Genomic DNA, 56,844 nt, shown 5'->3' with positions numbered 1-56,844 from the left:
ACGGTGCGCGCCGGCACGGACGTGACCGTTCTGGCGTACGGGCCGATGGTGCGCACCTCGCTCGACGCGGCCGCCGCGGCCGAGGAGGACGGGCGCTCGCTCGAGGTGATCGACCTGCGGACGCTCTCGCCGCTCGACCTGGCTCCGGTGTACGAGTCGGTCAAGCGCACCGGCCGCTGCGTGGTCGTGCACGAGGCGCCGAGCAACGTCGGCCTGGGCGCCGAACTGGCCGCCCGGATCACCGAGGAGTGCTTCTACTCCCTGGAGGCCCCGGTGCTGCGGGTGACCGCGCCCAACACGCCGTACCCCGCGGCTAGGGTCGAAGAGGAGTACCTGCCCGACCTGGACCGGGTGCTCGACGCCGTCGACCGTACCTTCGGCTGGTGACCGCGATGTCCCGGATGAAAACGTTCAACCTGCCCGACCTCGGTGAGGGGTTGGTCGAGGGCGAGATCATCAAGTGGCTCGTCGAGGTCGGCCAGGAGATCGAGCTCAACCAGCCGATCGTCGAGGTCGAGACGGCCAAGGCGGCCGTGGAGATCCCGGCGAAGTGGGCCGGCAAGGTCGTCGAGATCCACCACCCCGAGGGTACGACCGTCGAGGTGGGCAGCCCCATCATCTCGATCGATACCGACCCCACCGCGGGTGACCTCGAACCGTCCGCCGCTTCGCTGGCCGCGGTCGACGTCGCACCGACCGAGGGTGCCGTCGAGCCTGGTCTGATCGGCAGCCCGGCGCCCAAGGCCAACGCGGTGCTGGTCGGCTACGGGCCGAAGACGCCGTCGGCGAAGCGGCGGCCGCGCAAGGGCGACACCGCTCCTGCGCCGGCCGCGGCCGCTCCGGCACCGGTGGTGCCGGCTCCGGCTGCTCCGGTCGAGCCGCCGGCACCCGCCCCCGGTGCCGGACGCACCGACCAGGTCGCGCTGGCCAAGCCGCCGGTGCGGAAGCTGGCCAAGGATCTCGGTGTCGACCTGCGTGGTCTGGTCGGGTCGGGCCCCCTCGGCTCGATCACCCGTGATGACGTGCTGGCGGCCCAGAACGGCGGTGGCGGTGGTGCCGTCGCGGCCGCGCCGGTGGTGGCGATCCCGGCCGGGGAGCGCGAGCAGCGCATCCCGGTCAAGGGCGTCCGCAAGCTGACCGCGGAGAACATGGTGGCGTCGGCGTTCACCGCGCCGCACGTCACCGTGTTCCTCACCGTCGACATGACCCGCACGATGCAGGTGATCGACCGGCTGCGGGCGCTGCCCGACTGGCGCGACGTGCGGATCTCGCCGCTGCTGCTGGTGGCCAAGGCGATCCTGCTGGCGGCCAAGCGACACCCGATGGTCAACTCGACCTGGGCCGGCGACGAGATCATCGTCAAGGACTACGTCAACCTGGGCATCGCGGCGGCGACCGAGCGTGGGCTGATCGTGCCCAACATCAAGGACGCCGGCCGGCTCTCGCTCCGCGAGCTCGCCGACGCGATGACCGCGCTGGTGCAGACCGCGAAGTCGGGCAAGACGCCGCCCGCCGACATGTCCGGCGGCACGCTCACGATCACCAACGTGGGTGTGTTCGGTGTCGACGCCGGCACGCCGATCCTGCCGCCCGGCGAGTCGGCGATCGTCGCGTTCGGCGCCGTTCGCGAGACGCCGTGGGTGCACGAGGGTCAGATCCAGATCCGTCAGGTCACCCAGCTCGCGATGTCGTTCGATCACCGGATCATCGACGGTGAGCTGGGGGCGAAGTACCTGCGCGACGTGGGCGCGTTCCTCAGTGACCCCGAGGCGACGCTGCTCGCTTGGACCTGATACGCGGCTTTTGTCGGAGCCGGTACGACCTGCGGGTCGTACCGGCTCCTTCGTTTATGCGCCGTTAACCCGGGCAGCCGCCTTAGTTTGTTAGGCAAGTGGGCGGCATCACCGAATAATCGTTGGCATGTTACGGGTGTGTTGCGGTTCAATAGGTATCGACACCGGTTGGGGGCGACCGGTGCGAGACCAGGGAGTCACAGATGGACAGCACCATGATGGACCGCTACCGCGCACACCGTGAGCGCCTGCGCCGGGCCCGTGCCCTCGAGCGCGCGCTCAGCCAGACGCACTCGCCGGCTGTTCGCGCGGAGATCATCGCGATCTCGCAGCGCAGCCAGTACTGACAGTGCGTGACCGTCAGGCCCGTCCGGCTCGTCCGGGCGGGCCTTTCGTATCGGCGTGGTCACCGGATCCGCCGTAGCGGTGCTGCTCACAGCACCGGGATTCCTAGCCGTCGCACCGCCCGGTACGGTTGGTCCGGCTGCCCGCCGTCGGCATGACGGGCCGGGCCGCTGTTCCGCGATCGAGGAGGCGCAGATGACGTCCGAGGGTCCGCAGCATCCCGGCTACGAGCCGGACGAGGCTGCCCCGGACGCGGGTCGGCCCCGGTTCGGTGAGCCCGACTCCCAGCGTCGTCAGGCCGGGGAGTCCTGGGCGCCGCCGGGCTACGACCCACCACAGCGGACGGACCAGTGGACCCCGCCGGGCGCCCAGCCCGGGCAGTGGGGCGCTCCCGCCGCACCGGGTCGCCCGGGCGACATCTACGGCGGCCCCCGGGCCGAGCACGGCCCCGCCAACGGCCGCCGGCCGGGCTCGCCCGACGACCAGCCGCCGGCGCACTACACGCCCGCGCCCGCGCCGATCCCGCAGGCCCCCGAGCCGACCCCGCTCCCGCCGCAGCAGACCCGCGTCCCGGGTGCGTCGTTCGGCGCGTTCCCGCCGGGCGAGTCACCGTCCGACGGCGGCGGCTTCGGTGCGATCGACTACCACGGCAAGACCGAATACCCACCGAGCGTTCCCCAGCCGCGCACGTCGAGCGACAGCTCCGCCACCGGCCGGGTGCAGATCCCGCAGCCGACCGACCCGGGCGCCGACGAGCCGTCCTCCGGCGGTTCGCACTACCCCGGCGGCGCGCCCAACGGCTATTCCGCCGGGCCGAGCGGCTGGACGCCGCCGTCCCCGGAGGGCAGCAACCCTGGTGCCGGCCGGCCGGGCGACTCCGGTGGGTTCTCCGGCTTCGCCGCGGCCCAGCCCCGCGACTTCGGTGACGCGGGCGGGTTCAGCCCCGCTCCGGCCGTGCCGCCGCAGGGCCCGCCGCCCGGCGGCTCCGCACCCAAGGGTTCCGCCTCGGTCGGCTCCGCACGGGTCGGCGGCGCCGCCTCGGTGCCGATGGGCGCCGTGCGGGTCGACCCGGGCCAGTTCGGCACCGGCGGTGAGCAGGCCGACGCCGACGAGCAGCGCTCCGGGCACCCCGCGGTGCCGAGCCAGGGCGGCCCCGGCCAGACGTCCGGCCCGCCCAGTGGGCAGGCCTCGGCGGCCGGCCGCGCGGTGAGCGCCAGCGCATCGGTGCCGACCGCGAGCCGCGTCCAGCCGGCGACCGACCAGCCATTGCCATCGCCGGCGGCCGCGCCACCGCAGTCCCGCGTCTACGGCCGCGCCGTCGGCGCCCCGTCCGAGCCCGCCGAGGCGCCGGGCTTCGGCGCGGAGTCGGTCCGCGGCCCGAGCGGCTTCGCGCCCCGCGGCGACCAGGCCGGCGACGAGGGCTTCGGCCGACCCGGCCCGGCCTTCCCTGGCTCACCGGCGGGCGGCCGCTTCGGCGCCGTGCCCGGCGACGACGGCAGCAGCTTCCCCGGCTTCGGCGACGCGTCCGGCCGCGACGGCGGCGCCGACGCGGGTTCGGGCGGCTTCGCCCCCCAGTCGGGCCCGGGCACGCCGGCCCGGCCGGGCGAGAGCGCCTTCGCGGGCGCGGGCCAGCAGGGCTTCCCGCCGGGCTTCCCGGGCTCTCCGGCCCGCGACGACAGCAACGCCTTCGGCAACGCGCGGCCCGGCTTCCCCGGCCGCGGCGACGAGGGCGGCCGCGGCGGCGAGCCAGGCTTCCCGGGCCGGGCTGACGAGGGTGGTTTCGGCGGCCCGCAGGGCTTCGCCGGCGCACCCGGCCGCGGCGGCGACGAGGGCGGCTTCGGCGGCCCCGGCCGCGGCGGCGACGAGGGTGGGTTCCGTGGCCAGCCGGGCTTCCCGCCCCGCGGTGACGAGGGTGGTTTCGGCGGATCGCAGGGTGCGCCGGGTTCGCCCGCAGGCCGCGGCGAAGAGGGTGGCTTCGGTGGCCCGCAGGGCTTCGCCGGTGCGCCGGGTCGCGAAGGCGGCTTCGGCGGTCCGCAGGGTGCGCCGGGTTCGCCCGCTGGTCGCGGTGACGAGGGTGGTTTCGGTGGGCCTCAGGGCTTTGCCGGCGGGCCTGGTCGCGGCGGCGAGGGCTTTGGCGGTCCGCAGGGTGCGCCGGGTTCGCCCGCTGCTCGTCGTGACGAGGGTGGTTTCGGCGGTCCGCAGGGCTTTGCCGGTGCGCCGGGTCGCGGCGGCGAGGGCCTTGGCGGTCCGCAGGGTGCGCCGGGTTCGCCCGCCGGTCGCGGTGACGAGGGTGGTTTCGGTGGGCCTCAGGGCTTCGCCGGTGCGCCGGGTCGCGGTGACGAGGGTGGCTCCGGCGGACCTCAAGGCTTCCCCGGCTCACCCGCGGCGCGCGGCGGTGAGGGTGGCTTCGGCGGCCAGCAGCCTGGCTTCCCGGGTGGCCCGGGCCGTGGTGACGGCTTCGGTGGCCCGCCGGGTTCGCCCGCCGGTCGCGGCGACGAGGGTGGCTTCGCGGGCGCGCCGGGGCACGAAGGTGGCCCACAGGGCTTCCCTGGCTCCCCGGCCGCACGCGGCGACGAGGGTGGGTTCGGGAGCTTCCCGGGCGCGCGCGGTGACGAGAGTGGGCGCGGTGGCCCGCCGGCGGCCTTCGGCGCGCCGTTCGGGGGTCCCGGCGGTCGCGCCGAGGGCTTCGGCCCAGGCGACGGCCAGGGCCCGCCGACCGCGTTCGGTCCGCCGATCGAGGTGCCGCCTCCGCCGCCCGGTCCGCCGGGTAGCTTCCGGTCCAGCGCCCGGGTCGCACCGCCCGACGGTCGGCCCGCCGACCTGCCGGAGGGGCCGCAGGGCATCCGCCCGCCGGGCGGCTACGCCGGTGGCCCGCAGGTGCCGGGTACGCCGCCCGCCGGCCCGCACGGCCGGATCAGCGGCCCGCTGAACTCGGGCCGGCCCTTCGCCGGTGCCAACCCCAACCGTCCCGGCACGCCGGGTGGGCCGCCGACCGCGACCTGGTCGGCCGGGGCGCCCGACAACGACCAGAGCCGGTTCGACGCGTTCCGCCCCGACGCGGAGCCGGCCGCGGCGCCGGCCACGACCGACGACAAGCCGGAACCGCCGGCCAAGGAGCGCAACGGCCGGGTGCTGGCGATGGTCCTCGGCGCGGCCGTACTCCTGCTGGTCATTCCGCTCGCGGTGGTCTACCTGTTCACCCGCTCGGGCGGCGACGCCTTCAACCCGGCGGTCGGCGACTGCGTCCGCCAGTCCGGCGAGAGCGCCGTCGCGGCGGCCTGCACGGAACCCGACGCCTTCCAGGTGGTCAGCCGGGTCGACGACGCGGCCAAGTGCCCCGACAAGGGTCAGCCGATCATCGAGGTCTCCGGCGGCCGCTCCGACAACGTGCTCTGCCTGACCCCGAAGGCGGCCCCTCCGGCCGGCAACGGCAACAGCCCGTCACCCGAAGCGACCAACTGACGAACGAGAAAAGGGCGGCCGATCGGCCGCCCTTTTCTCGTTCAGGTCACTCGCCAAGGCGGTCCCGGTTTTCCGCCAGCCAGGCGTCCAGCGCGGCCGGGTCGTTGAGGTCGACGCCCTCGGCGATGAGCTGGGCCACCGCGGCCGTCGCCGGGCTGCGGCGCTCGCCGGTCGTGTAGAGGCGGACGAACTCCGGCACGGTGTCCTCCACGGCCTGGTCGGTGGCGGCCACCGCCTCGGCCGGGAGGCCGCGGACCCGCGACGCGTACGCGGCCCAGGCGCGCACGACCCGCGGGAGCAGGGCGGCGTCGTCCATGTCGAGCACCGCGCGCCGGTGCACCCAGTCGAGCAGGAACAACTCGACCACGATCGGGCTCCACCGCATCGGGTCGGCGTCGGGCAGGCTCGCCGCGTGGTCGAGGACGAGGCCCAGGCAGAAGTGCAGCGAGCCCAGGTCGCTCTCCGGCACCCGGTCGAGCTCGAAGCGGGTCGCCTCCGGCGACGACAGGAACGTGCGGATCAGCGCGGTGCGCGCCTCGTCGCCGAGGGGCTCCGGCAGGTCGGGCACCACCGAGAGAGCCGGCGCGGGCAGCAGGGCCAGCCGGGCGCCGACCAGCGCCCGGTCGGTGGCCAGCGAGCCCTCGCCGGGCAGGTCGCCGAGCTCGTCGGTGATCCGCAGGTGCCGGGCCACCTCGCCGCGCAGGGTGCGTGGGTCCTCCTCGCGGAACCAGGTCAGCCCGTCGGCGGCGCACATCCGCCGCACCTGGCCGAGGATCCGCTCGGCCGGCCCGCCGACGAACACGTCCTTGGTGATGCCGATGTTGTGGTCGACGAGGGCCACGACCGCGTGCTCCGGCCCACCCTCGGCGTCGTCCTCGTAGGCGAACGTGGCGAGATAGGACGTCTGGTCGCCGTACACGTCGCCGTAGGCATAGGTCCCGGTCGGCCGCACGCGCCCGAGCTGGCCGGACCACGACGGGGCCGCCGCGCCGGGCTTGACCGCCGCGGCGCCGGTCGCGTCGGGGACGAGGGAGGCGAAAACGGACCGGATGGTGGTCGCGGCCGCGGCACGCCGCCGGGAGGTGGCGGTCAGGAAACCTTCCACGAAGGTACGCACGGCGCCGGCGCGGTCCTCCTCGGCGACCGCGTAGACGCTGCCGAGCAGGGCGGTGCCGAGCATCTCGGCGTCCAGCGCGCAGTCGAGCTTGTCGACGTCACGCGCGGCCTTCAGCACGGCCTCGTACGGTGTCTGTGGCGTCGTCATGTGACGACCCTACGCTCAACGGGCACCGGGGGCATTAGCCCGAAAGCCGACTACTGTGGCCCGGCGGCCGCATAGGCGTCGCGAGCGGTCGTGTAGTCGCGCAGGACCAGCCGGACCGGCGCGATGACGTGCTCGCGGCCGACCTCGGCGACCGACTCCCGCATCCGCGCCTCGGCCCGCCGCCGGGCCCGCCGGGCGCCCCAGCGGATGAACGGCTTGGTCAGCAACGCCAGCAGGATGCCGGCGACCAGGCCGCCGATCAGGCCCGCCGTCGGCGCCGGCACCTCGCCCAGCATCGGGTAGTCGAACCGGGGCAGCCCGAGCGCCCGGACGATGTAGCCGGCCACGAGCCAGCCCAGCCCGGCCACGGCGGCCAGCGTGAGCAACCACTGCAGCAGCCCCACGACCCGCCACCAGGCGCGCTTGCGCTCGACGCCGAGCTGCGTGCCGGCGACCGCCTTGTCGAGCGCGTCCGGCAGGTCGCCGAGCCGGGACCGGGCGGCGTCGCCGACCGCCACCCGCCACGGCTCGGGCAGGTCGGCGGCGGCGCTGTCGGTGACCGACCGCAGGGCGATGCCGAGCGAGGCGCGCTGCGCGGCGGTCGGGTCGGGCAGCGAGGTCACCGGCGGAGCGGAGTCACCGGGCGCGAGCTCGGTGCCCACCACGGCCGGCGTGTGCAGGTGGAGCCGGCGCAGCGGATCGGGTCGCAGCTTGCGCCAGAACTTGACCAGCGGCCAGCCGGTCGCCGTGCCGGCCCGGTGCCGGTAGGCCCGCTCGGTCGCGTCGGCCACCGCCGGCACGCCCGCGACGCCGGCCAGCGCGTCGGCGAGGTGGCGGGTGGTGGTCTTGTCGACGTCGCCGGGAGCCGGGCCGCCGACCAGGTCCTCGAGGCGCGCCAGGACGGTGTCGACGTCGCCGCTGAGCCGGCGCAACGCGGCCTGGCGCTCGGCCACGGTGCGCTCCAGCAACCGGCGTAGCTCGATCATGGCCGCGTCCTGGACGGCCGCGGTGGCCAGCACGGGCACCCCGCCGAGACCGTCCTCCTCGAGCAGCCGGCGCAGGTCGCCGAGCACCTTCGGCAGGTCCGCGGTGGACAGCCGGTCGGCCTGGTTGAGCACGACGACGGTGACGTCCTTGTGGCGGTGGAACTCGCGCAGGTAGGCGTCGTGCACCACGCGGTCGGCGTATTTCTGGGGGTCGACGACCCAGACGATCAGGTCGACGAGGCCGAGCAGCCGGTCGACCTCGACGCGGTGGGCGGCCTCGACGGAGTCGAAGTCGGGCAGGTCGAGCAGGACCAGGCCGCGCAGCGGGGCCTCGTCGTCACCGTCGAGCGGGCTCTCCCGGGCGAACCGGTTGCGGGGCAGCACGCCGACCCAGTCGAGCAGCCCGCCGGCCTCGTCGGCGTGGCCCCAGACGCAGGCGAACGCCTGGCCCGTGGTCGGGCGGCGGACCCCGACCGGCGAGAGGTTCATGTGCGCCAGCGCGTTGAACAGGCTGGACTTGCCGCTGCCGGTGGCACCGGCCAGGGCGACCAGGGTGTGGTCGCGGGACAGGGCGAGCCGGCCGGTGGCCCGTTCGACCAGGGTGTGCGCGGGCACGAGCCGCTCCGACGGCAGGTGGCCGTCGGCGGCGTCGAGGAAGCCCCGCACCGCGTCGAGGCGGCCGAGCAGCACGTCGGGGTCGACACGACGGTTGCCGCGCAGGGCCTCGCGGACCCGGCCGACGAACTGGGTCACCGCGTCGCCCCCGGATCCCGCTGCGGCAGCGCGAACTTGGTGCCGCCGGTCAGCGCGGCCGCGGCCCGGGCCCGCTCGACCTCGTCGGCCGCCGCGCGCAGCTCACCGCCCGGGTCGGCGTCGACGCCGACCTGCTCGATGCGGTCGAAGTAGCGGGCGGCCTCGTCGGCCATCAGCACGTCGACCCGGTCGAGCAGGTCCTGCCGGGCCTTCGCGGCGAGCCGGCGGATCGCCTGGTCGCCGAAGATCGCCTCGAGCACCTTCTGCGCCGCGAGCGTGGTGCCGGCCGCGGTGCCGATCTCCAGGCCGGTCGGGATGAACGCGGTCGACGCGAACACCGCGATCATGACGGCCAGGCCGGTGGCGTTGACCGCGTACGCCGCCGTCCGCGCGACGAAGCGCTTGTCGCTGCCCTCCTGGCGGACGAGCTCCAGCACCCCGCGCTGCCAGTCGCGGACCAGCCGGTCGGCCCGCTCGGCGAGGTCGGGTGTCGGGCGGGCCAGCGCGGGCTCCAGCAGCCCGGCCCCGGCCGGATGGGCCTGCCACCCGGTGTACGCGTTCTCGGCGGCGTCCGCCGCGACGCCCCGCAGCAGCGTGGTGAGCTGCGACTCGATCGCCGACTTGAGCTGGCTGCCAGGCTGCGGCCGGCCGGTGACGGCCGCCGTGATGCGGTCGCGCAGGCGGCCGATCCGGGCCTCGAGGCCGCGGAAGAAGTCGCCGGTGCCGACGAACTCGTGCCAGCGGGAGAGCACCTCGCCGCGGAGGAGCCGGCCGTCCTTGAGGCTGCGCTCGACGGTCTCCGACGCGCCCCGGTAGGCGCTGCGGACCCGGTCGCGCAGGGCCCGGGCGGCCGCGGCCTGCTCGTCGGCGGCGACCGCGAGCCCGTCGGCCGCCGGCCGCAGCGCCGCGACGGCACCGTCGAGCGTCTGCCGGACCACGGCGGCCCGGGCGCCGGCATCGCTGGCCAGCCGGTCGAACCAGGCCCGCAGCTCGGCGGTGTCGGCGGGCGGCAGCAGGCCCTGCCCGTCGACCGTGGTCTCGGGGAGCACGAACAGCGGCGCCTCGGCAAGGTCGTTGGCGTCGAGCATCTCGGCGAGGTGGGCGGTCACCTCGCCGCCGGCCTCCTCGGGCACGCGGTCGAGCACCAGCGCGATGACGGTGCCGCGCAGCCGGGCGGTGCGCAGCAGCCCCCACGGCACGGCGTCGGCGTAGCGGGCGGCGGTCGTCACGAACAGCCACAGGTCGGCGGCGGCCAGCAGCTGGGCGGCGAGCTGGCGGTTCTGGTCGACCACCGAGTCGATGTCCGGCGCGTCGAGGAAGGCGAGGCCCGGGGTGAGCGCGGGCGCGGCGACGAGCTGCAGGGTGTGCGGGTCGTCACTGGGCTGGCTCGTGCGGGTCAGGCCCGGGAGCAGGTCGCCCGAGCGGAACCACTGGCTGTCGGAGGGGTTGCAGACGAGGACCGGCGCCCGGGTGGTCGGGCGGAGCACGCCGGGCGCGCTGACCCGGGCCTGGACCAGGCTGTTGACCAAGGTCGACTTGCCGGCGCCGGTGGAGCCGCCGACCACGACCAGTAACGGTGCGTCGAGCCGGGACAGCCGGGGCAGCAGGTAGTCGTCGAGCTGTGCGACGAGCGCGGCGCCGACCTCGCGGGCCTCGGCCGCGGAGGTCAGCGACAGGGGGTAGTCGGCCGCTGATATCGCCGCCCGTAGTCGGCCCAGCGCGCCGGGTAGCCCCTCGGGCACCACCGCCGCCACCTGCGTCGTCACGGGTAAAGCGTGCCCGATCTATGCGGCCTGTTCAACAGGAACGCGGCGGAAGAAGTTGCGCGTACCACACTCAACCCAATTTGACGCCTGGCGTGATCGTGGCATTATTGAGCCCGATCCACTCAACTTGAGATAAGGAAGTAGCCATGGCACGTGCGGTCGGCATCGACCTCGGCACGACGAACTCGGTCGTCAGCGTCCTCGAAGGCGGTGAGCCCACCGTCATCGCCAACGCGGAGGGTGCGCGCACGACCCCCTCGATCGTCGCGTTCGCCCGCAACGGCGAGGTGCTCGTCGGTGAGGTCGCCAAGCGCCAGGCGGTGACCAACCCGGACCGGACGATCCGTTCGGTCAAGCGGGAAGTGGGCACCAACTGGTCGATTGACATCGATGGCAAGAAATACACGTCGCAGGAGATCTCGGCCCGCGTGCTGATGAAGCTCAAGCGCGACGCCGAGGCCTACCTGGGCGAGCAGATCGTCGACGCGGTGATCACCGTCCCGGCGTACTTCAACGACGCGCAGCGCCAGGCCACCAAGGAGGCCGGTGAGATCGCGGGCTTCAACGTGCTCCGGATCGTCAACGAGCCGACCGCGGCGGCGCTGGCCTACGGCCTCGACAAGGGCTCCAAGGAGCAGACCGTCCTGGTCTTCGACCTCGGTGGCGGCACCTTCGACGTGTCCGTCCTCGAGCTCGCCGAGGGCGTCGTCGAGGTCAAGTCGACCTCGGGCGACAACCACCTCGGTGGCGACGACTGGGACGAGCGCGTCATCGAATACCTGGTCAAGACGTTCCGCGGCCAGCACGGCATCGACCTCTCGCAGGACAAGATGGCGATGCAGCGGCTGCGTGAGGCCGCCGAGAAGGCCAAGATCGAGCTTTCCGCGGCGACCACGACCAACATCAACCTGCCGTACATCACCGCTGGTGAGGCCGGCCCGCTGCACCTCGACGTGAGCCTGTCCCGGTCCGAGTTCCAGCGCATGACGCAGGACCTGCTGGACCGCACCAAGGGCCCGTTCGAGCAGGCGATCAAGGACGCCGGCGTGAAGGTCGCCGACGTCGACCACGTGATCCTGGTCGGCGGCTCCACCCGTATGCCGGCCGTGACCGACCTGGTCAAGCAGCTCACCGGCAAGGAGCCCAACAAGGGCGTCAACCCCGACGAGGTCGTCGCGGTCGGTGCCGCGCTGCAGGCCGGCGTGCTCAAGGGCGAGGTCAAGGACGTTCTGCTCCTCGACGTCACCCCGCTGAGCCTGGGCATCGAGACCAAGGGCGGCATCTTCACCAAGCTGATCGAGCGCAACACCACGATCCCGACGAAGCGCTCCGAGGTCTTCACGACGGCCGACGACAACCAGCCGTCCGTGCTGATCCAGGTCTTCCAGGGTGAGCGCGAGATCGCGGCCTACAACAAGAAGCTCGCGACGTTCGAGCTGACCGGCCTGCCGCCGGCGCCGCGGGGCGTGCCGCAGATCGAGGTCACCTTCGACATCGACGCCAACGGCATCGTCCACGTCAACGCCAAGGACCTGGGCACCGGCAAGGAGCAGTCGATGACGATCACCGGCGGCTCGGCGCTGCCGAAGGACGACATCGACCGGATGATGCGGGACGCGCAGGACCACGCCGACGACGACAAGCGCCGGCGCGACGAGGCCGAGACCCGCAACCTCGCCGAGCAGCTCCAGTGGCAGACCGAGAAGTTCCTCGCCGAGAGCGGCGACAAGCTTCCAGCCGAGCCGCGGGACCAGATCAACGAGGCGCTGGGCGACCTGCGCAGCGCGCTGGGCGGCACCGACATCGAGAAGATCAAGGCGGCGCACGAGAAGCTGGCGCAGGTCTCGCAGCAGGCCGGCTCGCTCCTCTACGCGCAGCAGCAGGGCGAGCAGGCGGGCCCCGGCGCGGCGGGCCCCGGCCCGGACGGCGCTGCCGGCCCCGGCACCTCGGCCCCGGGCGGCAACGGCAACGGCCCGGACGACGTCGTCGACGCCGAGATCGTCGAGGACGACAAGAAGTGACCCGAGGGCACGCGACGTCAGTGAGGATGTCGGCATGACGGAAAAGCCACGAGCCGCCGACCCGGTCGACGCCGGGTCGGCGCCGGGTGGCACCGAGCGCGACCAGGCCGACGGCAAGGGAGCGGAGCGGATCGTCATCCGGGACAAGCGACGGATCGACGCGAGCGGCAAGCTCAGGGGCGAGCAGGACGAGCCGGCTGAGCAGGCCGACAGCGAGCAGACAGTGGAAAGCACCGAGAGCACCGAGGTCCCCGGCCCGCAGGCGCCGGCCGAGCAGCAGCCGGTCGACACGCCGGCGCCGGCGGCCGACCCGGTCACGGAGGCGAAGCCGGCCGAGCCTGAAGACAAGGCGCCGGCCGGGCTGGGTGCCGAGCTGGAGTCACTCCGGGCCGACCTGGAGGAGCGCACGCGCGACGTCCAGCGGGTCTCGGCCGAATACGCCAACTACCGCAAGCGGGTCGACCGCGACCGGGGGTTGGCGGCCGAGCAGACCACCGGCCTGGTGATCAGTGCCCTGCTGCCGGTGCTGGACGACCTCGACCGGGCGCGGGAACACGGCGACCTGGTCGGGCCGTTCGGCAGTGTGGCGGAACAGCTCACCACGGCCCTGGGCAAGTTCGGGCTGACCGCGTTCGGCGAGAAGGGCGACCCGTTCGACCCGACCCGCCACGACGCGGTGGCCCACCTGACCTCGCCCGAGGTCACGGAGCCGACGTGCATCGACGTGATGCGCCGCGGCTACCAGCTCGGCGACCGGTTGCTGCGACCCGCGCTGGTCGCGGTGGCCGACCCCGAGTGACGTTCAACCGGCGAGCAGTCGGAAGGGAGGCGGACTGACGTGGGCTCCAAGGACTGGCTGGAGAAGGACTTCTACGCCGTGCTCGGCGTTCCGAAGTCCGCCTCCGCCGACGAGATCAAGCGCAGCTACCGCAAGCTCGCGCGGGAGTTGCACCCGGACCACAACCCGGGCAACCCCGAGGCGGAAGACCGGTTCAAGGCGGTCTCCGAGGCCTACGACGTCCTGTCGGACACGGGCCGGCGCAAGGAGTACGACGAGATGCGCTCGCTCTTCGGCGCGGGCGCGTTCCGGCGTGGTGCCCGCACCGGCGGCGGCACCGGTCCGGGCGGGTTCGACCCGTCGGACCTGTCGGACCTCTTCGGCGGCTTCGGCGGCGGTGGCGGTGGGCCGACGACGGGCACGGGCCGCGACGGCCGGTTCGGCGGCGCGGGCTTCTCCGACCTGTTCGGCTCGATCTTCTCGGGTGGGCGCGGTCAGCAGCAGCAGCCGCGCGGCCCGGCCCGCGGCCGTGACGTGGAGGCCGAGGTCACCCTCGACTTCGGCGACGCGGTGCGGGGTGTCACCCTGCCGCTCACCTTGCGGGCGCCCGGCGTCTGCGACACCTGTCACGGCAACGGTGCCAAGCCCGGCACCCAGCCGCGCACCTGTCCACAGTGCCAGGGCTCCGGCCTGATCACCCGCAACCAGGGTTCGTTCAGCTTCTCGGAGCCGTGCCGCGAGTGCCAGGGCGTCGGCTCCATCGTCGACGAGAAGTGCCCCGAGTGCCGCGGCACCGGCGGCGTCACCAAGGCCCGCACGCTCAACGTGCGATTCCCGGCCGGCGTCTCCGACGGGCAGCGCATCCGGCTGGCCGGCCGGGGCGAGCCCGGCGATCGCGGCGGGCCGCCCGGCGACCTCTACGTGCTGGTCCGCGTCCGGGCCGACGACATGTTCGGCCGCACGGGCAACGACCTGACGATAACCGCGCCGATCACCTACCCCGAGGCGGTGTTCGGCACGGACCTGCGGGTCCCGACGCTGGACGGCTACGTGACGCTGCGGGTGCCGCCGGGCACACCGAGCGGGCGCGTCCTGCGGGCCCGCGGCAAGGGCGTGGTCAAGCGCGACGGACAGGCCGGCGACCTCCTCGTCACGATCGAGGTGGCCGTCCCGACGGCGCTGACCGACGAAGCCCGCGAGGCGCTGGAGAAGTTCGCCGTGCTGTCGCCGGACGCGGGCCGCGAGACGTTGTGGCGGAGGTGAGGCGGCCATGCAGCCCTACGAAGAGGAAATCTCGGTCACGGTCGAGACGTCGTCCGACGCCAAGGTCCTGATCATCTCGGTCGCGGCGCGGATGGCCGGGATGCATCCGCAGACCCTTCGGCAGTACGACCGGCTCGGGCTGGTGCAGCCGGGCCGGGCGGCCGGCGGTGGGCGCCGCTACAGCGCCCGCGACGTCGAGTTGCTCCGCGAGGTGCAGCGGCTCAGCCAGGACGAGGGCGTCAACCTGGAGGGCATCCGCCGGATCATCGGCCTGGAGCAGGAGGTGGGCGACCTGCGCGAGCGGATCGCCGACCTGGAGGCAGCGCTGTCCGCGGCCTACCAGCGGATCGCCGATCTCGAGTCGGTCAGCGCGTATCCGCGGGGCGACCTGGTGCCCACGGCCCGCGCGTCGACCGCGCTGGTGGTGTGGCGGCCACGCCGCGCGGCCGACCCGCCGACGCGATAAGGCGCCGCGAGAGCCTGCGGAGGACTAACCTCACCATATCGGACAAAGAAGGCCGGGATCCACGGGGGGTCCCGGCCTTCCCGCGTCGGTCAGGAGAGTCGGCGGCCCGAACGGACCAGCCCGCCCTCGCACCAGTCGCGGTAGTCGAAGAGATCCGGCTTGGCCAGCAGCACCCGGCTGTTGTGGGCCCAGGTGCGCATCAGGTCGTCGCCGAGCGTCTCGGCCTGCTGCACGAGCTTGCGCAGCCGCCGCTTGGGGTGCGCGCGGAACTTCGTGCGGATGCCGTCGGCCGCGTAGATGTAGAGGCAGTGCAGGGCGAACCGGCGGGCGGGGCAGGACCGGTCCATCGCGAGCTCGAACAGCGTGGTGACCAGATGGTCGCCCGAGACGAGCAGGTCCCAGTCGGGCGGCATGGATTGCAGCGCCACCGTGCCCGGGTGGTAGGCCCAGGCCCGCAGCTCCGCCGAAGTTGGATCGACGGGATTGGCGAACCCGCTGAACGACGTCGACTGCACGCTCACGGACACCTCGCTCCGCATGGTCATGCGTCGATCTCGCCCAATGGTCGATCTTCCGCTGCCAGCCCCTCTGCGGCGTCACCGTAGCGCCTGGCGGGATGGGAACGGAAGGGGCCAAAGGTTAAGACCCGGGCACGATCCGCTGAGCGCGCTCAGTTACTGGCCAGTAGCGTCCGGTGTGTGCCGACTTAGCGGACCTGGCGCGTCGGTGAGGTCGGTCACACCCGGTCCGTCACTGGTCGCCAGCACCGCGCCGCCGCCGGGCCGCGGCTGCAGCAGCGCCTTGAACCACTCGAAGTCCGGCAGCCGCGCGATCACCGGACCGACCACAACCGTGATCAACACGTACGCGGTGGCGAGCGCGCCCAGCTTCGCCGGAATGCCCGGTGTCGCCACCGCCAGCCCGGCGATGACGATCGAGAACTCACCGCGTGGTGTCAGCGACAACCCGGCCCGCCACCGGCCGCGCACCGCGATGCCGGCGCGCTTCGCCGCGACGTACCCCGTGATGGTCTTGGTCGCGATCGTGACGATCGCGAGCCCGATCGCCGGCACCAGCACCGGCGGGATGTCGGCGGGGTTGGTGGTCAGGCCGAAGAACACGAAGAACACGGCGGCGAAGATGTCGCGCAGGGGCGAGAGCAGTTCGGTCGCGTGGTGCGCGACCGGGCCGGAGACCGCGATGCCGACGAGGAACGCGCCGACCGCGGCCGACACCTTGAGCTGCGCGGCGAGGCCGGCGACCAGCAGCGTCAGGCCGAAGACGCCGAGCAGCAGCGCCTCGGGGTCGCGGGCGGAGATGGCCTTGGAGATCCAACCGCCGAACCTGATCGCGACCAGCAGCACGATCGAGACCGTGCCGACCGCCACGACCAGCGCGACGCCGCCGCCGAGCAGGCCGGTGCCGGCCAGCAGCGCGGTCAGCAACGGCAGGTAGAGCGCCATCGCCAGGTCTTCCATGACCAGCACGGAGAGCACGACCGGCGTTTCCCGGTTGCCGAGCCGGCCGAGGTCGGCGAGCACCTTCGCGACCACGCCCGAGGAGGTCACCCAGGTGACGCCGGCGAGTACCACCGCGGCCACCCAGCCCCAGCCCAGCAGCAGGGCGAACGCCGCGCCGGGCAGCGCGTTGAGGGCGGCGTCGAGCAGGCCCACCGGGGCCGCCGTACGCAGGTTCGCGACGAGCTCGCCGGCCGAGTATTCGAGGCCGAGCAGCACGAGCAGGAGGATCACGCCGATCTCGGCGCCGACCGAGAAGAACTCCTCGCTGGCGTTGAGGGGCAACAGTCCACCGTGGCCGAAGGCCAGGCCGGCGAGGAGGTAGAGCGGGATCGGCGAGATGCCGAATCGGCGGCTGAGTCGCCCGAGCAGGCCGAGGAGGAACATCAGCGCCCCGACCTCGATCAACAGGATCGTCGTGCTCTCGTGCATCGTCGGTTCAGCCGTCCGGGTCGTTGTCGGCGAGGATGCGGGTCAGCGCGTCGAGCCCCTTGCGGGTGCCGACGGCGACGACCACGTCACCGCTCTCGAAGCGGAAATCCGGGCCGGGGGACGGGATCACCCGGGCAGCGCGGAGGACCGCGACGATGGACGAGCTGGTGCGGGTGCGGGCCCGGGTGTCGCCGAGCTGCCGGTTCACGAACGGCGAGCTGGCCGGCAGCGCGATCTGCTCGGTGAGCAGGCCGGCGGCCTGGTCGCGCAGACCGGCCAGCTGGCCCAGCATCAGCGAGGCGCCGAGCAGGTCGGCGAGGGCCTCGGCCTCGTCGTCGGTGAGCTGGATCGCGGCCAACCGCGCGTCGGGATCGTCGCGGTCGTAGATGATCAGGGCACGGCGGCCGTCGCGATGCGACACCACACCGAGCCGCCGGCCCAACTCCGTGACGAAGTCGTGCCGCACACCGATCCCGGGTAACGACGTCTGTTCCACCCGTACTCGCACGGTGGCAACCTATCCAAAGATCGGGAACCGTGCCCATCCATGGCGACTCGGAACCCGCACGGGGAGGTGTCATGCGTGGACGGATGACGGTGGCGACGCTGGCGGTGATCGCGCTGCTCGGTGGCTGTTCGATCGGGCCGATCCGGCGCCCGCCGCCCGCCCCGTCCACGCCACCGCCACCCGCGGCGACGCAGGCCGGCTTCGAGGTCCGCCACCCGCCGGTGCCGGTGCCGCCCAGTTACCAGGTGCAGCACGTCGAGTTCGTCAACCAGGCGCTCGGGTACGCGCTGTTCACCCGGTGCGGGTCCGGCAGCGGCGCGCCCGGCCCAGACCTGCTCGGCCGCCGTGGTGCGCACAGAGGACGGCGGGCAGAGCTGGCACCAGGCCCTCCACCCGCAACCCGAGGGCAAGAGCCATCAGTTGTACGCGGGTGACGACCGGCTGGTCCTCCACGTCGAGCCCGACGGCTACTACGTGTCCTACGACCAGGGCCGCACCTATACGCACGAACCCGGCGCAGCCGATCCGGCGCGCCCGCTGGCCGGCGACTACCAGGTCTGCTGCGACGGCGACACGAAGCAGAAGGTCGTCTTCTTCGGTCTCAAGGACCGGCCGATCGCGACGCCGGCGCAGCCGGACGTGCCCAACCTGCGGGTGGTGGGCTCGGCGCTGCACTGGCTCTACGCCATCGGCGTGGACAGCGGCGGCCGGCCGGTCGGGTCGGTCTCCAACGACCTGGGTTCGACCTGGCGGCAGGTGCCGATCGCGGGCGAGAGTGGCGACATCGCCGCGGCGCAGATCGTCGTCGACCACGACCGGACGTACGCCTGGTTGATCGGGCAACCCGATCCGATCGGCTGGCCGGCGATCTGGTTCTTCGACGGCCAGGGCTGGCGGTCGATGGGCGCCACCGGCCACCCCGACAACTTCCTCTCCGCGGTCGCGCTGCCCGACGCGACCCTCGCCGTCACCACCCGGGACCGGCCGGGTCTCGTGTCCGGCGGCGCGTTCCAGTGGGTCGACTGGCCGATCGGGGGACGGTGCGGGCTGCGGTTGCTGGCCGATGGCACGCTGTTCTGTGGCGACGGGCAGGTCAACTGGCTGGGCGTCGGTGGGCCGGGCAGGTGGAAGTGGATCAGGGTCCTGGTCGGCGGCGCCGGGTGATGCAGATCACACCTCCGAGGTTGAGCGGAATAGACTCAACTCTGGTTTCGTCGTTCCTAGTGGACGCCAGCTACCAGGGGAGCCCATGAACACCGAACGTCTGACGACCAAGAGTCGTGAGGTCATCACCGGCGCGGCCGCGAGTGCCGCGCAGCGCGGCAACGCGACCGTCGAGCCGTGGCACCTGCTGCTCTCGCTGCTCGACACCGGCGGGTCGACCGCCGCCGGCCTGCTCCGCGCCGTCGGCGCCAACGCCGCCGACATCCGCCGCGCCGCGGCCCGGGCGATCGAGAGCCTGCCCACCGCGCAGGGCCCGAGCGTCGCCGAGCCCACCCTGTCCCGCGAGTTCGTCAACGCCATCGGCGCGGCCGAGCAGATCGCCCGCCCGCTCGGCGACGAGTTCGTCTCCACCGAGCACCTCCTCGCCGGCCTCGCCCGGGTCGGCGGCGCCGTCGCCGACCTGCTCAAGCAGGCGGGCGCCACCGAGGACAACCTCGTCGCCGCGTTCCCGGCCATCCGGGGCGGCGACCGCCGGGTCACCAACGCCGACCCGGAGCAGACCTACCAGGCACTGGAGAAATACGGCGTCGACCTGACCGCGCGCGCCCGGGACGGCAAGACCGACCCGGTGATCGGCCGCGACTCGGAGATCCGCCGCGTCATGCAGGTGCTGTCCCGCAAGACCAAGAACAACCCGGTGCTGATCGGCGAGCCGGGCGTCGGCAAGACCGCGATCGTCGAGGGCCTCGCCCAGCGGATCGTGGCCGGCGACGTGCCCGAGTCACTGCGCGACAAGAAGCTGGTCGCCCTCGACCTCGCCGCGATGGTGGCGGGTGCGCAATATCGGGGCCAGTTCGAGGAGCGGCTCAAGTCGGTCCTCGAGGAGATCAAGAACTCCGACGGCCAGGTGATCACCTTCCTCGACGAGCTGCACACCGTGGTCGGTGCCGGCCGCGGCGAGGGCTCGATGGACGCCGGCAACATGCTCAAGCCGATGCTGGCCCGCGGCGAGCTGCGGATGGTCGGCGCCACCACGCTGGACGAGTACCGCGAGCACATCGAGAAGGACCCCGCCCTCGAGCGGCGGTTCCAGCCCGTCGTGGTCGGCGAGCCGTCCGTCGAGGACACCATCGGCATCCTGCGTGGCCTCAAGGAGCGGTACGAGGTGCACCACGGCGTGCGGATCACCGACGCCGCGCTGGTCGCGGCGGCCGCCCTGTCCGACCGCTACATCACCGACCGGTTCCTGCCCGACAAGGCGATCGACCTGGTCGACGAGGCCGGCTCCCGGCTGCGCATGGAGATCGACTCACGGCCGGTCGAGGTCGACGAGGTCGAGCGGGCCGTGCGGCGCCTGGAGATCGAGGAGATGGCGCTGGCCAAGGAGCCCGACCCGGCCTCCGCCGAGCGGCTCGCCCGGCTACGCAAGGAGCTGGCCGACAAGCGCGAGCAGCTCACCGCGCTCTCCGAGCGGTGGCGCCTGGAGAAGGAGCACATCACCAAAATCTCCACGGCCAAGGAGGAGCTGGAGCGGCTGCGCGGCGACGAGAGCCACGCGGAGCGCGACGGCGACTTCGCCCGCGCGTCCGAGCTGCGCTACGGGAAGATCCCGGCGCTCGAGGCGGAGCTGACTGCGGCCGAGGCCGAGCTCGTCGCGCTGCAGACCAGCGGCGCGATGCTGAAGGAAGAGGTCAGCGCCGACGACATCGCCGCGGTGGTGGCGTCCTGGACCGGCATCCCCGCCGGGCGGCTGCTGGAGGGTGAGACCGCCAAGCTGCTGCGGATGGAGGAGTCGCTGGCCACCCGGGTCGTCGGCCAGCGCGAGGCCGTCGCGGCCGTCTCCGACGCGGTCCGCCGCGCCCGGGCCGGCATCGCCGACCCCGACCGGCCCACCGGCAGCTTCCTGTTCCTCGGCCCGACCGGTGTCGGCAAGACCGAGCTGGCCAAGGCGCTCGCTGGGTTCCTGTTCGACGACGAGCGCGCGATGGTGCGCATCGACATGAGCGAATACGGCGAGAAGCACAGCGTCGCCCGGCTCGTCGGCGCCCCGCCCGGCTACGTCGGCTACGAGGAGGGCGGGCAGCTGACCGAGGCGGTGCGCCGCCGGCCGTACTCGGTGATCCTGCTCGACGAGGTGGAGAAGGCCCACCCGGACGTCTTCGACGTGCTGCTCCAGGTGCTCGACGACGGCCGGCTGACCGACGGGCAGGGCCGCACCGTCGACTTCCGCAACGCGATCCTGATCCTCACGTCCAACCTCGGCTCGACGCTGATCGCCGACCCGACGCTGGGCGAGGATCAGCGCCGCGAGGCGGTGCTCGCGGTGGTCCGCGCCCACTTCAAGCCGGAGTTCCTCAACCGGCTCGACGACATCGTGGTGTTCGCCGCGCTGTCCGGGCCGGAGCTGCGGGCCATCGTCGACATCCAGCTCGACCTGCTGCGGCGGCGGCTGGCGGAGCGGCGGCTCACGCTCGACGTCACCGACACCGCCCGCACGTGGCTCGCCGAGCACGGCTTCGACCCGATCTACGGCGCCCGGCCGCTGCGCCGGCTGGTGCAGTCGTCGATCGGCGACAGCCTGGCCAAGGCGCTGCTGGCCGGTGAGATCCGGGACGGCGACACGGTCGCGGTCGACCTGGCCGACGGCAAGGACGGCCTGACGGTGATGGCCCTGGTCCGCTGAGCGCCGGACGCTCCTGGGGCGACAGACTGGCGCGCTACCGGTACCTTGATCTTCACTTATCGTGATGTATCGAGGAGGGAGTGCCGTGTCGGAGTTCGCCCCCGGTCCGGACCGTGCCCGACCGCCGGGCACGGTCCGGATTTCCAGCTACCTTCTTTACGCCGTCGCCGCGATCGAGGTCATCAGCCTCATCGTCACGCTCTCGACCCTCGGCACGCTGCGCCAGGCGGTGAACGACGCGTACGCCGGCACCGACCTCGCCGGCACGGGTGACGCCGCCGCGGTCGCCGTCGCCGTCATCTTCGGCGTCATCGCGCTCGTCGTCGGCATCGGTCTCGTCGTGCTCGGCTTCCTCAACCTGCGGGGCAAGAACGCGTCCCGGATCGTCACCTGGGTGGTCGGCGGCCTGTTCGTGCTCTGCTGCGGGCTCAGCGCGGCCGGCAACGCGGTCAGCGGCGCGATGAACCTGGAGACCACGACCGGCGACACCCCCGACGTGCAGGCGGAGATCGACGCCGCGATGCCCGGTTGGTACAACGCCGTCAACATGGTGCTGCTGATCATCCCGATCCTGCTCGTGCTGGGCTCGCTCGTGCTGCTCGCCCTGCCGGCGTCCAACGAGTGGTTCAAGCCGCGGGCCGGCACGTGGGAGCCGCCGACGCCGGGCTACCCGGTGATGCCGGGCTCCAGCTACCCGAACACGCCGTACCCGACCTCGCCGTACCCGCAGCAGGGCGGCGAACCCCCGCTGCCGCCACCGCCGGCGCCGCCGGCACGTGACGCCGAACCGCCGGAGACACCCGCTCCGCCCAGGTAGCCGCGCGCGACAGGGGCCTTCCGAGTAGTTTCTCCACAACGGATGTACCGGAGGGCCCCGTGTCGTACCCAGCGCAACCCCTCGTGCAACAGCCGGTGAGCAGTGCCCGTCGCCCGCCGGGCGTCGTCCGCGCCGCGGCGGCGGTCCTGTCGCTGATGGCGATCGGCGGCCTGGCCTACGGCGCGATCGGGCTCGCCCTGATGCCCGGCATCGTCGATAACTTCCAGAACGCCGCGGCCGCCGCCGGGCTGCCCAGCGCCGACATCGACGGCGGCACGACCGTGCTGCGCGGCGTCCCGATGGCCGCGGCCTTCGTCAGTGTGGTCGCCACCGTGCTGCTGGCCGTTCTCGCGGTCGGCACGCTGCGCGGCAACCCGGCCGTCCGGATCGCCACCTGGATCGTCTGCGCCCTGGGCCTCGTGTCCGGCGGTCTGGCCGCGGTCTTCGGCTTCGTACAACAGGCCGGGTCGTTCGGTGACGAGGCCGTGCTCGCCGCGATGGGCGAGGCCCACCCGGGCTGGTGGCCATGGACCAGCGTGGCTCTTTCGCTGCTGCAGGCGCTCGGCTACGTTGTGGTGGCGTTGCTGCTGGCCACCCCCGCGGCCAACGGCTACTTCCGGCGCACGCCGGCTGCCGGCGCGCCGACACCCCCACCCCCACCCCCGGTCGACCCGACGGACTGGCAGCGCCCGGACCCGCCGGCGACCACCCCCGCCCCCATGTGAGGGACCCGTGCCGACCGCACTCGTCACCGGTGCCAGTTCCGGGATCGGTGCGGCGTTCGCCCGTCGCCTTTCCGCCGATGGTTACCGACTGGTAGTCGTCGCCCGCGACGCCGAACGCCTCACCGCGCTCGCCGCCGACCTCGGCGACACCACCGAAGTGCTGCCCGCCGACCTGTCGACCGACGCCGGGCTGACGGCGGTCGCCGATCGGTTGGGCGACGTCGACCTGCTGGTCAACAACGCCGGCGTCAGCCTCAACCGGTCGTTCCTGCGGTCCACCGCGGACGACGAGGCGCGGTTGCTGCGGCTGAACGTCCACGCTGTCATGCGGCTCACGCACGCGGCGCTGCCGGGCATGACCAGCCGCGGTTCAGGGGCTGTGATCAATGTCTCGTCGGCCTCCTCGTTCGCACCGGTCATGCCGGGCTCGACCTATCCCGCGAGCAAGGCCTGGGTCACCCATTTCAGTGAGTCGATCGGGCGTGCGGTGGGCCGGCACGGTGTCCGGGTGATGGCGTTGTGCCCCGGCTACACGCGCACCGAGTTCCACAGTCGAGCGGGCATCGACATGTCGAGAACGCCGTCCTGGATGTGGTTGCGCGCCGAGGACGTGGTCGCGCACGGGCTGCGCGACCTCGCCCGCGGCCGGCTCGTGAGCGTGCCCGACTGGAAATACAAGGTGGCCGTGTTCGGCATGCGGCACGCGCCGCGCGGCGTCTTCGCCCGGGTCGCCAAGGACACCCGCAGTCGCGACGGTCGGTGACGACCGACACGGGAGTCCGTGATCTGTCAGGGTGCGCTATCGGTGGAAATTTCCCGATCGCTGGTGGGGCGCCCAGCAGGTTCACAGGATCGACCAGTACGCTTATCTGCCATGGGGGACCACGACGACCTGCGTAAATTCATCACTGACCGAGCCGTGGTGCACGGCCGGGTGGTGCTGTCTTCGGGTCAGGAGGCCGACTGGTATGTCGACCTTCGCCGCGTCTCTCTTCACTATGCGTCCGCACCAGTGCTCGGACGCGTGCTGCTCGACCTGACTTCCGACTGGGACTTCGACGCGGTGGGTGGCCTCACCCTCGGTGCCGACCCGGTGGCGACCGCCATGATGCACGCGGCGGCGGCAACCGGGCGACCTCTCGACGCGTTCGTCGTCCGCAAGACGGCCAAGGCGCACGGTCTCCAACGCCGGATCGAGGGTCCTGATGTTGCCGGACGACGGGTGCTGGTCGTGGAAGACGCCTCCACGACCGGGGGAAGCCCGTTGACCGCCGTCGAGGCGCTCCGGGAAGCCGGGGCTGAGGTGGTCGGCGTAGCCGTTATCGTCGATCGGGGCGGCGGTGACGCCATTCGGGCGGCCGGCCTCCCCTTTAAGGCGGCCTACTCGATGGCTGACCTCGGCCTAGTGGCGTAAAAGTTTGCCGATTCGGACCTGCTCATATGCAGGCGGGTCGATGCTGTAAGTGGAAGGATGGAATACGTGGGAACTGCGTTGGCTGAAATGACCATGCCTCAGATCTCGCCGCTCGCCGGCGAGCCAATCGAACGTGCCGATGCCGAGCGCCTCGCCGGGGTGCTCAAGGCTCTCGCCGACCCGGCCCGACTGCGGCTCTTGAGCCTCATCCAGTCGGCACCGGAAGGCGAGGCCTGCGTCTGCGACCTGACCGCACCGCTCGGGCTCTCCCAGCCGACCGTGAGCCACCACCTCCGGATCCTGACCGAGGCGGGGCTGCTCGAGCGGGAGAAGCGGGGCGTGTGGGCCTACTACCGCCTCGTCCCGTCGGCTATCGCGACGATCGCCGACCTGCTCACGCCGCCGCGCAAGCGGGCCACCAAGAAGGCCGCGCGCTGACTCGGTGACGACCACTGACCCGGCGTCGCCGTCCAGACTCGACGCCGGGTCCGCTGACCAGCGCGACCTCCGCGACCAACTCGCCGAGGTCGGGGCTGCAGTGGTCCGTGCCGGCCTGGTGGTCGGCTCCGGTGGCAACCTGTCGGCCCGCCACCCGGGCAGCGATACGTGCTGGGTGACGGGCGCGGGCACCTGGCTCGACCGGCTCGACCACCGGTCGTTCGTCAGCATGCGCATCAGCGACGGCCTGGCGCTGCGCACCGATGCGCTGTCGCCGAGCTCCGAGGTCGCGCTGCACCTCGCGACCTACCGCGCCCGCCCGGACGTGGCGGCGATCATCCACCTGCACCCGCAGACGTCGCTGTTGCTCGACGCGCTGGGTGAGCGGATCCGCCTGTTGACGACGGATCACGCTTTCTACGTGCGCCGGGTGGCGACGGTGCCGTTCTTCCCACCGGGTTCAGCGGAAATCGCCTCTGCCGCGGCCGACGCATCCCGCGACGGCACGAACTGCCTGATCCTGAGCCGGCACGGCTGCTCAGTGCTCGCGGACAGCATCGAGCTGGCCCACAAACGCGCCCACAATCTGGAAGAGGCGGCGCAACTCACCTACCGCGCCTTGGTCTTGGGCCGCGCGGCGGAGCTCACCGACCAGCCCCCACCCATGGGCGCCTAGCTTCCAGCCGATCACCCCGCCCGACAACGGGTGTGGCTTTGCTCGGCTGTTCCCGCATTCCCGGGATGGGGCACGGCTGCGGTTTGCCCCGACGGAGGGCGGGTTCCCGAGAACCTGGTCTGACCGAGCTGCGGGGTGGGTTCCCGGAAACCCGGCCTCACCAAGCTGCAGGGGGAGGGGCGGCGGTCCGGCGGTTGCCTGGCGGGGGGCGGGCTCTCGGTTTGCACCCTCCGCGTTTGCCTCGAATGAGCGTCCGGTTGCGTTGCGGCAGTTCCCGATTGGACGCAGGGTGCGGCTGGGCGCTTTCGCTACCGCTCTGCCCGGACGAGCGCGGCCAGGGTTGGCGGTGTCCGCGATCAGCCGGCGGCCCCTGGGCGGGCGCGCTTCTGGGTGCGCCGGAACCAGATCAGTAGGCACCGGCCAGGCGGGGCCCCGCTATGCGGGTCGGGCGCCTGGTTTGGCTCGGGCCTTTGGGGTGAGATCGAGGTATCGCGGGCGTGGCAGCGGAGCGTAGCGGAGCGGTGTCCGGCGGGAGCGACGGTCGTGCCCTGGGCGGACCCGGGACATGCCCCTGATCTTCGCTCTGAAAAGGGCCTATTCGGCGCGGTGGCTGCCGTGGTGGTGGTTGTCCTCGATCGCGTCGGCGATGCCGGCTACCGGGGAGATGCCGATGACCGCCATCTCCTTCGCGCGCTTGCGGGCGCGGCGGTCGCGGATGATCTCGATGATGATCGGGAGGACCGACAGCAAAATGATGAGGGCGACGAACGGCAGGATGTAGCGGTCGATGTGCGTGCCGATGGCCTCGTAGATGCGGTCGGCCAGCAGGTAACCCACCAGCAGGATGCCGTCGGTCCAGAGGATCGCGCCTACCACGTTCCAGAGGAAGAACTGCTTGGCCGGCATGCCGAGGACGCCGGCTACCGGGTTCAGGAACGTGCGGACGATCGGGATGAAGCGGGCCAGGACTACTGCCTTGGCCGGGCCGAACTTCTGGAAATAGTGCTCTGCCTTCTCGACATATTCGCGCTTGAACAGGCGGGAGTCCGGCTTCTCGAACATTCGCGTGCCGTAGCGGGCGCCGAGGAAGTGGCCTAGTTGCGCGCCGATGATGGCGCAGATCGGGGCGCCGATCAGCAAGCCCGCCAGGGAGAGCTTGGTGCCGTCGCCGAAGATGGCGTCGGCTACCGGCGTGGCCGCGACGCCCGCCAGGAACAGCAGCGAGTCGCCCGGGAAGAAGAAGCCGACCAGCAGGCCCGTCTCGGCGAACAGGATCGCCCAGACCCCGTACAGACCGAACGTGTGGACCAGGTCCTTCGGGTCCAACGGGTTGAAGGCGAGGTTCTCGGCTAGGGCGCGGGTCGTCTCCACGGGTAGGAAGGCTACCGGGCCTGGCAAGCCGGGGCGGGTAGGGCGGGCAAAACGGCGAAACGCCCCGCCGCGGGGGGCCGCGGCGGGGCGTTTCCGGTGTGTTCGATCAGGAGACGAAGCGGGTGCGGCGGCGCCAGGCCACCACGACGCCCGCGAGGCCGGCGACGAGGAGCAGGCCGCCGGCGCCCGCGATCATGCCGGCCGCCGGGCCGGTGATCGGCAGGCCGCCGCCGTCGGAGCCGCCGCCACCGCCGGCGGTGGTGTCGATCTTGATCTCGATGGGCGCGGTGTCGTTGGCGGAGTTGGTGTCGTCCGGCCGCACGTCGCAGTCGCACGGCACGTTGATGGCGACCTGGCCGGGCTCGGTCGCCGCCTGGTCGATCCGCAGCGAGAACGGGAAGCCGACCGTCTCGCCCACCGGGACGAACCCGCCGGGCAGGCAGCGGTAGGCGGGCTTGCCGGGCTGCCCGCGGTTGGCGGAGTCGAACTGGCCGTTCTTCACCGGCGCGCACTGCTCGGGGACCTCGACGGCCGTGGTGCCCTTCGGCACCGTGACGTCGACGAGGGTCGCCTCCGTCCACTTGTCGATCGTCGCCGGGCCGTCGTTGCGGAAGCCCAACTGGACCTCGGCCACGTCGCCGACCTGGCCGGTGATCCGGGCGCCCAGGGCCCGCATGTCGGAGCCGTTCTCGCCGGTCACCCGGATGTCGACGCTGGTCCCGTCGTTGGACGGGTTGGTGTCGGCCTGGGTGCCGCGGGCCTTGCGAGCGGGCGCTGCGGTCAGTTCGAGCTTGCCGTCGGTGCCCGGCTTGCCCAACGTGTCGCCCGTCCGCTCGCTGAGGTCCGCGTAGTCCGCGAACTCCGCGCGGGTGTAGACCAGCAGGCTGGCGCCCTGACGGCCGGGCGCCGCGGTGTCAGCGCCCAGCTTGTAGGGCAGTTCGCCACGAAGCGTCTCGCCCGGCGCGATGGTCAGGTCGAAGGCGCAGGCGCGCAGGCGGTCACCGACGTAGCTGCAGTTGGTGAACTTCTTGCCCGCCCGAACCCCGTAGGTGTTGTCGAAGACCGCGTTGAAGCCCTCGACGGACACCTTGCCGACGTTGGTGACCGAGAACTCGTGGGTGAACGCGGCGCCAGGCGCGACCGACTGGTTGGTGTCGTCCGGACCCACGGCCAGATCGACACCAACGCCGACGCGCACCGTCGACTCGGTGGACACCGCGGGCCGCCCGGGAACCTTGAGGGTCGTCTTGAGCGTGCCGCTCCCCTCGGCGAGACCTCGGATCACGATGTCGTAGCTGCCCCGGCTGGGCTCGGGCGTGAGCCAGCCGGGGTTGGACCGGCTGCAGACCAGCACGAACGATTCCTTCTTGGTGCAGGTCGGGCCGCCGAACGCCTGGTCGACCACGGCGGCGACGCCGGAGAGCCCGCTCGAGTCGTATGTCACGGTCGTGTCGTCGGTCAGGTCGACCCGCTCGGAGGCCGCGAGCCAGGGGCCGGCCTCGACGCCAGGTCCGCCGACCGCGACGGTCTGGTCGCCCATGAAGACAGCGATCGTGGGCGCGGCCGCCGCGGCGGCGGCCGGCAGGGCGGCGGTCGCGAACAGCGTGCCCGGCGATGCCGATCCCGGCGAGGGCACGCCGGGCAGGGGTGAGTCGCATGGTGTTCTTTCTTCTCCCCGTTGAGTTGGGCTCAGCTGACGCGGGCTCGCGCCAGTGCGACGGCGCACGCGCCGACGATGATCATGAGTGCGCCGAGGGCCGCCAGGACATCGGCCGGTGCGCCGGTGATGGGCAGCCGGTCGGCCGCCGGTGGTGGCGCGCGGTTGACGGTGATCGCGGCAACGTTGTTGGCCGCGTCGAGATCGCTCGCGCCGGTGAGCCGGACCGAGCCCTCGGTCGGCCCGGCCCGGTCGATCCGCAACTCGAAGTCGAAGCCGACGGTGAGGCCCGGGTGGACCAGTAAGCCCGGCCGGCAGCGGTAGACGGGCGCCCCCGGCACCCCGGCCGCCCGCGGGTCGGTCGGCGGCGCGCACTCGGGCGGCACCCCGGTGGCGGTCGTACCCGGTGGGATCGTCACGTCGACCATGGCCACGGGCTGTTCGGCCGCCGCCGGCCCGAGGTTGCGCAGGCCCACCAGCACCGGCCGGCGCTGGCCGACCTCGCCGCGCGTCGCCGCGCCGACCGCCGCCAGGTCGAGGCCGTTGCGACCGGTCACCGTGACCGTCAGCCCGCCGCGGTTGTTGCTGGGCTCGGTGTCGGCCTGGCTGTCTGCCTTGAGCTGGAGCTCACCCGTCAGCGTCAGCTCGCCGTCGGTGCCCGGCTCGCCACCGGAATAACCGTGGCCGGCCAGGAACGACTCGTAGTCCTCGGCCTCCGCCGCGGTGAGCCACAGCGCGTCGAGCTTCTTCGTGCTCGGCGCCGCGGTGTCCGGGCCGAGCCGGAACGGCAGCACCGCCGTGTAGGCGGCGCCCGGCGGGAACGTCTCGTCGAACCAGCAGTGGCGGATCCGGTCCTCGACGTAGAGGCAGTTGCTGAACTTGCGGGTGGACCGGAACGCGTACGTGTCGCTGAAGAAGACGCTGGGTCGCTCGACCGCGGTCGCGCCCGCCACCTCGACCCGCAGCGGCAGCGTGAAGGTCTCGCCCGGCCGCCGGCTCAGCGCGGTCGACGGCCCGGCCACCAGGTCGACCGGGTCGCCGACGCGGACCCACGAGCCGGTGAAGACGGGATCGAGGCCGGCGGCCGAGACACCGACCTGGAGCGGGCCCTCGCCGACCCGTCCGGCGGCGCCGGCCCGGATCACGACGTCGAACAGGTCGGACACTGGCGCGCTGCCGAGCCGGACCTGGTCGCGGGTGCAGGCCACGATGGTGGTGTCCACAAGGGAGCAGGACGCGGACGGGACCACCTCGATCAGCCGGGCCACCGCGCCGAAGTCGTAGGTGACCACGACGTCGTCGAGGACGACCGGCCGTGACGAGATCAGCGTGGCGCTGGCGACCACACCGGGATGCCCGGCGGCGACGGTCACGTCGCGCAGGTCGACGGCGATGTCCTCCGGCGCCGCGAAGGCCGGCGAAGCTCCCAGCGCCAGCGCGAGGCCGACCGCGCCGCACACGGCGGCGAGCTGGCCGGTCACACTGCGCGGCATACCGGACGTCCTCCCCAGGGATCGACGCGGAGCCTAGCCATCGGAGATCACGATCGCGATAGTCCGACCGATAGTCTGGCCGTTCGGCCGAATATCGGTGATCTTCGCAGCGCTTTGGGTTCCGGCGCGCGTCGTTCTGGCAGAGCCACCCGGAGGTACCCGTGACGCCGCTGACGTACGAGGAGTTCGCCGATGTCCAACTCGGCAACATGCTCCGGTACGCCGTGATGCTCTGCGGCGACCCACACCTCGCTCAGGACCTGGTGCAGGAGACGATGGTGCGGGTCCAGCTCAACTGGCGGAAGGTGGTCCGGGCCGACGCACCGGAGCGCTACGTCCGCCGCATGATCACCAACCAGTACCTCGACTGGCGACGCGGGCCGTGGCTGCGCCGGGTGCTGTTGCGCGCCGAACCCGACGAGGCGGCGCGAACCGTACCCGTCGACCACGCGCAGGCCACCGCGGACCGTGACCAGATCTGGTCCTGGCTGGCCCGACTGCCCAAGGCGCAACGCGCGGCCCTCGTGCTCCGTTACTACGAGGACCTGCCCGACGCCGAAATCGCGGAGATCCTCGGCTGTGCCGTCGGGACGGTGCGGTCGTCGATCTCGCGGGCGCTCGCGACGCTGCGGGCCGAAATGGTGGAGACCATCCCATGATCGAAGAGCAACTGCGCGAGACGTTCGAGCGGCACGAGATCCTCGCGCCGCCGTCGGCGCCGCTGCGGGCGGCCATCGATCGGGCAGTGGTACGCCGCCGGCGGAACCGCTTCACCAAGGGGCTGGCCGCCGCCGCGGTGGCGGTCGCCGCCGCCGTCTCGCTGCCGTTCGCGCTCGGTGGCACCGCGGCCCTGCCGCCCATCGGCGACACGTTCCTGCCGGCCGACGCGCCTGCCGTCGACCGGCCGCTCACGGTGGCGGTCCTCGGCGTCGACGACGACGGCGGCCGCAGCTACCGGGCCGACACCGTGCTGCTCGCGCACGTGCCGGCGGCCAGCCACACCGCGTACCTCGTCTCGCTGCCCGCCGACCTGCTCGTGGAGATCCCCGGCAAGGGTCGCGCCAAGCTGGGTGAGACGTTCTATTTCGGCAGCCAGCGCCGGGGCCAGGGGCCGGACCTGGCGGCCGGTGCCCAGTTGACGGCCGGCACGATCACCGCGACCACGGGCCTGCCGGTCGACGCGACCGTGACCGTGCGCTACTCGGGGCTGCGGGCGGTGACCGACGCCCTCGGCGGTGTCGAGATCTGCCTGGACCGCGCGGTGCCGTCGCGGCACAGCGGCCGGGTCTATCCGGCGGGCTGCCAGCGGCTCGACGGCCGCACCATGCTCGACCTGCTCCGGCAGCGCTACGACCTGCCGCACGGCGCCTACGACCGGGACGCCAACGGGCGGGCGTTCGTGCGCGGTCTGATCGACACCGAGGTCCGAGACCCGGTGCGGCTGGCCCGGGTGGCGCAGGCCGCGTCCACCGGCATCGACGTGGCCGGCACCGGGATCAGCACGCCCGAACTGCTCCGGGTCGCTACCGGGGTCGACACGGTCAGCCCGATCGACATCGGCTCGAACTTCCGCCCGGTGACCATCGAACGCGTCACCTACGAGCGCCTCGACCCGGCGCGCAGCGGGCCGGTGTTCGCCGCGATCAAGGAGAACCGGCTGACCGACTGGGTCGTCGCCAACCCGCAGTCGGTGCGTCAGCGGTAGTCGTCGTCGGGGCGGACCGACCGGGACTGCTCCACCGCGTCGGCCTCCGGCACCTCCGGACCCACGCGCACCGCGTCGTCGCGGGGATCGTCGGGCACGGCCGGGGTGGCCTGCTCGCTGGCGTCGGCCTCGTTCGCTTCCGGGTCCCGCTCGTCAGGGTCAGTCATCGGTGCCGCCTCCCTTCCTACTCACCGTACGGCGACTGACGTTGCCCATCGGGCGGGCGGCGAAACATGCCCGGAAGGCGGCCGGAGGCGCCAGCATCCACGCGGCTGAGGACTCGGCAGGATCCAGGGCACCGGGGTGAGCGGGGCGGTGCCACGATGGGTGCCATGGGAATGCTGATCCGGGTGGTCATCAACGCGATCGCCCTGTGGATCACGGCGCTGGTCGTGCCCGGCATCGACGTCGGCGGCAGCAATGCCGGCCACACCGTGCTGACCGTACTCGTCGTGGCGGTGATCTTCGGGCTCGTCAACGCGATCCTGAAACCGATCATCAAGGTCGTCGGGTGCGTTTTCTACATCCTGACGCTGGGTCTGATCGCCCTCGTCGTCAACGCGCTCCTCTTCCTTCTCACCGACTGGCTCGGTCACCAGTTCGACCTCCCGTTCACCATCGACGGCTTCTGGCCCGCCTTCTGGGGCGCCATCGTGATGGCCGTGGTGAGCTGGGTATTGAACTTCGTGGTGCCCGAACCGCGCTCGGGTGATCGCGACTGACCTGCGTGTCAGCCGGTTCCGTGGTTGCGGGATACTGCCAGAAACTACAGGACAGCGCGGTCCGGCAACCGGATTAGACAAGGAGCGGCAGACATGCCCATCGCTTCGCCCGAGGTGTACGCCGAAATGCTCGATCGCGCCAAGGCCGGCGCGTTCGCGTACCCCGCAATCAACGTGACGTCCTCGCAGACGCTCAACGCGGCGCTGCGCGGCTTCGCCGAGGCGGAGAGCGACGGCATCATCCAGGTCTCGACCGGCGGTGCCGAATACCTCTCCGGGCCCACCGTCAAGAACATGGTCACCGGCGCCGTGGCGCTCGCCACCTACGCGCACGAGGTGGCCAAGAACTACAACATCAACATCGCACTGCACACCGACCACTGCCCCAAGGACAAGCTCGACGGGTACGTCCGGCCGCTGCTCGCGATCTCCAAGGAGCGGGTCGCCCGGGGCGAGGGTCCGCTGTTCCAGTCGCACATGTGGGACGGCTCGGCCGTGCCGCTCGCCGAGAACCTCGACATCGCCGCCGACCTCCTCGACGAGTCCGCCGCGGCGCACGTCGTGCTGGAGATCGAGGTCGGCGTGGTCGGCGGCGAGGAGGACGGCGTCGAGAACGCGATCAACGAGAAGCTCTACACCACCGTCGAGGACGGCCTGGCCATGGTCGACAAGCTCGGCCTGGGTGAGAAGGGCCGCTACATGGCGGCGCTGACCTTCGGCAACGTGCACGGCGTCTACAAGCCGGGCAACGTCAAGCTGCGCCCGGAGATCCTCAAGGAGATCCAGGACGCGGTCGGCGCCCGCACCGGCAAGGAGAAGCCGCTCTCGCTCGTCTTCCACGGCGGTTCGGGCTCGCTGCTCTCGGAGATCCGCGAGGCGCTCGACTGCGGCGTGGTCAAGATGAACATCGACACCGATACGCAGTACGCGTTCACGCGCCCGGTGGCCGACCACATGCTGAAGAACTACGACGGCGTCCTCAAGATCGACGGCGAGGTCGGCAACAAGAAGCTGTACGACCCGCGCGCCTGGGGTAAGACCGCCGAGGCCGGCATGGCCGAGCGCGTCTCGCACGCCTGCGAGAACCTGCGCTCGACCGGCACGACCCTCTCGAAGTAGTCCGTTTCGCCCGAAGGCCGACCCCGTTTCGCCGGGGTCGGCCTTCGTCGCTCGATGATCGAGGTGCCGGGTGACCATCGCTTCTCCGCTGACCGTGGACCAACTGGAGCTGATCGCCGAGCGGGCCGCGGAGCGCGGCGAGCCGGCGGCCGGCGCCGCCGAGCTGGTGGCGGTCGTCGACGACGGCCGCCTGACCGATCCGCAGGACGCCGTCGTCGCGCTCGGCATGGCGGCCGAGCTGCTGTTCCAGGCCGACGACCTGGCGGGCAGCCTCGCGCTGACCGACCGGGCCCTCGACGCGCGCCGGGCGCACGGCTCCGCACCCGAGTTCGCCCAGATCTTCAGGGCACAGTTGTTGTTCCGGCTCGACCGGGCCGACGAGGCCATGGCCGAGCTGACGCCGCTGCGCCCGCTGCTGACCAGCGACCCGGACGCGGCGACGGAGATCGCCGAGGCGCTGCTGGCCGGTGGCCGGGGCGAGACCGCCCACGAGTGGCTGACGGCGGCCGTCCACGAGGCGCGCGCGACGCTGCCCGAAACCGACGACCTCGACGAGGCCGGGGAGCTGGCGACCGCGATCGTGGCCGCGCTGGTCATCGAGCGCCATGAGGTCCGCCACGAGCTGGGCCTGCCGCATGACTCGTTCGACGAGATGGCCGAGGAGCTGGCCGTCGCGGCCGAGGAGGAGCAGCGGGCCGAGCTGACCGCGGCGCTCACCGAGCCGGTCGTCTTCTTCTCCGCGGCCGAGTTCGACCGTCTGGCCGAGCGCCTGCCCGCGGCGGCGGAGAGCTGCGGGCCGACCTGGGACGCACACCGTGCCGACATCGAGCAGGTGCTCGCGATGGGCGCGGAGGCGGGGATCACCACCGCGCGGGGGATCGTGGCCGGCTCCGCCGACGAGCTCGTCGCCTTGTGGGAACACGCCGAGGACGCCACGGTGGACGACGTCATCTACGACTACGCCGACGAGCTCGACGGCCGTGGGCCGCACATCGCGTGGCCGCCGGCCCGCAACGACGCGTGCTGGTGCGGCTCGGGCGCGAAATACAAGAAGTGCTGCCTGCCGCGCTCCCGGCGGGCCTCCTAGGGCTTGGTCAGCACCCGGACGGCTTCCTGGACGTCGTCGGTGACGTGGATCGTCTGCGACAGGTCGCCGAAGCGGGACAGGGCCATCAGCGGGCGGAGCAGGGTCTCGATGGGCAGCGTCCGCGTCCAGTAGGCGGTGTCCAGGAAGACGTACGCCCCGCTCGCGCCGTCGGTGCCGTAGAAGGTCTTGGTCGCCGCCTGGAAGACCTCCTGGACCGTGCCCGCCCGGCCGGGCGCGAACACGATGCCGCCGCGGGCCAGCCGCAGGATCATGTCCTCGCGGATCGCGTTCGAGAAGTACTTGGCGATCCGGCCCGCGAACAGGTTGGCCGGCTCGTGGCCGTAGAGCCACGTCGGGATCGCCAGGCCACCCTGGCGCGGCCAGTCGTCGCCGGTGGGCGCGAACCGCGCGCGGACCCGCAGGGCCGCCGCCGTGAACGGGTCGTGATCGAGGAAGTCGGGTGCCTCGGCCAGGTCGTCGATCGCGCTGGTCAGGTCGTCGGCCGACCGGTTGGACAGGAACGAGCCGAGGTTGGCCGCCTCCATCACGCCCGGGCCACCGCCGGTCACCACGAGCTGGCCCGCCCGGGTCAGCTCCCAGCCGAGCGTGGCGGCGAGCCGGTAGGCGGCCGAGCCGCGCGGCACCGCGTGGCCGCCCATCACCCCGACGACCGTGTCGGCGCCGTGCTCGGCGACCCAGGTCCGCGTCGCGTCGGCCAGGCCGTTGTCGATCGCGTGGTCGTGCAGCCGCTGCGCCAGGGCCTCCCGGACGTCCGGGGTCGCGCCGCCGGCCGCGCGGAAGTGCTCGTACACCACCGTGTCGTACATGCCGGCGAAGCCGTCGGTCTCGAAGCCCTTCGCCAGGTCCTCGGCGGTGTAGAGGCGCGACGGGTGGCTCGGGTAGGGCAGCGTCGGGAAGCCCGGGATCACGTGCGCGCCGCGCAGCACCAGCGCCGCCTCGACCTCCGGGGTCTCGAACTGGCAGCCGACGAAGAGCGCGTTGGTCAGGTCGACGTCGGCGAGCTCCGGGATCGGGTCCAGGTCGAGGCGCAGGCCCTGCACGGTCAGGCCGGCGAGGCTGCCGCGGCGGAGGTGGTGGTCGAGCTCCGCCCGGGACTCGATCTCGTCGGGGGTGGAGTCGGGGAGCGCGACGATGTCGGCGGGAGGTGGGGTCGGCACGCAAGACAACGTACGCGAGAGCCGCACGCGTGACGAAAGCCTCAGCCGTCGCGTCACCCTGCGCCACTGGTCACACGGTTGAATGTGCTGATGCAGAACCTGATGCCCGAGCCGCCGGCGACCCTGATCCCGGTCGACGAGGCGGCGGCCGCCGCCCTGGAAGCGGCCGCGAAGGACGGCAGCGACGCCGCCTACGAGCAGGCCGCCGCCGCGCACCCGACCTCGAGTGCGGCGTGGGCGGAGCTGGCCCAGCGGGCGCTCGACGAGGGGCACGCGGTCACGGCGTACGCGTACGCCCGGACCGGCTACCACCGTGGCCTGGACCAGCTGCGCCGCAACGGCTGGAAGGGACACGGCCCGGTGCCGTGGTCGCACGAGGGGAACCGGGGGTTCCTGCACAGCCTGTACGTGCTGTCCCGGGCCGCCGACCTGATCGGCGAGGCGGACGAGGCGGCGCGGTGCGCCCAGTTCGTCCGCGACTGCGACCCGGCCGCCGCTGACGCGCTCGGCGGCTGACGACCCTCCGCCGCGCTCCCTAGAGGCCTTCGGCGACCGCGGCGGCGATCTTTAGCCAGGCGTCTCGCGTCTCGCGGCTCAGCGACGCGTACCGCATGGGTTCGCCGGTGTCGATCAAGCGCTCGTAGGGTGCGAGCAGGACCGCCCGGGTGCGCGCGGCGAAGTGGTTCTGGATCGGCGGCAGGTCGATCTCGCGGCGGGACGGTGGCATCGACACCACGGTCACGGCCTGCCGGACCAGCCGGTGCCGGCCCGTCTGCTCCAGGTGGTCGAGCATGCGCGCGGCGGTCTCGGCGGAGTCGTTGCGGGCAGACATCGTCACCACGAGCTGGTCGGTCGCGTCGATGGCGGCCTGCCAGTTCTGCGCGCGTACGTTGTTGCCGGTGTCCACGAAGATCAACTTGTAGAACCGGCTGACGACGTCCCGGATGTGCGCGAACGCGGCGGCGGTCAACATCTCGCCGGCGGTGGCGGACTCGTCGGACGCCAGCACGTCGAACATGCCCTCGCCCTGCGCCCGCACGTACTGCGAAAGGTCGCCGACCCGCCCCTGCGCCCCGCGGAACTGGGCGAGATCGCGCAGCAGATCCCGCACGGTGCGGTTGTGGAAGTCCTGCTGGGCGCGCATGCCGAGGGTGCCCTGAGTTTCGTTGTTGTCCCAGGCCAGGACGTACCCGCCGCGCTTCTGCCCGAAGGTCATCGCGAGCAGCAGGATGGCCACGGTCTTGCCCGCACCACCCTTGGGATTGACGACGGTAACCTGCCGCAGCCCGCCGAAGTTCCGGCGGACGGTGTCGATCTCTTGGCGGCGCTCCCGCTCGTGCGCGCCGGGCGGCAGTTTGACGAGCCCCATCGAGGCGTTGTTGAGCACGGCCCGGACGCCGGTCGTGGCGACGGGGTCGGGCGCGCGCACGGCCCGCCGCCGGGCGAAGTCGTCGGCGGTGGGGACGGCGCCGTCTGGGGGCCATTCGGCACGGGGGTTGGCGGTCGCCGGGGGCGTCGCGGGGGCGGGCATGCGATAGACGCCGTGCTGCGGCACCTCGACCACGCCGGGCCCGACCTCGCCGTAACCGCCGGCGTCCGCCGGGTCCGGTTCGGGTCGCGGATGGGCGGACGCGTCCGCCGGGGCGGGCTCGTGACGCGGATATGGCGTGACCGGATACGCGCCGGTGTCGGCCGCCGCTGTTTCGTGGCGCGGGCGCGGGGTGACCGGGTAGGCGGCGGTGTCGGGTTGTGCCGGTTCGGGGCGCGGGCGTGGCGTCGGGGGGTAGGCGGCGGTGTCGGGTTGTGCCGGTTCGGCGCGCGGACGTGGCGTCGGCGGGTAGGCGGCGGTGTCGGGCTGGGCCGGTTCCGGGCGCGGCGTCGTCGGGTAGCCGGAGGTGTCCTGCGGCGCCGTTGCGGGTGGCGGTGTGACCGGGTAGGCGCCGGTCCGCGGCGCTGGGGCCGGAGCCGGCGTGACCGGGTAGCCGCCGGTGTGCCGCTCGGCGGGATGGACCGATTCGGCGTGCGGCGGTCGCTGCGGTGGGTGGGACCACGGCGTGCCGGCCACGTGCCCGTCACCACCGCGCTGCATGGGCACGGCGGCGGTCTGGCGGGCGCCTGGCTGCTCGCCGGCCGGTGAGACCGGCTGCGCCGGGACCACCCGGTTGCCATCACCGTTGGCCGTGGCCGGCATCGGGCCGACCACCGATTCCCCGCCGGGCGTCGACCCGTTGCCCGAGCCCGGCTGCGGCGTCGTGCCTACCTGGACCGTGTTGGCCGTCTGCCGCACTTCGTCCGCGACAGGTGCCGCCGCCGACCCGCTCGGGGACGACGCGTCATCCGCGGCGTGCGAAGCGTCGGCCGCATGCGCCGCTGCACCGTTTTGCCTGGCCGCCGCAGTGGGCGCCGTGGGCTGCGGTTCGTCGGGCGCTGCACCTTCGAGCCCGGATTCGGTTGCAGCGGCGGTCGCGGACGGATGGGGCGTAGTGGCGGGTAGCGATCCGTCAACAGCGTGCGCTGCTTGGTCTGCGGACTCGAACGGCGCGGGCCCGTTCGTGCTTGGACGGGGCGTCGCGGCAGGGTGCGGCTGGGCGGATGGGAACGGTTGGGCACCGTCTGGCGGTGTCGGCGACGGTCCGGTCGTCGTGCCGTGCGGCATTGCCGCGGCGGGGTCCGCAGCGTGGGCCGCCGAATGCTGCGTCGCGCTGGCTGGTCCGAATGGCGACGGCGCGGCGGTCGCGCCGGGACCCGGCCTGGCGGCGGGGTGCAGCCGGTCGGACGTGAAGGGTGCACCGCCGTCTGGCGATGTCGGCGACGATCCGGTGGGCCTGGCGTGGTGCGGGCCATGGGCAGCGTGCGGCGCCATGCCCTCTGGCGGTGGCGGCGACGATCCGGCGTGGTGCGGTCCGTGGGCCGCGTGCCGTGCCGCGTTGTCCGGACCGGCGGGCGGCGGGGCCGCAGGTGAGAACGGCTGGGCTGACGCCGGTCGCGCCGTCGGGTTCGGCCGCGTGCCTGTCCACGGCGGCACAGCCGGATGCGCTGTCGCCGGTGGCGGAGGTGCGACCGGATGCGGCGCCGGCTGCTGGGGGTGACTTGCCGGTGGGAAGCCGCCGGGACTGGCCGGCGGGAAGCGGCCAGGACCGGCCGGCGGGTAGTGGCCCGCGGGCGGCACGCCACCGACCCCCGGCGCGAAGCCCGCCCCCGGGCGATGCTGCGGATAACCGCCCAACCCCGGCGGCGGCGCCAAGCCAGGCCGGTTGATGGGCGGGGGAGCGGGCGGCGCAGGCACCCGGATCGGGGGTGGTGGCGGCGGCACCGGCGGGCCGCCGTGGAAGAAGCCTTCCGGCTGGTCGGCGGGCGCGGCCGGCGGATCGTCCGGGGGCCACGGCTGCTCGGCGCCCTGCCACGGCGCCGGGCCGTTGCCACTGGGCCGGTATACCCGGTCCGGATCGTCGACCACGCCGGTCACCTCCGTCACAGCGGTCACACCAGCCCCAAGCCTAAAGGGCCGCGCGGCCAATGGCCGAGATCAATCCCGCTGCGACCAGGAGATCAACCGGTGTAGACCGCCCAGGCGCCCGGTTCGATCCACCACGAGCGCTTGCGGGTCAGGGTGCCCGTGACGCCGTCGTCGACGAAAGGCACCTCGTCGTCCCGAGGGAGCACCGCCGCCGCGCGGCCGCGGGCGCGGCGTACCTCCACGCGGACCTTGGACTTGCCGAGCAAAGACCGGGACACCACGGGTACGGCGACCGCGACCTCGATCTGCCCCGACGTCGGGTCCGGGCCGTTCAGCAGCGGCAACCCGTCGAGCGTCGCGTAGCCGCCCGCGTTGCCCACCGCGCAGGCCAGCACCGGCTCGTTGCCGTCGGTGAGCACCGCGTCGTCGACCTCGACCCGGCCGCGCCAGGTGAGCTGCTGTCCCTGCGCCTGGCCGCCGACCAGGGCGCCGTCCAGCGTGACCGAGCCGGCGTCGGTGCGCAGCAGGTCCAGGCGCCGCACCGTGGACGACAGCGCGGCCGCCGCCACCGCCGACGGGTCGCGGGGCAAGTCGAGTTGGGCGATCAGATCCTGCTGCGCGGGGCCCATCGGCAGCACGGCGATCGCCGGCAGGTCTGGCACCGTGCGGTCGCCGGCCAGGTCGGCGGGCCTCCGGCTGGGCGGTGGCGCGTACCGGCGGACCAGCCGCCGCACGACGTGCCGCAACTGGCCGTCGGTCGCGACGCCCACCACCAGGCGGGTCTTGCTGTCGGTTTCGGGCCAGGTCAGCCCGTCCGAGCGGGCGGGGCCGTCGAAGCGGGCCAGGACCGCGTCGATCTCCTTGTCGGAGTGCGCGGTGACCGTCTCGACCCGGGCACCGGCGGCGCCGAGCGCGTCGACGCACGCCCGGACGGGCGCCCGCACGGGCTGTGCGGCGCAGGCGTCCGAGCCACAGCAGGCGTCACCCGCCCCTTCGGCCAGGGTCAGCAGCACCACGTCGTACACGGTCGATCTCCTCGCGCCGAACCGCTGTCGCGTCCAGGCGTTCGTCGGTTTGTTGTTAGCCTGACATCTCGGGCTCGCCAAGCGGTCGCCACCCTGGCACCCGAGCCCCGTGGAGGCGGTCGAAAAGATGCCAGCGATAGTGCTTCTCGGCGCGCAGTGGGGCGACGAGGGCAAAGGCAAGGTTACCGACCTGCTTGGCGGGCAGGTCGACTACGTGGTCCGGTACTCGGGCGGCAACAACGCCGGGCACACGGTGATCACCCCGGACGGGCAGAAGTACGCGCTGCACCTGATGCCGTCGGGCGCCCTCTCGCCCAACGCCGTCATCGTCATCGGCAACGGTGTCGTGATCGACCCCAAGGTGCTGCTCGCCGAGATCGACGGTCTCGCGGAGCGCGGCGTCGACGTCTCCCGCCTGCGGATCTCCGGCGACGCGCATCTGATCATGCCGCACCACCGCGCACTCGACCGCGTCGTCGAGCGCTACCTCGGCTCGGGCCGGATCGGCACGACGGGCCGGGGCATCGGCCCCGCCTACGGCGACAAGGTCGCGCGGATGGGCATCCGGGTGCAGGACCTGCTCGACCCCGGCATCCTGCGCAAGAAGGTGGAGCTGACCCTGCGGGAGAAGAACCAGACCCTGTTCAAGGTCTACAACCGCAAGGCGATCGACACCGACGCGGTGGTCGAGGAATACCTGGCGTACGCGGAGCGGCTGCGCCCGTACATCGCCGAGACCCGCGAGATCCTCTGGTCGGCGCTGGACCGCGGCGAGATCGTCCTGATGGAGGGCGCCCAGGCCACCATGCTCGACATGGACCACGGCACCTATCCGTTCGTGACGTCGTCCAACCCGACGGCCGGCGGTGCCTGTGTCGGCGCCGGCATCCCGCCCACCGCGGTCACGCAGGTGATCGGCGTCGCCAAGGCGTACACGACCCGGGTCGGTTCCGGTCCGTTCCCGACCGAGCTGTTCGACGAGAACGGCGCTCACCTGCGGAAGGTCGGCGCGGAGTACGGCACGACGACCGGCCGGGAGCGGCGGTGCGGCTGGTTCGACGCGGTGGTCGCGCGGTACGCGGTCCGGCTCAACGGCATCACCGACATGGTGATCACCAAGCTGGACGTGCTGACCGGGCTTGAGAAGGTGCCGATCTGCGTCGGGTACGAGATCAATGGCAAGATCCACTCGGACATGCCGATGTCGCAGACCGACTTCCACCACGCCGTGCCGGTCTACGAGGAGCACGACGGCTGGTGGGAGGACATCTCCAAGGCGCGCTCGTTCGACGAGTTGCCGGCCGCCGCCCGGTCCTACGTGGAGCGGATCGAGCAGCTCTGCGGCACCCGGGTGTCCGTCATCGGAGTGGGCCCGGGCCGCGAGGAGAACGTCGTGCGCCACGCGCTCATCGGCACCGCCTAGGATCGGACATCGTGCGCGTTCTTCTCATTGGTAGCGGCGGGCGTGAGCACGCCCTCGCCCTCGGTCTCGCTTCCTCTCCCGGCGTCACGCTGATCGCGGCGCCCGGCAACCCGGGCATCGCCGAGGTCGCCGCGCTGCGGGACGTCGACGCGATGAACCCCGACGCGGTCGCCGCGCTGGCCGTCGAGGTCGCCGCCGACCTCGTGGTGGTCGGCCCGGAGGCGCCGCTGGTGGCCGGCGTGGCCGACGCGGTGCGGGCCAAGGGCATCGCCTGCTTCGGCCCGACCGCGGCGGCCGCCGAGATCGAGGGTTCGAAGACCTTCGCGAAGGACGTCATGCGCGCCGCGGGCGTGCCGACGGCCGGTTCGGTCTCGACCAGTGACCTCGACGAGGTCGCGGCGGCCCTGGACCGGTTCGGCGCGCCGTACGTGGTGAAGGACGACGGGCTGGCGGCCGGCAAGGGTGTCCTGGTCACCGACGACCGGGACGCCGCGCTCGCCCACGCCGCCGCCTGCGGCCGGGTGGTGATCGAGGAATACCTCGCGGGCCCCGAGGTCTCGCTCTTCGTGATCACCGATGGCGAGACCGCGGTGCCGCTGGTGCCGGCGCAGGACTTCAAGCGGATCGGCGAGGGCGACACCGGGCTCAACACCGGAGGCATGGGGGCGTACGCGCCGCTGCCGTGGACCCCGCCGTCGCTCGTGCCGGACGTGCTCGAGCGGATCGTCCACCCGACCCTGGCGGAGATGCGCCGGCGCGGCCGGCCGTTCGCCGGGGTGCTCTACGTGGGGCTCGCGCTGACCCGCACCGGGCCGCGGGTGATCGAGTTCAACGCGCGCTTCGGCGACCCGGAGACGCAGGTGGTGCTCGCCCTGCTGGAGACGCCGCTGGCGGGTCTGCTGCGGGCGGCCGCGACCGGTCAACTCGCCGCCGAACCGCCGTTGCGCTGGCGGTCGGGCGCCGCGGTCACGGTGGTGGTCGCGTCGGCCGGCTATCCGGAGTCGGCGCACAAGGGCGACGTGATCACGGGCGCCGACGGGCCGGGCTTCATCCACGCGGGCACGGCGCGCGCGGCGAACGGCGACCTGGTCACCGCGGGCGGGCGGGTGCTGTCGGTGACGGCGACCGGCGCCGACCTGGCGACCGCGCGGGACGCCGCCTACGCGCTGGTGGACCGGGTTTCCCTGGCAGGTGCGGTGATCCGCCGGGACATCGCGCTGGCCGCGGTCGAAAACCGCATCCGGATCCCGGACTAATCACATCGGGCGGTCGTCGGGAACGCGACGGTGACGCGGCACGAAAGCGGGATTCGCCCAGCTCTATCGCTTCGTACCGTATCGCCATGAGGACCTTCCGCATCCCTCTCGTGCTGCTCGCCGCGGTCGCGGCCACGCTGCTGTCGGCGTGTGGCGACAAGACCGGCGCCAACCTGACCTCCGGCTCGTCGACGCCGGCCACGTCCTATGTGATCGGTGAGGACACGCCGACCGACGCCGACGTCAGCCCGAGCCCGGCGCCCACCACCAAGGCGCCCTCCGGCGGCGGCGACGACGGCAACCAGCCGCAGGGCCCGTGGATCCAATACTTCAAGATCAAGCAGTCGCCGAAGTGCCCGTCCGGCCAGTGGCCCAACGGCCGCGAGGTGATCGTCGAGTGGAAGGTCACCGGCACCGACAAGGTCACGCTCTCGGTCGACGGCCCGGGCGTCTACGGCACCTACGGCGCCTCGGGGTCGCAGGAGTTCTCCTTCCCCTGCGGCGACTGGGGTCCCGGCGAGACCGCCAAGCACACCTACCTGCTGCAGACCGTCGGCGGCGGCCCCGTGGCGAAGAAGACGATCACGGCGACGGCTACCGTCAGCGGGGGGCCGACCGGCACCCCGTCGCCGGCAGCCGAGGCGGCGCCCGACGCACCCTGAGGTCTCGATGCCGGAAGGTCACACGATCCATCGGTTGGCGGCCCGGCATCGCGCGCTCTTCGCCGGGCACAAGATCGAGCTCAGCAGCCCGCAGGGCCGGTTCGCGGAAGGCGCGGCGCTGCTGTCGGGACGGCTTCTGACCTCGACGGAGGCGCACGGGAAGCATCTGCTGCACCACTACGACGACGCCACCGTGCATGTCCATCTCGGGCTCTACGGCACGGTGACCGACGGCCCGGGGGAGCCGCCGGCGCCGGTCGGGCAGGTGCGGATGCGGATGGTGGGCGGCGGCCACTGGCTCGACCTGCGCGGGCCGACCGACTGCTCGGTGCTGGCGCCGCCCGAGGTCGCGGCGCTGCGGGCGCGGTTGGGCGCCGACCCGTTGCGGGCCGGCGCCGACCCGTCGGCCGCGATCGCCCGCATCACGCGGAGCGCGTCGGCGATCGCCGGCCGGCTGCTCGATCAGTCGATCATCGCGGGGTCGGGGCTGGTCTACACCAACGAGGTGCTGTTCCGGGCCGGCATCGCGCCGACCAGGCCGGGGCGTTCCGTGCCGGCCGAGCAGGTCCGGGCGATCTGGGCCGACCTGCGCGGGCTGATGGCCGAAGGGGTCAGCCGCGGGCGGATCGACACCGTGCACAGCCGGCACCTGCCGGAGGCGATGGGCCGGGCACCGCGGGTGGACCGGCACGGCGGCGAGGTCTACGTCTACCGCCGGACGGGCCAGCCCTGCCTCGTCTGCGGCACGCCGATCGCGCGGTCGGGGCTGGCGGGGCGCAACTCGTACTGGTGCCCTGGTTGTCAGGCCTGACTGTCGCGCAGGCCGACGCAGTCGAGCGCCCAGAACGGTTCCGCGTAGACCAGGGTGCCGGTCATCCACGACTCGTACGCGCTGAGTTTCACGACCTGGAACGCGGCGTCCGGGATGCGCAGGCTCGGCTTGCGGAAGCCGACGGCTCGCCCGGCTGGAACCCGCGCTCGCGGTAGTAGGCGGGGTCGCCCTCGAGGAAGAGCAGCGGTGCGCCGGCCTGGTCGGCCGCCTCGATCGCCGTGGCCACGAGCAGGGTGCCGAGGCCGCGCCGCTGGTGCCGCGGCAGCACCCCGAGCGGTGAGAGCACCAGCACGTCGACCAGCGCGCGGGGCGCGTCGAGCCAGGACGCGGTGTTCATGACGTGGCCGGCGATCTCGCCGTCGACGACGGCCACGAAGCCCTGGGGCGCCAGCGGCGCCGGCCGTTCGCGCAGCCGGTCGACCAGGCGCGGCACGAGGTCGTCGCCGAACGCGGCGGCGTGGACGTGCGCGACGGCCGCTTCGTCGTCGGCCGTCTCCGGCCGGACGGTGACCGTCACTTCCGGTTCCTGCCGACGAAGCCGAGCGCGAACGCCAGGATCGCGGCGCCCAGGGCGCTCCACATCACGCCGGTGAGGGTGTGCGGCGCGACGAACTCGGCGACGACGACCAGGGCGACGCAGGCCACCCAGACGGGCGCGGCGGCCCACTTGGCGCCGCTGGCGACCCGGTCGTTGATCAGCACGAAGACGAGGGCGTAGACGGCGCCGGTGGCGGCGAACACCGCGGCGTACCCGCCCAGGTGGGTGTAGTCGGGCCCGCCGGCCAGGCGGAAGGCGAAGCTGCCGGCCACGGCGGACGCGGCGACCAGGAACGCGCCACTCGCCGCGACCAGCAGGAGTGCCTTGCGCAGGGCGCGCTTGCTGCCCTGGGCCAGCCGGGGCAGGGCGAGCACGGTGACGACCTGCGGCGCCCAGAGCGCGCCCTTGGTCAGCACGGTGCCGACCGAGTACTCACCCGAGAGTTCGGGGGTCAGCAGGTAGCGGGCGAGGAGCAGGTCCGCGTACGAGGCGACCAGCATGGCGAGCGTCGCGGAGCAGGCGGTCAGCACCTCGCGGCCGCGGATCGGGTCGGCGACGAGCGGCTTCCGGCTGCGGCAGAGGAAGACCAGGATCGGCGGGACGACCCAGGCGACCAGGGCGCCGGCGACCAGCGACGTGGTGAGGCCGGCGCCGAGGACGAGGCCGGCGACCAGACCGCCGTAGCGGCCGAACGCGAGGACCGCCATGCCGGCCGCCAGGCGCAGGAAGCGCTGGTCGCCCTGCATCTCGCCGAGCCAGCGGCCGGCGTACACGGTCGGCACGGTGGCGAGCGCGGCGAGCAGCGGATACTGCACCGGCAGGTCGAGCACCGGGATCAGTGCCGGCGTGAGCACGAGCAGCGCGCCCGCGCTGATCGCCGCCGTCAGCAGGCTGATCCGGGTGGTCGACGCGGCGCCGTTGCGGGCGCGGTGCACGGCGATCGCGATCTGCAGGCCGAGGCCCGGCACGGAGGCGATCGCGGTGAGGCCGAGCACCGTGGCCAGCGCGCTGAGGTCGGCGCTGCTGAGCTGGCGGGCACCGATCACGGGCACCAGGTAGCCGAGCGCGTTGGTCAGGGCGCCGGCGATGGCGACCGCCGCGCCGGCGGTGGCGATCCGCCGAGCGCGCGTGGGAGCCGGTGCGGCTGGTTTGTCGGTCAGCGCAGACACGCCGTGCAGCCTAAGGCAAACGGTTGGCGTGTAGGCGACTGTCGCTGTTATCAAATCGTGATGCATCAATGTGATTGTCACGGAGCGTCCGCGCACCGGCATGGTCTGTCGGCCTTTGTGGGCATTCGCGGCGCGGCTGTTGATCGCCGTCGGTGGTCTTGTTGCCGGGGCGTGGTTACTGCTCGGTAACTAGGCCTTGTGAGGTGCGTCGCACGGGAGCACCATCGGTCCGTTCTTGGTTACCAGTGAGTAACGCGCGGAGGAGGACCCGTGTCGGAACCCCTTGAAACACCGCGGGGAAGGACCCGCTGGCGGCGGTTCGCCGCGCTCATCCTGCCCGCCGTAGCGGCGGCCGGATTCATCGTCTTCGGCATGGCCAACGGGGCCATCGCCGCGTCGTTCGCCGTGTCCGGCCAGACGTTCAAGGTCTCGGCGGACAAGCTCGTGGGCAACGGCTTCGTCCAGTACGGCAGCATGGTCGAGGACGCCAAGGGTGGTCAGCACCCGGTCGCCGTCTCCGGGATCAACCACGCGACGCTGGCCAACCTGTGCCAGTCCGTACGGGTGCCCGGCATGCCGATCGTTCTGACGATCAACGCCGGTGGTGGCGACAAGCCGGCCAGCGCCGACAACCTGCTCATCGACATGACCGAGCTGCGCGGCGACGCGACGTTCACCAACATCGAGATCGGCCGCGACGCCGGGACCCTGAACAAGGCCAACACGAAGGGCACCTCGGGCGCGTTCGGCCAGCAGGCCGACAAGGTCGTCATCAACGACCTCAAGCAGGTCGCGTGGTCCACCTCGGCGGGCACGTTCAAGCTGACCGGGCTGAAGCTGAAGGTCAACGTCGGCGCCGACGCCAAGGAATGTTTCGAGGATGAGTCCCACTAGCGCGTCCCATGCCCGGCCCGGATTCGCGGGCCGGGCCTGGCGCCACTTCCGCCGCTGGCGTCGTACCCGCCCGTTCTGGGGCGGCCTGCTACTGATCGTCAGCGGCGTGGAGATCTTCATGACCACGCAGATGAGCCTCGGCGGGTTGAGCTTTCAGCTCGGCCCGACCGGGTTCCTGTCGTGGCTGATCCCCACGATCCTGGTGGCGTGCGGCGCGCTGGCCTGGGGGACCCCGGCCCAACGGATGTTCTACGCCATCGTGGGCGCGGTGACGGCGGTGTTCTCGCTGATCGGCGTCAACCTGGGCGGGTTCTTCCTGGGCCTGGTCTTCGGCATCCTGGGCGCGGGGCTGGTGTTCGCCTGGACACCGGGCGCCGGCGCGGCCGCCGCCCCGGCGGAGCCGGCGCCGCCGGACGAGCCCGACGCGGACACCGGCGAGATTGCATCGACCGGCCACCTCGTGCCCGGCCTGGACGACCCGGACCAGGAGGAGCCATCGCCCGCGGACTCGCCGACGACGGCGACGCCCGCGACAACCTGGGCGAATCGTCCGGGCGCGGAACGGTCCAGGTCCGAAGCTGAGGCGGGCGATCGGGCCGTGGCGGATCGCTCCGATTCGGCCGCGGGTTCGTTCGGTGGCTCGGCCCCCGCGGGTCGTTCGGACGCGGGCACGTCGGCGATGGCTGCAGCCGGTGCTGATTCGACGGGCGCGGGCGAGTCGGGATCGGTGGGTTCCACCGAGGAGGACGACGCGGCGGGGGACGCGCCGTTGCCGCGGCGGGACGGGCCGCGGTTCTACGCCGTGGTCGGGTTTCTGCTCGTGTTGGCGACCAGCGTCGTCGTCGGGATGCGGGTGGCTACGCCGGCCTATGCGGCGCCGTCCTGTCCCGGATCGGGCGGCGTCACCGCGCCGAAGCCGGCCGAGACCGCCAGCAAACCCGCGGCGACCCCTTCCCCCTCCGCGACCGAGCAGGAGCCGCAGGAGGAGGAGAAGGACGGCGGGATCATCGGCGGCATCATCGACGGGATCACCGGCATCTTCGGTGGCGGCGACTCCGACGAGCCCGATCCCGATCCGGAGCCTGAGCCCGCGACCGCCGCGGCCGCCGCCGGTCCGACCGCGACCCCGACGCCCGGCGCGCCCGGTAGGGCCACCCCGTCGACGCCCAAGCCGAAGCCGGGCGCCTGCGGCCCGAAACCCGGCAACCCCGGTAAGGCTGATGAAGAACAACCGGTCGTACCGCTGCTCGACCCGGACCCGAACCTCCCCAGCGTCAACGCGAAGCCGTCACTCCTGACCGGCACGAAGCTGACGATGTGGAACCTGCGCCTGGCCGGCATCCAACCCCTGGACACCGCCGACGGTCAGGTGCGGGCCCTGAAGTTCACGATGAGCCGCTCGGTGGTCGAGACGTTCGCGCTGCGTGTGCCGCAGGGCAGCCGTGACCCGCTGCTGTTCACCAGCGGCTCGCTGACCGTGAGCGGCGACGTCGCGTTCTACGCGACCCGGTTCGTCGGCCGCTTCCACGGCATCAAGCTCACCCTGACGCCGGACTCGCCGCTGCCCCCGGACGGCATCCCGCTGACCATCCCGCGGATCGACTTCGACGACCCGCAGATCCAACTCATGTACGTGTCGTGCCACGAGTTGCGCGCCCCCACGTTGGACGAGGGGTTCGTCGCCGCTTGACGGCGCGAGCGGCTGTGTCGGGCATCCCCCCGCCCGGCACAGCCGCTCGGCCAGGAACTAGATGCGGCCCAGGGCCGACTTGAGCGGGTCGAGCCCGATCGAGCCCAGGTCGAGCGCCTGGCGGTGGAACTCCTTCAGGTTGAAGTCGGCTCCCTTGCGGGCGCGGGCGTCGTCGCGGGCCTGGAGCCAGATGCGCTCGCCGACCTTGTAGGACGGCGCCTGCCCCGGCCAGCCCAGGTAGCGGTTGAGCTCGAAGCGCAGCACGTCATCTTGCACGCGGCAGTGGGCGCGCATGAACTCCCAGCCCAGCTCCGGCGTCCAGCGCTCGCCCGGGTGGAAGCCGAACGGGTTGTCGCGCGGGATCTCGAGCTCGAGGTGCATGCCGATGTCGACGATGACCCGCGCGGCCCGGAACGCCTGCGCGTCGAGCATGCCGAGGCGGTCGCCCGGGTCGGCCAGGTAGCCCAGGTCGTCCATCAGGCGCTCGGCGTAGAGCGCCCAGCCCTCACCGTGGCCGGAGACCCAGAGCAGCAGGCGCTGGTAGCGGTTGAGCAGCTCCGTGCGTACCGCCGTCTGGGCGACCTGGAGGTGGTGGCCCGGAACGCCCTCGTGGTAGACGGTCGTGACCTCCTTCCACGTCGAGAACTCGGTCTGGCCCGCGGGCACCGCCCACCACATGCGGCCCGGCCGGGTGAAGTCCTCGCTCGGGCCCGTGTAGTAGATGCCGCCGTCGCTGGTCGGCGCGATCATGCACTCGATCCGCCGGATCTGCTCGGGGATGTCGAAGTGCGTGCCGTGCAGCTCGCCGATGGCCTTGTCGGCCAAGCTCTGCATCCAGTCGCGGAACGCTTCCTTGCCCTCGATGCGGCGGGCCGGGTCGTCGTCGAGCGCGCGCACCGCGTCGTCGATCGACGCGCCGGGCCCGACGATCCGGGCGGCCACCGCGCGCATGTCACCCTCGATGCGGGCCAGTTCTTCGAAACCCCACGCGTACGTCTCGTCAAGGTCGATCTTGGCGCCGAGGAAGTATTGCGAGGCGAGCTGGTAGCGCTCGCGCCCGGCGGCCTGCTTCTCACGACCGAGCGGGGCCAGCTCGTCGCGCAGGAACAGGCCGAAGGCCTGAGTGGCGGCGGTGGACGCGGCCGCGCCGCGGTCGAGCTCGCCGCGCAGCGCGCCGTCGGCCTCGAGACGGTCGGCCAGCGCGTGGAAGAAGTTGTCGCGCGCCGGGTCGGTCCAGATGTCGCACTGCTTGGCCACCTCGATCATCTGGTGGCGGGCGCTGACGTGCCCCTGCGCGGCGGCCTCGCGGAGCGTGACCTGCAGCTGCTCGACCGCCCGCGGGAACGCGTTGAGCCGGGCCGCGATGTTGCCGACCGCCTCGGCGCCCTCGGTGGGCATCAGGTCGAACGCGCCGCGCAGCCCGTGCACGGCGCTGGAGATCACGTTGATCTCGCTGGTGACCTCACCGGCGTCGTAGCGCGCCAGCTCCAGGCCCAGCCGCTCCTGCATCGCCTCCTTGGCGACCCGCTCGGACTCGGTCTCGGGTGTGACACCGGCCAGCTCGCTCAGCGTGCGCCGGGTCAGGTCGGCGCCGGCGGCGAAGCCATCGGGTGACAGGTCCTCGAACCTGTCGTCGAAGCCTGTGATGCCGACAAAGGTCGCGCCCGCCGGGTTGAGTGGCGCCCACTCGTCGACGTAGCGGTTGGCGAGGTCGTCGATTCGTCCCACGCGTTCGACCCTACGGCACAGGTCAGCCGAATTTCGGTCCCCCGAACCGGGGCTAGGGGAGCGTCGAGGGTCCGGTCCGAAACCCGCGCGCGTTCTGTCGTACCCATCAGGCAGAGTGTCACGGGTGACGACCGCTAACACTCCTGACAAGGCCGACCCGCGCGCCTGGCTGCCAGGATTTGTGCTTCTCGGGGTGATCTGGGGCTCCAGCTTCCTGTTCATCAAGGTCGGGGTGGCCGAGCTGCACCCCCTCTACGTGACGCTCGGCCGCGTGCTGGCCGGCGTGCTGACGCTGTTGGCCGTGCTGCTCGTCACCCGCGACCGACTGCCCCGTGACCCGCGTCTCTGGCTGCACCTGTCGGTCACCGGCGTCATCGGCACGGCGATGCCGTTCACCCTCTTCGGCTACGGGGAGGAGCGCGTCTCGTCGTCCCTGGCCGGCATCTGGAACGCGACGACGGCCCTGCTGGTGCTGCCGCTCGCGGTCTACCTGTTCCGCACCGAGCGGATGACCGCACGCCGCGCGGCGGGCCTGCTGATCGGTTTCGTCGGCGTCCTGGTCGTGCTGGGCGTCTGGGAGGGTCTCGGCGGCGCCCAGTTCACCGGCCAGCTCATGTGCATCGCGGCGGCGGCCTGCTACGCGGTCGCGATCCCCTACACGAAGCGTTTCATCAGCGACCGCCGCGAGTCGGGCATCTCGCTGGCGGCCGGCCAACTGGTCACCGCGACGATCGCCCTGGCCATCGTCGCCCCGCTGGCGGTCGGCGCGCCGACCCCGCTCACCGACCTGTCGTTCAAGGCGATCGCCAGCATCCTGGCCCTCGGCGCGATCGGCACGGGCCTGGCCTTCGTACTCAACATGCGCAACATCAAACTCGTCGGCGCGACCACGGCGTCGATGGTCACCTACCTGATCCCGGTGTTCGCCGTCATCCTCGGCGTGCTGGCCCTCGACGAACACGTCACCTGGCACCAGCCGGTGGGCGCGCTGGTCGTGCTGGTCGGCGTCGCGGTCGCCCAGGGTTTGTTCACCCGACGCAAGCCAGCGAAGCCGGCGCCATCGGTCCCGGAGTCGGAGCTAGCCCCCGACCCGGCGTAACAGCCACCAGCGGCGCGGCACGAAAGGGGCGTAGGAGCGGACCTTGCGCGGGCGCGGACCTAGCTCCGGCGCGGGCGGTGCGTTTGCGCGGACCTTGCCCACGGCGAGGACGGCGCAAGGGCGCGGACCTTGCGCATGCGCGGACCTCGCCCCGGCACGGACGGAGCGTGGGCGCGGACCTTTGCGCGGGCGTGAGCCTTGCCAATTGGGGACGGCGCGTGGGCGCGGACCTTGCGCATGCGCGGGCCTCGCCCCGGTACGGGGCGGTGCGTGGGCGCGGACCTTGCGCGGGCGTGGACCCTGCGCGGGCGTGGACCTCGCCCAGTGGGGACGGCGCGTGGGGTGAACCCTCTCGCAAAAATCTACAATGATGTCCAGCTCGGCTGAGTCGGCCCGCCTCATTTCCAATTCACTCATTTCGCAGTTGCTTCCATTTCTTCCCGTTCATATACGACCACGTGGCGGTCGCCGGCAAGCACGTTTACAACGACCCTCACCGGGGTGCCGTCCGTAGTGAGACCCGTGCAGATGTGGGACGCGATCGGGGTTTCCGGGGCCAAGATCTAGACGCCTTACCTCGTCCGGCGTCGGCATACGAACGTAGATTTCATCAAGGGCGCGGACTTTGGCGGTAGCCCTGTTCGGCGAGTACCTCATTCGCACCACGAGCAATGTCGACTGGTCGCATGATCCGGTGTCCTGGAGCAGCGACAACGGGAAGTAGCTATCGTTCGTGTTGTACGGTTCGCCATCGAGGTAGCGGACGCGCCGACGGACGACTGTCAGCTCGCCGTCCTTTAGGCGCAGCCGCGAGGCCACTTCGGGTGGAGGCGACACGATTGAAACGTCGAGGGACTGCCGCGGCTCACGCCCCCTCTGCCGAGTGATCCGCCATGAAGCGATCCATCTCCGGAGTCTTCGGTTGCGGGCGGAACTCGCTCTGTGGCCGGTACTAGAGCGGCTGCCGGTGGCGCACGAAGCGGCAACGCCCGCGGTGGCGACTTGGTTGCGAAAGCCCGTGCGGCCGGAAGCTCGGCGGTCATTGCCCCGACCGGGTGCCGCTTCGGAAAGAAACAGCGGATACGAAGTCGCGGGCCGGACACCGCAATATCGGACTGCCCGACGAACTAGTCGCCTTACTCGAACGGCACCAAAAGGAGCAGGAAGCCGAATGCGAGAATGCGGCTCAGCTCCGGACGGACGGCGGATGGGTGTTCGCAACGCCGACCGGACAGCCGCTGAATCCGCGAACCGACTACACGGAATGGAAGCGCCTACTCGCGCGGGCAGGCATTCGGGACGGACGGCTACACGACGCCCGGCATGCCGCCGCAACTGTCCTGCTGATTCTCGGCGTCGCCGACCGCGCGGTGATGGGCATCATGGGCTGGTCTGACTCCGGCATGGGGCCCGCCGATACCAGCACGTCACGAAGCACGTTCAACGCGACGTAGCGAAGCGTGTGGGCGGGTCTGCTCTGGCAACCCGACGACCCGGGCGACGGCCCGGCAGGGACGCTCAGAGGGGCACCCTGACGGGCAACTGAGACCGAAACTGAGACCACAACGAGCGACGCCCGGCCGCGTGAGTCACGCTGCCGGGCGTTTGCCCTGCTACTGGCGGTGGTGGCGGGATTTGAACCCGCGGAGGGCGTAAACCCTCACACGCTTTCGAGGCGTGCTCCTTAGGCCACTCGGACACACCACCGCCGAGTAGGCTACCCGACCACCACAACGGGCGGCGCGGCGGCATCCACACCGCGCCGACCTGGCAGTATCGCCCGCATGAGTATTCACATCGGTGCGGAGCCCGGCGATATCGCGGAGCGCGTCCTCATGCCCGGCGACCCGCTCCGGGCGAAGTGGATCGCCGAGACCTACCTCGACGACGCCAAGTGCTACACCGAGGTTCGCGGCATGCTCGGCTTCACCGGCCGCTGGCAGGGCGTCGAGGTCTCGGTGCAGGGCTCCGGCATGGGCATGCCGTCCGCGTCCATCTACGCGCACGAGCTGATCAACGACTACGGCGTGAAGACGCTGATCCGCGTCGGCTCCTGCGGCGCCCTGGCCGAGGAGTTGCAGCTCCGCGACGTGATCGCGGCCAGCGGCGCGTCGACCGACTCCAACATGAACCGCGCCCGGTTCGACGGCCTCATCGACTACGCCCCGGTGGCCGACTTCCACCTGCTGCGCACCGCCGTCGACATCGCGGAGCGGCGCGGCATCCCGATGACGGTCGGCCCGATCCTCGCCGCCGACGCGTTCTATACCGACCGCCCCGACCTCTACGACGCCCTGGCCGACTACGGCGTGCTGGCCGTCGAGATGGAGTCCGCGGCGCTCTACACGATCGCGGCCCGGTTCAAGGCGCGGGCGTTGACCGTGCTGACCGTCTCCGACCACATCAAGCGCGGCGAGAAGACCACCTCGCAGGAGCGGGAGCAGACGTTCGGCCAGATGGTCGAGATCGCCCTGGACACCGCGATCGCGTAGCGATCGCCCTTGTGGCACAGATCGCTCGACAGCCGCGAAGAGACGTGCGCCACAACAATATTTACGACCGGTCGGTCAGATAGCTCGGTACCGTGACCGGGTGACGATCGACGGCCGCATCGCGCGCGGCGACCGCACCCGGGCGGCCGTGCTCGACCGCGCGGTCGCCCGGGCCACCGAGGACGGCCTCGACGGCCTGTCGCTCGGCCAGCTCGCCACCGACCTCGGCGTCAGCAAGTCGGGCCTGTTCGCGCACTGGCGCTCCAAGGAAGAGCTCCAGCTCGCCACGATCGAACGCGCCGCCGACCAGTTCCGCGAGCACGTCGTCCGGCCCGCGCTGCGGGCGGGTCGTGGCGTGCACCGGTTGTGGTCGCTGCACGATCACCGGATCGCCTTCTACGAGGCCAGCTACCTGCCCGGCGGGTGCTTCTTCGCCAAGGTGCAGTTCGAGTTCAGCGCGCGGCCGGGCGTCATCCGCGACCGGCTCGCCGCCAACTTCCAGGAATACACCGACATGGTCGACCGCCTCGGTCGGGAGGCGGTGGCCGCCGGCCATCTGGTCGCCGGCACCGACACGCGCCAACTGGCGTACGAGTTCGAGTCGTTCGCTCTCACCGCGGTGTTGAAGTCCCGCCTGCTGCTGTTTCCCGAGGTCGCCTACGGTTACGCGCGCCGTGCGGCCCACGACCGCCTGCGCGCGCTGGCCACCGATCCCGAACTGCTACCGGAGGAATAAGAAATGACGACCGTGCTGGATTACGGACACCAGGAGCGGGTCCGCATCCACTACGACGACCTAGACCAGATGGGCATAGTGCACAACGCCCGCTACGCCGTGCTGCTCGAACGCGCGCTGACCTCGTACTGGGAGGAACGCGGCTTCTCCATCGCGAACGGCCGACCGACCGCGCCGGACGTGTTCAACGCCGTCGCCGAGTTCACCATCAACTACCGGGCGCCGATCCGCGGCACGGGCGACGTCCTGATCCACTTCTGGCTCGACAAGTTCGGCCGGACCAGCGGGGTGTACGGCTTCCGGATCACCTCGGCCGACGGGAAAACGGTGCACGCGGAGGGGCACCGTGCGATCGTCCGGCTGGACCCGGCGACCATGCGACCGACCGAGTGGACCCCGGCCGCCCGTGCGGTCGCCGGCCCGCTGATGCGGCCCGCGCTAACGCAGCCGGAAGAAGCCGCGTAGCAGGTCCGCGGCCTCGGTCGCGAGCACGCCGCCGTACACCTCGGGGCGGTGGGTCAACCGGCGGTCCCGGACCACGTCCCAGAGCGAGCCCACCGCGCCCGTCTTCGGCTCCCAGGCGCCGAAGACCAGCGTGGACACCCGCGCCAGCACCAGGGCGCCGGCGCACATCGTGCACGGCTCGAGGGTGACCACGAGAGTGCAGCCCTCGAGCCGCCACGTGCCCAGCGCCGCCGCGGCGCGGCGCATCGCGACGATCTCGGCGTGCCCCGTGGGGTCGCCGGTCAGCTCGCGCTCGTTGTGCCCGACCGCGAGCTCGGTGCCGGCCGCGTCCAGGAGCACCGCGCCGACCGGCACGTCGGCGGCGTCGGTGGCCGCCGCCCCGGCCGCGACGGTCAACGCCCGCCGCATCCATTCCTCGTGGCGGTCGCGCCGGGCGGACGTCACGCCTCCCGCAACTCCTCGACCTCGTCGCCGCAGCCGATGGTCTGGCACAGCTCGGCGGTGACGTCGGCGGGCATCAGCCCGTCGTGCGCGCACAGCTCCAGCAGCCGGCGGGCCGGGATGCCGAGGTCGGCCAGCAGGTCGGCGTCACCGACCGGGTCGGCGTCGGGGTCCGCGGCGGGCTTGTCGGGGTCGGCCTGCTGCTCGACCACCTCGTCGATCTCGATGGCCGGGGCCTTGATGTCGCCGACCAGCAGCGCGCCGAGCCGGGATTCCTCGGCGAAGGCGGAGTCGGAGCCGAAGACCCGCAGGTCCTCGCCCTCGTCGAGGCGCAGGATGACCAGGTAGGTGTCGTCGGCTTCGACGAAGAGCAGGGAGATGTCGGCTTCCAGGTCGACGTCGCGGAGCCGGTCGGCGGCCTCTTCGATGTCGGCGGCGCCGTTCAGGTTGACCTCAGCGGCGGCCCAGCCGGCTGAACCGCGGACCGCGGCTGCAGCGAAGTACGACACGGCACTTGCCCCCAATGACCCCCGGCGGCGCGCGGCCACTCCTGCGAAACCAACAGACGGAACGGTAGCCGGTCAGCCCGGCGCCAGCTTCGCCAACGCCCCGAAGGAGGGACGGGTCAGCTGGCCAGTCGGCGGCGGGTCGCGATCAGCTCTCGGAGCTTGTCGCCCTGGATGCGGCGCGGTTGGCTGCGCTCGCGCACCGACTTCGCTCCCGCGAGCTCGGCGAGTAGCTGCATCCGGCGGCGGCTGCGCTCAGGGTCCAGCCGCTGCACTTTCCAAGCCATGGCGGCAGCGTCTCCGATGCTCGAGCGGTTCGTCAAGGGCGGTCGCACTGCGCAGCGAATCCCGTACGCAGAGCGGCGTTCCGGCCACGCGAGGTCGCCGGGCGATCACCTGAAGTCACCACAGTGGCCAGTCGCCGTGGTTCAGCCAGGAGACCACGACCACCACCGCCGCGACGCTCCAGCCCACCCCGGTGGCGGCCGCGACACCGACCGCCACGCCGCGGTCGCCGACGCGGGCCAGCAGCAGCGCGACCAGCCAGGCGATCCCGCCGGCCAGCAACGTCCACCAGGCGTACCCCCGGACCGTCGAATCGACCACACCGAAGGCGAGCAGCCACACCGCGCCGGCCCCGGCACCGGCGGCGACGGCACCGCCCCGCACGGGATGCGGCTCGCGGTAGACCGGCCGGGTCCGCGTCGTAGGGAACAGACCCGATGGCGGGGTACGCGGCCCGCCCGCTTGTTGCGTCACGGCAACCCCCTCTCGGATCTGTTCCAGGGCCTGTCTCGAAGTGGGGGCCGGGGCGAGGCGAGGCCCAGG

Annotated in this window: 53 protein-coding genes, 1 tRNA gene and 2 pseudogenes (1 of these 56 only partly in view); 34 read left to right on the top strand and 22 right to left on the bottom strand. The window is 72.4% G+C overall.

Annotated elements, in window-relative coordinates:
• The 4 genes from Asi02nite_RS24495 to Asi02nite_RS24480 form a co-directional block, all read left to right on the top strand.
• Positions 1-387, top strand: partial view of an alpha-ketoacid dehydrogenase subunit beta gene (locus tag Asi02nite_RS24495; RefSeq protein ID WP_203716273.1) — the final stretch only. Its footprint begins 603 nt before the window's first position; the window shows 387 of its 990 coding nt (coding positions 604-990); the start codon falls outside the window, past its left edge; its stop codon occupies positions 385-387.
• A gap of 5 nt (positions 388-392) precedes the next feature.
• Positions 393-1,793, top strand: a complete 1,401-nt coding sequence (locus tag Asi02nite_RS24490; RefSeq protein WP_203716272.1) for a dihydrolipoamide acetyltransferase family protein — start codon at positions 393-395, stop codon at positions 1,791-1,793.
• A gap of 203 nt (positions 1,794-1,996) precedes the next feature.
• Entirely contained in the window at positions 1,997-2,140 is a 144-nt protein-coding gene (locus tag Asi02nite_RS24485) for a hypothetical protein (protein WP_203716246.1), read from the top strand.
• A 193-nt stretch (positions 2,141-2,333) separates the two neighbouring features.
• Positions 2,334-5,600: an LppU/SCO3897 family protein gene (locus tag Asi02nite_RS24480; RefSeq protein ID WP_203716245.1), complete on the top strand. Its 3,267-nt coding sequence runs from the start codon at positions 2,334-2,336 to the stop codon at positions 5,598-5,600.
• Between the two features lie 46 nt (positions 5,601-5,646).
• Here Asi02nite_RS24480 and Asi02nite_RS24475 read toward each other — a convergent pair whose 3' ends face one another.
• The 3 genes from Asi02nite_RS24475 to Asi02nite_RS24465 are packed head-to-tail and all read right to left on the bottom strand — an operon-like array spanning position 5,647 to position 10,369.
• Complete coding sequence (locus Asi02nite_RS24475; RefSeq protein WP_203716244.1) at positions 5,647-6,864, bottom strand: hypothetical protein; 1,218 nt, start codon at positions 6,862-6,864, stop codon at positions 5,647-5,649.
• 50 nt (positions 6,865-6,914) lie between these two features.
• Positions 6,915-8,603 (bottom strand): GTPase, encoded by a 1,689-nt coding sequence (locus tag Asi02nite_RS24470; RefSeq protein WP_203716243.1) that lies wholly within the window; start codon positions 8,601-8,603, stop codon positions 6,915-6,917.
• Positions 8,600-10,369, bottom strand: coding sequence for an ABC transporter (locus Asi02nite_RS24465; RefSeq protein ID WP_239127024.1), 1,770 nt, complete (start codon positions 10,367-10,369; stop codon positions 8,600-8,602). Before Asi02nite_RS24465 ends, Asi02nite_RS24470 begins: the two co-directional genes overlap by 4 nt.
• Before the next feature lie 146 nt (positions 10,370-10,515).
• Between Asi02nite_RS24465 and dnaK the strand changes: the two genes are divergently transcribed.
• The 4 genes from dnaK to Asi02nite_RS24445 are packed head-to-tail and all read left to right on the top strand — an operon-like array spanning position 10,516 to position 14,897.
• Positions 10,516-12,390: a molecular chaperone DnaK gene (gene dnaK, locus Asi02nite_RS24460; RefSeq protein WP_203716242.1), complete on the top strand. Its 1,875-nt coding sequence runs from the start codon at positions 10,516-10,518 to the stop codon at positions 12,388-12,390.
• Positions 12,391-12,424: 34 nt separating this feature from the next.
• Positions 12,425-13,189 carry a nucleotide exchange factor GrpE gene (grpE, locus tag Asi02nite_RS24455; RefSeq protein WP_203716241.1) on the top strand — a complete coding sequence of 255 codons (765 nt, stop codon included), beginning with the start codon at positions 12,425-12,427 and terminating at the stop codon, positions 13,187-13,189.
• 39 nt (positions 13,190-13,228) lie between these two features.
• Positions 13,229-14,431 carry a molecular chaperone DnaJ gene (dnaJ, locus tag Asi02nite_RS24450; RefSeq protein WP_203716240.1) on the top strand — a complete coding sequence of 401 codons (1,203 nt, stop codon included), beginning with the start codon at positions 13,229-13,231 and terminating at the stop codon, positions 14,429-14,431.
• A gap of 7 nt (positions 14,432-14,438) precedes the next feature.
• Positions 14,439-14,897 (top strand): heat shock protein transcriptional repressor HspR, encoded by a 459-nt coding sequence (locus tag Asi02nite_RS24445; RefSeq protein ID WP_203716239.1) that lies wholly within the window; start codon positions 14,439-14,441, stop codon positions 14,895-14,897.
• A gap of 89 nt (positions 14,898-14,986) precedes the next feature.
• Here the strand turns inward: Asi02nite_RS24445 and Asi02nite_RS24440 are convergent, their stop codons facing one another.
• The 3 genes and pseudogenes from Asi02nite_RS24440 to Asi02nite_RS24430 form a co-directional block, all read right to left on the bottom strand.
• The gene (locus Asi02nite_RS24440; protein ID WP_203716270.1) at positions 14,987-15,418 is read right to left on the bottom strand and encodes a hypothetical protein; all 432 of its coding nucleotides are present in this window, start codon (positions 15,416-15,418) and stop codon (positions 14,987-14,989) included.
• A 261-nt stretch (positions 15,419-15,679) separates the two neighbouring features.
• A pseudogene (locus Asi02nite_RS24435) lies at positions 15,680-16,846 on the bottom strand (cation:proton antiporter); the annotation flags it as partial.
• A gap of 7 nt (positions 16,847-16,853) precedes the next feature.
• Positions 16,854-17,354: a cation:proton antiporter regulatory subunit gene (locus Asi02nite_RS24430; protein ID WP_203716237.1), complete on the bottom strand. Its 501-nt coding sequence runs from the start codon at positions 17,352-17,354 to the stop codon at positions 16,854-16,856.
• A gap of 71 nt (positions 17,355-17,425) precedes the next feature.
• Here Asi02nite_RS24430 and Asi02nite_RS24425 point away from each other — a divergent pair, with 71 nt between their 5' ends.
• The 9 genes from Asi02nite_RS24425 (at position 17,426) to Asi02nite_RS24385 (ending at position 25,271) form a co-directional block, all read left to right on the top strand.
• Entirely contained in the window at positions 17,426-17,788 is a 363-nt protein-coding gene (locus Asi02nite_RS24425) for a hypothetical protein (protein ID WP_203716236.1), read from the top strand.
• Positions 17,700-18,518, top strand: a complete 819-nt coding sequence (locus Asi02nite_RS24420; RefSeq protein WP_203716235.1) for a hypothetical protein — start codon at positions 17,700-17,702, stop codon at positions 18,516-18,518. Before Asi02nite_RS24425 ends, Asi02nite_RS24420 begins: the two co-directional genes overlap by 89 nt.
• An 85-nt stretch (positions 18,519-18,603) precedes the next feature.
• Positions 18,604-21,201, top strand: a complete 2,598-nt coding sequence (clpB, locus tag Asi02nite_RS24415) for an ATP-dependent chaperone ClpB (RefSeq protein ID WP_203716234.1) — start codon at positions 18,604-18,606, stop codon at positions 21,199-21,201.
• An 85-nt stretch (positions 21,202-21,286) separates the two neighbouring features.
• Positions 21,287-22,018 carry a hypothetical protein gene (locus Asi02nite_RS24410; RefSeq protein ID WP_203716233.1) on the top strand — a complete coding sequence of 244 codons (732 nt, stop codon included), beginning with the start codon at positions 21,287-21,289 and terminating at the stop codon, positions 22,016-22,018.
• A gap of 95 nt (positions 22,019-22,113) precedes the next feature.
• Positions 22,114-22,743: a hypothetical protein gene (locus Asi02nite_RS24405; protein WP_203716232.1), complete on the top strand. Its 630-nt coding sequence runs from the start codon at positions 22,114-22,116 to the stop codon at positions 22,741-22,743.
• Positions 22,744-22,750: 7 nt separating this feature from the next.
• Positions 22,751-23,506, top strand: a complete 756-nt coding sequence (locus tag Asi02nite_RS24400; protein ID WP_203716231.1) for an SDR family NAD(P)-dependent oxidoreductase — start codon at positions 22,751-22,753, stop codon at positions 23,504-23,506.
• A 111-nt stretch (positions 23,507-23,617) separates the two neighbouring features.
• Positions 23,618-24,157, top strand: a complete 540-nt coding sequence (pyrE, locus tag Asi02nite_RS24395; protein ID WP_203716230.1) for an orotate phosphoribosyltransferase — start codon at positions 23,618-23,620, stop codon at positions 24,155-24,157.
• 57 nt (positions 24,158-24,214) lie between these two features.
• Positions 24,215-24,595: an ArsR/SmtB family transcription factor gene (locus tag Asi02nite_RS24390; RefSeq protein WP_089254755.1), complete on the top strand. Its 381-nt coding sequence runs from the start codon at positions 24,215-24,217 to the stop codon at positions 24,593-24,595.
• A 4-nt stretch (positions 24,596-24,599) separates the two neighbouring features.
• On the top strand, positions 24,600-25,271 hold the full coding sequence (locus tag Asi02nite_RS24385; RefSeq protein WP_203716229.1) for a class II aldolase/adducin family protein: 672 nt from the start codon (positions 24,600-24,602) through the stop codon (positions 25,269-25,271).
• Positions 25,272-25,865: 594 nt separating this feature from the next.
• Here Asi02nite_RS24385 and Asi02nite_RS24380 read toward each other — a convergent pair.
• From Asi02nite_RS24380 to Asi02nite_RS24370, 3 genes are all read right to left on the bottom strand, one after another.
• On the bottom strand, positions 25,866-26,642 hold the full coding sequence (locus Asi02nite_RS24380; RefSeq protein WP_203716228.1) for a DedA family protein: 777 nt from the start codon (positions 26,640-26,642) through the stop codon (positions 25,866-25,868).
• A gap of 106 nt (positions 26,643-26,748) precedes the next feature.
• Positions 26,749-28,278: an LPXTG cell wall anchor domain-containing protein gene (locus Asi02nite_RS24375; RefSeq protein ID WP_203716227.1), complete on the bottom strand. Its 1,530-nt coding sequence runs from the start codon at positions 28,276-28,278 to the stop codon at positions 26,749-26,751.
• Positions 28,279-28,331: 53 nt separating this feature from the next.
• Positions 28,332-29,792 carry a hypothetical protein gene (locus Asi02nite_RS24370; protein WP_203716226.1) on the bottom strand — a complete coding sequence of 487 codons (1,461 nt, stop codon included), beginning with the start codon at positions 29,790-29,792 and terminating at the stop codon, positions 28,332-28,334.
• Between the two features lie 170 nt (positions 29,793-29,962).
• On the opposite strand from Asi02nite_RS24370, the gene Asi02nite_RS24365 reads away from it, so the two are divergent.
• Positions 29,963-30,451 (top strand): SigE family RNA polymerase sigma factor, encoded by a 489-nt coding sequence (locus Asi02nite_RS24365; RefSeq protein WP_203716269.1) that lies wholly within the window; start codon positions 29,963-29,965, stop codon positions 30,449-30,451.
• Entirely contained in the window at positions 30,448-31,497 is a 1,050-nt protein-coding gene (locus Asi02nite_RS24360; protein ID WP_203716225.1) for an LCP family protein, read from the top strand. The genes Asi02nite_RS24365 and Asi02nite_RS24360 overlap by 4 nt, the downstream gene beginning before the upstream one ends.
• Here Asi02nite_RS24360 and Asi02nite_RS24355 read toward each other — a convergent pair.
• Entirely contained in the window at positions 31,488-31,664 is a 177-nt protein-coding gene (locus tag Asi02nite_RS24355) for a hypothetical protein (protein WP_203716224.1), read from the bottom strand. The genes Asi02nite_RS24360 and Asi02nite_RS24355 overlap by 10 nt on opposite strands.
• 165 nt (positions 31,665-31,829) lie before the next feature.
• Here Asi02nite_RS24355 and Asi02nite_RS24350 point away from each other — a divergent pair, with 165 nt between their 5' ends.
• The 3 genes from Asi02nite_RS24350 (at position 31,830) to Asi02nite_RS24340 (ending at position 34,425) form a co-directional block, all read left to right on the top strand.
• Positions 31,830-32,219, top strand: a complete 390-nt coding sequence (locus Asi02nite_RS24350; protein ID WP_203716223.1) for a phage holin family protein — start codon at positions 31,830-31,832, stop codon at positions 32,217-32,219.
• A 93-nt stretch (positions 32,220-32,312) separates the two neighbouring features.
• A complete protein-coding gene (fbaA, locus tag Asi02nite_RS24345; protein ID WP_203716222.1) occupies positions 32,313-33,338 on the top strand; it encodes a class II fructose-bisphosphate aldolase in 1,026 nt (341 codons plus the stop codon).
• A gap of 70 nt (positions 33,339-33,408) precedes the next feature.
• Complete coding sequence (locus tag Asi02nite_RS24340; RefSeq protein ID WP_203716221.1) at positions 33,409-34,425, top strand: SEC-C domain-containing protein; 1,017 nt, start codon at positions 33,409-33,411, stop codon at positions 34,423-34,425.
• Here the strand turns inward: Asi02nite_RS24340 and Asi02nite_RS24335 are convergent.
• Complete coding sequence (locus Asi02nite_RS24335) at positions 34,422-35,603, bottom strand: LOG family protein (RefSeq protein WP_203716220.1); 1,182 nt, start codon at positions 35,601-35,603, stop codon at positions 34,422-34,424. The two genes, Asi02nite_RS24340 and Asi02nite_RS24335, sit on opposite strands and share 4 nt — an antisense overlap.
• Positions 35,604-35,693: 90 nt before the next feature.
• Between Asi02nite_RS24335 and Asi02nite_RS24330 the strand changes: the two genes are divergently transcribed.
• Complete coding sequence (locus Asi02nite_RS24330) at positions 35,694-36,119, top strand: DUF3151 domain-containing protein (protein WP_203716219.1); 426 nt, start codon at positions 35,694-35,696, stop codon at positions 36,117-36,119.
• A gap of 19 nt (positions 36,120-36,138) precedes the next feature.
• Here the strand turns inward: Asi02nite_RS24330 and Asi02nite_RS41795 are convergent, their stop codons facing one another.
• Both Asi02nite_RS41795 and Asi02nite_RS24320 read right to left on the bottom strand, forming a co-directional pair.
• Positions 36,139-37,890 (bottom strand): chromosome partitioning protein, encoded by a 1,752-nt coding sequence (locus Asi02nite_RS41795; RefSeq protein ID WP_239127023.1) that lies wholly within the window; start codon positions 37,888-37,890, stop codon positions 36,139-36,141.
• Positions 37,891-39,152: 1,262 nt separating this feature from the next.
• A complete protein-coding gene (locus Asi02nite_RS24320) occupies positions 39,153-40,085 on the bottom strand; it encodes a hypothetical protein (protein WP_203716218.1) in 933 nt (310 codons plus the stop codon).
• A gap of 127 nt (positions 40,086-40,212) precedes the next feature.
• Here Asi02nite_RS24320 and Asi02nite_RS24315 point away from each other — a divergent pair, with 127 nt between their 5' ends.
• The 4 genes from Asi02nite_RS24315 (at position 40,213) to Asi02nite_RS24300 (ending at position 44,237) form a co-directional block, all read left to right on the top strand.
• Entirely contained in the window at positions 40,213-41,508 is a 1,296-nt protein-coding gene (locus Asi02nite_RS24315) for an adenylosuccinate synthase (protein WP_203716217.1), read from the top strand.
• Positions 41,509-41,519: 11 nt separating this feature from the next.
• A complete protein-coding gene (purD, locus tag Asi02nite_RS24310; RefSeq protein ID WP_203716216.1) occupies positions 41,520-42,764 on the top strand; it encodes a phosphoribosylamine--glycine ligase in 1,245 nt (414 codons plus the stop codon).
• 86 nt (positions 42,765-42,850) lie between these two features.
• Positions 42,851-43,426 (top strand): hypothetical protein, encoded by a 576-nt coding sequence (locus Asi02nite_RS24305; RefSeq protein WP_203716215.1) that lies wholly within the window; start codon positions 42,851-42,853, stop codon positions 43,424-43,426.
• A gap of 7 nt (positions 43,427-43,433) precedes the next feature.
• A complete protein-coding gene (locus Asi02nite_RS24300) occupies positions 43,434-44,237 on the top strand; it encodes an Fpg/Nei family DNA glycosylase (protein WP_203716214.1) in 804 nt (267 codons plus the stop codon).
• Between the two features lie 88 nt (positions 44,238-44,325).
• Here Asi02nite_RS24300 and Asi02nite_RS24295 read toward each other — a convergent pair whose 3' ends face one another.
• The gene (locus tag Asi02nite_RS24295) at positions 44,326-44,775 is read right to left on the bottom strand and encodes a GNAT family N-acetyltransferase (protein WP_239127022.1); all 450 of its coding nucleotides are present in this window, start codon (positions 44,773-44,775) and stop codon (positions 44,326-44,328) included.
• On the bottom strand, positions 44,772-45,965 hold the full coding sequence (locus Asi02nite_RS24290; protein WP_239127021.1) for an MATE family efflux transporter: 1,194 nt from the start codon (positions 45,963-45,965) through the stop codon (positions 44,772-44,774). Before Asi02nite_RS24290 ends, Asi02nite_RS24295 begins: the two co-directional genes overlap by 4 nt.
• Positions 45,966-46,235: 270 nt before the next feature.
• On the opposite strand from Asi02nite_RS24290, the gene Asi02nite_RS24285 reads away from it, so the two are divergent.
• On the top strand, positions 46,236-46,859 hold the full coding sequence (locus tag Asi02nite_RS24285; RefSeq protein WP_203716213.1) for a DUF6230 family protein: 624 nt from the start codon (positions 46,236-46,238) through the stop codon (positions 46,857-46,859).
• Positions 46,846-48,549 carry a DUF6114 domain-containing protein gene (locus tag Asi02nite_RS24280; RefSeq protein WP_203716212.1) on the top strand — a complete coding sequence of 568 codons (1,704 nt, stop codon included), beginning with the start codon at positions 46,846-46,848 and terminating at the stop codon, positions 48,547-48,549. The genes Asi02nite_RS24285 and Asi02nite_RS24280 overlap by 14 nt, the downstream gene beginning before the upstream one ends.
• Positions 48,550-48,606: 57 nt before the next feature.
• Here Asi02nite_RS24280 and Asi02nite_RS24275 read toward each other — a convergent pair whose 3' ends face one another.
• Positions 48,607-50,277, bottom strand: a complete 1,671-nt coding sequence (locus tag Asi02nite_RS24275; RefSeq protein WP_203716211.1) for a DUF885 domain-containing protein — start codon at positions 50,275-50,277, stop codon at positions 48,607-48,609.
• A 124-nt stretch (positions 50,278-50,401) separates the two neighbouring features.
• Here Asi02nite_RS24275 and Asi02nite_RS24270 point away from each other — a divergent pair, with 124 nt between their 5' ends.
• Complete coding sequence (locus tag Asi02nite_RS24270) at positions 50,402-51,376, top strand: DMT family transporter (protein ID WP_203716210.1); 975 nt, start codon at positions 50,402-50,404, stop codon at positions 51,374-51,376.
• A gap of 444 nt (positions 51,377-51,820) precedes the next feature.
• Here Asi02nite_RS24270 and Asi02nite_RS42795 read toward each other — a convergent pair whose 3' ends face one another.
• Positions 51,821-52,264, bottom strand: a complete 444-nt coding sequence (locus Asi02nite_RS42795) for a UTRA domain-containing protein (RefSeq protein ID WP_373312323.1) — start codon at positions 52,262-52,264, stop codon at positions 51,821-51,823.
• Between the two features lie 83 nt (positions 52,265-52,347).
• Between Asi02nite_RS42795 and Asi02nite_RS24260 the strand changes: the two are divergent.
• A pseudogene (locus Asi02nite_RS24260) lies at positions 52,348-52,911 on the top strand (tyrosine-type recombinase/integrase); the annotation flags it as partial.
• A gap of 82 nt (positions 52,912-52,993) precedes the next feature.
• Here Asi02nite_RS24260 and Asi02nite_RS24255 read toward each other — a convergent pair.
• A tRNA-Ser gene (locus Asi02nite_RS24255) sits at positions 52,994-53,083 on the bottom strand.
• Between the two features lie 77 nt (positions 53,084-53,160).
• On the opposite strand from Asi02nite_RS24255, the gene deoD reads away from it, so the two are divergent.
• The 3 genes from deoD to Asi02nite_RS24240 all read left to right on the top strand — a co-directional run bounded on the left by deoD (position 53,161) and on the right by Asi02nite_RS24240 (position 55,069).
• Positions 53,161-53,868 (top strand): purine-nucleoside phosphorylase, encoded by a 708-nt coding sequence (gene deoD, locus Asi02nite_RS24250; RefSeq protein ID WP_203716208.1) that lies wholly within the window; start codon positions 53,161-53,163, stop codon positions 53,866-53,868.
• 100 nt (positions 53,869-53,968) lie between these two features.
• Complete coding sequence (locus Asi02nite_RS24245; RefSeq protein ID WP_203716207.1) at positions 53,969-54,604, top strand: TetR/AcrR family transcriptional regulator; 636 nt, start codon at positions 53,969-53,971, stop codon at positions 54,602-54,604.
• 3 nt (positions 54,605-54,607) lie between these two features.
• Complete coding sequence (locus Asi02nite_RS24240) at positions 54,608-55,069, top strand: acyl-CoA thioesterase (RefSeq protein WP_203716206.1); 462 nt, start codon at positions 54,608-54,610, stop codon at positions 55,067-55,069.
• Here the strand turns inward: Asi02nite_RS24240 and Asi02nite_RS24235 are convergent.
• From Asi02nite_RS24235 to Asi02nite_RS24220, 4 genes are all read right to left on the bottom strand, one after another.
• Positions 55,043-55,477 (bottom strand): nucleoside deaminase, encoded by a 435-nt coding sequence (locus tag Asi02nite_RS24235; protein WP_203716267.1) that lies wholly within the window; start codon positions 55,475-55,477, stop codon positions 55,043-55,045. The two genes, Asi02nite_RS24240 and Asi02nite_RS24235, sit on opposite strands and share 27 nt — an antisense overlap.
• 32 nt (positions 55,478-55,509) lie before the next feature.
• Positions 55,510-56,019 carry a tRNA adenosine deaminase-associated protein gene (locus Asi02nite_RS24230; protein WP_203716205.1) on the bottom strand — a complete coding sequence of 170 codons (510 nt, stop codon included), beginning with the start codon at positions 56,017-56,019 and terminating at the stop codon, positions 55,510-55,512.
• A gap of 116 nt (positions 56,020-56,135) precedes the next feature.
• Positions 56,136-56,303 carry a hypothetical protein gene (locus Asi02nite_RS24225; RefSeq protein WP_203716204.1) on the bottom strand — a complete coding sequence of 56 codons (168 nt, stop codon included), beginning with the start codon at positions 56,301-56,303 and terminating at the stop codon, positions 56,136-56,138.
• A gap of 115 nt (positions 56,304-56,418) precedes the next feature.
• Positions 56,419-56,775: a hypothetical protein gene (locus tag Asi02nite_RS24220; protein ID WP_203716203.1), complete on the bottom strand. Its 357-nt coding sequence runs from the start codon at positions 56,773-56,775 to the stop codon at positions 56,419-56,421.
• Positions 56,776-56,844 lie beyond the last annotated feature (69 nt).

It is taken from the genome of Asanoa siamensis (assembly GCF_016862555.1).
GTDB lineage: Bacteria > Actinomycetota > Actinomycetes > Mycobacteriales > Micromonosporaceae > Asanoa > Asanoa siamensis.
This window is presented reverse-complemented; position numbering and strand designations above follow the sequence as displayed.

Coding starts and splice junctions, on each gene's coding strand:
- Asi02nite_RS24490 (WP_203716272.1), top strand. CDS start 393: ATGTCCCGGATGAAAACGTTCAACCTGCCCGACCTCGGTGAGGGGTTG.
- Asi02nite_RS24485 (WP_203716246.1), top strand. CDS start 1,997: ATGGACAGCACCATGATGGACCGCTACCGCGCACACCGTGAGCGCCTG.
- Asi02nite_RS24480 (WP_203716245.1), top strand. CDS start 2,334: ATGACGTCCGAGGGTCCGCAGCATCCCGGCTACGAGCCGGACGAGGCT.
- Asi02nite_RS24475 (WP_203716244.1), bottom strand. CDS start 6,864: ATGACGACGCCACAGACACCGTACGAGGCCGTGCTGAAGGCCGCGCGT.
- dnaK (WP_203716242.1), top strand. CDS start 10,516: ATGGCACGTGCGGTCGGCATCGACCTCGGCACGACGAACTCGGTCGTC.
- grpE (WP_203716241.1), top strand. CDS start 12,425: ATGACGGAAAAGCCACGAGCCGCCGACCCGGTCGACGCCGGGTCGGCG.
- Asi02nite_RS24445 (WP_203716239.1), top strand. CDS start 14,439: ATGCAGCCCTACGAAGAGGAAATCTCGGTCACGGTCGAGACGTCGTCC.
- Asi02nite_RS24425 (WP_203716236.1), top strand. CDS start 17,426: ATGCGTGGACGGATGACGGTGGCGACGCTGGCGGTGATCGCGCTGCTC.
- clpB (WP_203716234.1), top strand. CDS start 18,604: ATGAACACCGAACGTCTGACGACCAAGAGTCGTGAGGTCATCACCGGC.
- pyrE (WP_203716230.1), top strand. CDS start 23,618: ATGGGGGACCACGACGACCTGCGTAAATTCATCACTGACCGAGCCGTG.
- Asi02nite_RS24390 (WP_089254755.1), top strand. CDS start 24,215: ATGGAATACGTGGGAACTGCGTTGGCTGAAATGACCATGCCTCAGATC.
- Asi02nite_RS24370 (WP_203716226.1), bottom strand. CDS start 29,792: ATGCCGCGCAGTGTGACCGGCCAGCTCGCCGCCGTGTGCGGCGCGGTC.
- Asi02nite_RS24360 (WP_203716225.1), top strand. CDS start 30,448: ATGATCGAAGAGCAACTGCGCGAGACGTTCGAGCGGCACGAGATCCTC.
- Asi02nite_RS24355 (WP_203716224.1), bottom strand. CDS start 31,664: ATGACTGACCCTGACGAGCGGGACCCGGAAGCGAACGAGGCCGACGCC.
- Asi02nite_RS24350 (WP_203716223.1), top strand. CDS start 31,830: ATGGGAATGCTGATCCGGGTGGTCATCAACGCGATCGCCCTGTGGATC.
- fbaA (WP_203716222.1), top strand. CDS start 32,313: ATGCCCATCGCTTCGCCCGAGGTGTACGCCGAAATGCTCGATCGCGCC.
- Asi02nite_RS24330 (WP_203716219.1), top strand. CDS start 35,694: ATGCAGAACCTGATGCCCGAGCCGCCGGCGACCCTGATCCCGGTCGAC.
- Asi02nite_RS24315 (WP_203716217.1), top strand. CDS start 40,213: ATGCCAGCGATAGTGCTTCTCGGCGCGCAGTGGGGCGACGAGGGCAAA.
- Asi02nite_RS24305 (WP_203716215.1), top strand. CDS start 42,851: ATGAGGACCTTCCGCATCCCTCTCGTGCTGCTCGCCGCGGTCGCGGCC.
- Asi02nite_RS24300 (WP_203716214.1), top strand. CDS start 43,434: ATGCCGGAAGGTCACACGATCCATCGGTTGGCGGCCCGGCATCGCGCG.
- Asi02nite_RS24280 (WP_203716212.1), top strand. CDS start 46,846: ATGAGTCCCACTAGCGCGTCCCATGCCCGGCCCGGATTCGCGGGCCGG.
- deoD (WP_203716208.1), top strand. CDS start 53,161: ATGAGTATTCACATCGGTGCGGAGCCCGGCGATATCGCGGAGCGCGTC.
- Asi02nite_RS24240 (WP_203716206.1), top strand. CDS start 54,608: ATGACGACCGTGCTGGATTACGGACACCAGGAGCGGGTCCGCATCCAC.
- Asi02nite_RS24235 (WP_203716267.1), bottom strand. CDS start 55,477: ATGCGGCGGGCGTTGACCGTCGCGGCCGGGGCGGCGGCCACCGACGCC.
- Asi02nite_RS24225 (WP_203716204.1), bottom strand. CDS start 56,303: ATGGCTTGGAAAGTGCAGCGGCTGGACCCTGAGCGCAGCCGCCGCCGG.